This window comes from Pseudoclavibacter sp. AY1F1 (assembly GCF_002931075.1).
Lineage (GTDB): Bacteria > Actinomycetota > Actinomycetes > Actinomycetales > Microbacteriaceae > Pseudoclavibacter.
In genome coordinates this window covers 169,751-227,421 of the sequence record NZ_PSTQ01000001.1, presented here as the reverse complement: position 1 = coordinate 227,421, position 57,671 = coordinate 169,751, and the positions used below count along the sequence as shown (strand labels likewise).

Genomic DNA, 57,671 nt, shown 5'->3' with positions numbered 1-57,671 from the left:
GGACATTCCTTGGGGTGTTGGTGGTCTGTGGATGGAGAGAATCTGGTGCTGCACTCACGTCGTCAGCCCTTGACGGCGCCCTGAGTGACGCCTTCCATGACCCAGCGCTGCGTGAACAGGTAGGCGATCAGGGCCGGCGCCATTGCCATCAGGTAGGAAGCGAACGACACGTTGTAGTTGTTGCTGAACTGCGTCTGGAAGATCTTCTGCACAACCGGCAGCGTCTGCAGGGCCGGGTCGGAGATGATCAGCGATGGCATCATGAAGTCGTTCCACGAGGCGAGGAACGCGAAGATACCGACCGTCGCGCTCATGGGCGCGAGCAACGGGAAGATGACCCGCCAGAACGTCTGCCACGTGCTAGCCCCGTCGATCCTCGCGCTCTCCTCGAGCTCGCTCGGAATGGACCTCAGGAACGCGGTGAAGAGCAGGATCGAGAAGCTCAGCTGGAACATGACGTGCAGGATGATGACACCGAGCGGATTGTCGAGGCCAAACAGGCCGCTCATCTGGATCTGCGGGAGCGCGACCGCCGGGAACGGCAGGAACATCGCCGCGAGCAGGTAGTAGAACGAGCCGCGAAAGAATCGGTTGTTCCAGTTGCGAGTGATGGCGTACGAGGCGAAGGCCGCGAGCAGGATCACCCCAGCGACCGTGCCTGCCGTGATGAACACGGAGACTCCGAACGCCTGCGGGAAGTTCGTGAGATTCCAGGCCTCGACGAATCCGTCGAAGCTGAACGGTGCCGGAAGCGCGAAGACGTTGCCGCTCACGGCCTGCGACGTCGTCTTGAAGGCCGTCACGACGGTGACATAGAGCGGAATGAGGACGGTCACGGCGCAGAGGAGCAGGATGATCGTCGTCGACCAACCGCTACGCCCGCGTCCGCGTCCGCGTCCGCGTCCGCCGAAGTTCTTGCTCGCCGGTGCCACGCGCGTGCGGCTGACGATGGGCTGCTGAAGTGCCATCAGAGTTCGTTCTTTCCCTGGGTGAGGCGGAGCTGGAGGAGGGAGATGACGACGACGATCACGAAGAAGAACGTCGCGTTTGCCATCTGGTAGGCGTAGTCGCCTCCACTGAAGCCGGTGAAGATCGTCATGGCGATGCTTCGAGTCGACGTGCCCGGCCCGCCGTCGGTGAGGCCGACGATGATGTCGTACGCGTTGAGGAAGTTCTTGAAACCGAGGATGACGTTGATGACGACGTAGCCTGCGACAAGCGGCAACGTGATCTGCAGCATCTGCTGCAGCTTCGTCGCCCCGTCGAGCTCGGCAGCCTCGTACACGTCGCCGGGAACCGCCAGGAGACCCGCGATGTAGATGAGCAGCGTGCCCGGAATCGCCTGCCACGCCGTGACGATCACGATGCCGATCCAGGCGAGGTTGGGGTTCGCGAGGATGCTCTCCGACAGCCACGGGATGTTGAGGCTCTGCCCCAGGGCCGGAACCGCGTTGGAGAACAGGAAGTTGAACACGAACGCGATGACGATTCCAGAGATGACCATGGGGATCACGAACACGGTACGCAGCGGAGCCTTCAGACGGATGCGGGCCACGAGCCCTACAGCCAGGAGGAACGCGAGCACGTTGACCAGGATCACGGTGACGGCGGCGAAGCCCATCGTGAACCCGTAGCTCTGCCAGATGGCGGGGTCGCCGAACATGGCGATGTAGTTGGTGATGCCGACGAAGTTCCACTCGCCGAAGCCGATGGAGTTCGTGAAGCTGAAGAAGATGCCGATGATGGCGGGGATCGTGATGGCGATCGTGAACAGCACGAGCGTCGGGACGAGGAAGAGGTAGTGGACGCGGTCGACTCGACGTGTGCTGCGTGGCCTGAGCTTCTTGCCTGCTCGCTGGGCCTCGTCGGTGCGGATCGCCTCGGTGGTGGTCGACACGGTTGTCTCCATTCCGGTTCGTGATCGAGTGGTGCTGGCCGTTGCCATGAGCGGTCTATTGGCGCAGCGCGAGGCGGGCCCAGTCGGCGTCGAGCGTGCTCAGCGTCGAATCGACGCTCGCTCCCCCGGTGACGAGTCCCTGCATGTAGTTCTCGGTGGGAATCGTCAGCGGGATCGCCTTCGACGGGCCTTGGTAGAAGGCGGCGCTCTCGTAGTACGGCTGGAGCTCGACGAGTCGAGGGTCGGTGACCGGGTCGGCGTCGATCGTGGTGCCAAATCCGAGCTGCGCAGCGTTGTAGTCGTTGATAACGTCAGGCTGGAAGAGGTACTGCAAGAACTCGCGCGCCTCCTCCTTGTGCTTCGAAGCCTCCGGGATCCAAGCCGCGAGGTCGATGTTGACTCGCACCTCACGGTCATCAGCGTTCTCGGTCATGGGCAGCGGGAACATGCCGAGCTGCGCATCCGGGTTCGTCTTCGCGATCTCGCCGAGCGCCCACGGCCCCTGCAGGTACATGGCCGCTTGGCCTTCGGCGAAGGCGACGTTGCCATCGCCGTAGCCGCGACTGCCCGCATCCGCGTTTGTGTACTCGCCGGTGAGCTCGGTCATGCGAGTGACGGATTCCGTCATGGTCGACTCGAATGAGACCGGTGAGTCGGGGCCGACGTCGGTGCCGAGCGCGTTGAGCTCGTCATAGAAGCCCGCGACGTCGATGGAGCCACCCACGGTGTAGTCGAACCACCCCTGGCTGACCGTCCACGGGTCCTTGAAGGTCGCGTAGAACGGGTCGATGCCCGCCTCCTTGAGCTGGTCGCAGACCTCGATGAGCTCGCTGTACGTGGTCGGGACCTCGAGCCCCTGCTCCTCGAAGATCTCTTTGTTGTAGATGACGGACGCCGCCATCACCGAGTAGGGCAGCACGCTCGTGCGCCCCGGGTAGCTCGCGTACTGGTCGACGAGGTCCTGAATCTCAGGCAGGATGCGGTCTGCTTCAGGCATGTCGGAGAGGTCGGAGAGCGCACCGCGCTCCATGAAGCGGGCCATCTCCATGTTGTAGTTGAGGAGGCCGAGGTCCGGCGGGTTTCCCCGGAGGAATCCTGCCTGCAGGTTCGAGGAGGTGTCGAGCACCACACGAACCTCGCTCTGGGAGGCGTTGTACTCCTGGATGAGTTCGCGGAAGTAGGGGATCGCTTCTGGCTTGCTGAGGAAGAACCGCACCTCGGTTGGCCCGGTGTTGGTGCAGGCGGCGAGTCCGGATCCGGCGAGCACAAGTACAAGCGCTGCCACGAGGGCGCGCAGCACGGCGCGGGGCCTGAAGCGTTTCGAAGGTGATGGCACGTCGTTGTCCCTTGGGCTGAGCTGGCGGCCGGGGGGGGCGAGCCAGACATTGAAACGAACACTAAATTTTGTGTCTAAATTTACTGCTGGAGGTAATGTAAACCGACGACCAGCGAAAGGTCAACAGCGTGTTCAGACTCCCAAGTACTCCGCCTCCACTGAAGCGCGCCAATCTGCAGCTACTCCTCGAATACGCGTGGGTCTCCCCGGCTTTCACCGCGACGGATGCGATGAGTATCGGTCTCACGAGGTCCACGATCATCGACCTGCTTGACGAGCTCGCCAACTGTGGATTGGTCACCGAGCTCCCCAACTCACGACAGGACGGCAACTACCAGAAGGGCCGCCCAGCGCGGCGCTTCGAGCTCACGGCAAACGCTGCCGCCGTCGTCGGCGTCGACGCGGGGCGCGAGCACCTCACGACAACCGTGTCGAACCTGCGTGGCGAGATCTTCAGCTCCGGCCAGGTGGAGGTCGACCCCGAGGCCGACTCCCCCGAGACGAGGCGCAGGCTGCTGCGCCGGGTCGTGACCGAGCAGCTCGCGACGACCGGTCACAGCTTGGCTGAGGTGGCCGGCATCTGCATCGGCGTCCCCGCCCCCGTGGATGCCCGCGGCATCTCCCCCGCGCACGTCGACGGATTTTGGCAGCGCACCAACCCCGACTTCGTGACCGTCTTCGACGCCGAGGTCCCCATCATCCGCGTCGAGAACGATGCCCTCCTTGCCGCAGTCGCCGAGGGGAGCGTTGGCGGCGGCGTGGGCTGCAGCGACTTCGTGACGTTCCTGAGCGGTGAGCGCTTCGGCGCCGGCATCTTCGTCGACGGGCGCCTCCTGCGGGGCGCACACGGCGGCGTCGGGGAGATGCTCGGGCTCGACCTCGTCGCGGGCGCCGAGGGCGTTGATGGGCTTGGCCTGCGCGCCGCGCGCCTCGCCCGGGAGGCCGTCGCAGAGGACAGGGTGGCGGAAGGAAGCCCGCTCCGGAGCGTGCCCGCCGAGGACATCGACGGCAAGCTTGTCCTCGAGGCGGCGAGGGACGGCGACGCCGACGCGGGTCGCGTCGTCACGGAGGTCGGCGGCGTTCTCGCTCGCATCGCCGGGCTGGTGGCGAGCCTCTTCGACCCGGAGCGAGTCATCATCGCCGGTGGAGTTGCGCCAGGAGCGGAGGGGCTCATTGCGGCCGCCCGCGAGGAGCTACCCGCCCTCCTCCACCTGCCCGTGCCCGAACTCGTGCGCTCCGAACTGGGCGCAGGCGTCGTCTCAGTCGGCGCCGTGCAGCACGCCCTGAGTTCTGTGCGGGGCAGCATCCTCGACCTGTAGTCCCGGAAGTCGAGACGGAGGTCGCGTCGGAGGTCGCGTCGCAGGTGCAGTCAGATTTGCCCACCGCGAAAACACCTGGCATCTACGGCGCACAACACACCGGCGTGGAATGCGACGCGCGGGTGCGCTGTTCGACCTGTGGGGCAACGCACCAGCGTTTAGCCCTCGATCCGAAAGGCACAATCAGTGGACCTCTTCTCTCCTTTGACCCTCGGCGACATCGAGCTCGCCAACCGCGTCGTCATGGCGCCGCTGACTCGCACGCGTGCGAGCGCGGAGGGTGTTCCGGGCGAGCTTGTGGCGGAGCACTACGCGCAGCGCGCGAGCCTGGGCCTCATCATCACCGAGGGCACGTACCCGAGCGCCGAGTCGCGCTCTTACCCTGGACAGCCGGGCATCGTCACGCTGGAGCAGGCCGAGGGCTGGCGGCGAGTCGCCGAGGCTGTGCACGCTCGCGGCGGCCGCATCGTCATGCAGCTCATGAACGGCGGTCGCGTGTCCCACCCGGACATCACGGGCACCGCGCGCATCGTCGCCCCGAGTCCCGTCGCGATCGACGGCGAGGTGCGCACACCCAGCGGCAAGCAGCCGTACCCGGTCCCTCATGCACTCACGACGGCCGAGCTCGCGATTGTCCGCGAGGAGTTCGTGGATGCGGCCCGCCGCGCCGTCGAGGCAGGCTTCGACGGCGTCGAGATCCACGGCGCCAACGGCTACCTGCTCCACGAGTTCCTGTCGCCCGTGTCGAACGTGCGCACCGACGAGTACGGCGGCTCGCCCACGGCTCGTGCGCGCTTCCTCGTCGAGGTCACCACGGCGGTTGCCGAGGCCATCGGCCCTGGACGCGTCGGCGTCCGCCTCTCCCCCGCGCACAACATCCAGGACGTCGTCGAGACCGACGACGCCGACGTGCGCGCGACGTACGACGCGGTCGCCGATGGGCTCGCCCCGCTCGGACTCGCCTACCTGAGCGTGCTGCACAGCGACCCGGAGGGTGAGCTCGTGCAGGACCTGCGTGCACGCTTCGGTGGCGCCTTCATCGCGAACAGCGGCTTCAGCCGTCTGACGACCCGCGAGGAAGCCGTCAACCTCGTCAAGGAGGGCAACGCGGACGCGGTTGCCGTCGGCCGCCTCGCGATCGCCAACCCCGACCTCGTCGAGCGCTGGCAGGGCGAGCACCCCGAGAACGAGCCGAACCCGGCGACCTTCTACGGCGACAGCGAGGTCGGCTACACCGACTACCCGCGCCTCTCCGCGTAGCGAGCGACCGCCCGGCTGTTCATTCCGCGGCCGGCAAGCCCGTCGATGTCGCCCGCCAGGATCTTCTGGCGGGCGACGTTTCGCACCTGGGCACCTCAGCCTCGGCGCGCCGCGTGCACGATCCAGGGGCGATCCTTCCGAAACTCTTGCGCGGCGCATCCGCCGTGCTAGCATTCGTTATACGATTAACTGATCCACGAGGAGGTGGGCAATGGCGAGGCGCCCCAAGACAACCACGATGGCACAGGTGGCGGAGCACGCAGGTGTATCCCAGGCCACAGTGTCACTGGTTCTCAACAACGTCGCGGGATCGCGCGTCGCCGAGGCCACAAAGGAACGTGTCCTTGAGGCAGTCCGCGACCTCGACTACAGAACCAACGCCTTCGCCAAGACCCTCCGCAGTGGCGAGTCAGAGATGATCGGCTTCATCTCCGACGAAGTCGCGAGCTCCCCCTTTGCGGGCGGCCTCCTCAAGGGCGCACAGGTACTGGCCTGGGAAAACGGGAACGTCATCCTGACCGTCGACACCTACAACGAGCCCGGACTTGAGCGGGCTGCGGTCGAGATGATGCAGTCCTACCGCGTTCGGGGCGTCGTCTACGCATCGATGTACCATCGGGTCATCGACGTGCCGGAGGCCCTGACTGGAGTCCCGACCGTTGTCGTCAACGCACAGGACCGTGCCGGTCTCGTCCCAAGCGTCTTCCCCGACGAAGAGATGGGCGGCTACGCCGCAACAAGACAACTCCTTGACGCCGGGCACACCAAGATCGCGATGATCAACATCCAACCGGAGGTCAGCGACCTACCGGCCGGCGTCGGCAGACTCGCCGGATTCCGACGAGCCCTCGCCGAGGCGGGACTTTCGCCCCGACCAGACTGGATCCTTTCTGGAACCGGCATCGTCGAGGACGGACTGCGCCTCACTGAACAGCTCCTGGCAGGCAACGAGCACCCAACTGCGATCTTCTGCGGCAACGACAGAACCGCCTGGGGCGCCTACCGCACCCTCGAAGCCCGCGGACTCAGCGTGCCCGCGGACTGCTCGATTATCGGCTTCGACAACCACGAGATGCTTGCACCGCACCTCGACCCCGGCCTCACGACTGTCGCCCTCCCGTATGAGCAGATGGCGCGGACCGCGATCGACCTCCTTCTCAACCCAGCACCATCCCCATCCCTTCACATCCCACTCGAGTGCACCGTCGTCACTCGCGGGTCTGTAGCAAAGGCCAAGGCATGACCACGAAGATCACCATCCCCACCCCCGCAACCCGCGGACCCCGCCGACCAAAGACGCCGAGGCGAGGTTTCAAAGTTGAAGCTCGCCGCGCCCTGCGAAGCTGGCAGTTATACGTATTACTAACTCCAGCGCTCGTCTCAGTCTTGGTTTTCAAGTACTGGCCCATGTACGGCGCGCAGATCGCGTTCCGCAATTACAACCCCGCTGACGGCTTCGCCGGAAGCCCCTGGGTGGGACTCGAACACTTCGAACGATTCATAAACTCGTTCCAGTTCGAGCGCCTGATCGCCAACACGCTGACCCTCAACGCGCTTGGTCTCCTCATCGCCTTCCCGGTGCCGATCATCCTTGCGCTGATCGTGAATCAGTTGCAGAGCGAGCGGTTCAAGAAATTCACACAGACCGTGCTCTACTCCCCCTCATTCATCTCTGTCGTGGTTGTAGTGGGAATGATCTACCTGCTCTTCTCGCCAAGGTCGGGGATCGTCAACAACGCCATCACAGTCTTCGGCGGCGACCCGGTCTTCTTCATGGGATCAGCGGAATGGTTCAGGCCCCTGTATATCGGCTCCGACATTTGGCAGAATGCCGGATTCTCGATGATCGTCTACCTCGCCGCCCTGACCGCCATCGATCCGTCGCTGCACGAGGCGGCCCGAGTCGACGGCGCGAACAAGTGGCAGAGAATCCGTCACATCGATATTCCGGGCATCCTGCCCGTCATCACGATCCTGTTCATTCTTGCGATCGGGAACCTGTTCAACCTCGGCTTCGAGAAGGTCCTCCTCATGCAGACAGACCTGAACCTGCCGACCTCGGAGGTCATTCAGACCTACGTCTACCAAGCCGGACTCAAGCAGGCCCAGTTCAGCTACTCGGCCGCCATCGGCCTCTTCAACTCCTTCATCAACATGGTGCTGCTCCTGACCTTCAACTGGGTCGCGAAGCGTGCAGGCCAGTCGACCCTCTGGTGACGAACATGACCTCTACGACTTCTACGCCTCGGCACGAGACAACCGAGCACCACATCTCCGCCGAGCATCACCCTGAAGTCCGGCGCCCGACCAGCCGCCGGAAGGAATCCTGGCGCAGACGCATGGCCGACCCGGTCTTCAACGTGTTCGCGGTTGGAACTCTGGCGCTTGCCATCGCAGCCATCATCTACCCCCTGTACTTCATCGTCATCGCTTCGGTCAGCGAGCCGTCCGAGATCCTGAACGGCAACGTCTGGCTCTGGCCGCAGGGGTTCACGCTCGAGGGGTACGCACGCATCTTCGCGGACGCTGCGATCTGGCAGGGGTTCGGCAACTCGGTTCTGTACACAAGCGTCGCCACGCTCATCAGTGTCGTGTCGATTCTCTGCGGCGCCTACGCGCTTTCGAGAAAAGACCTCTACGGCCGGAAATTCCTCATGCTGGTCTTCATCCTCACGATGTTCATCGACGGAGGCCTGATCGCCAGGTACCTCGTCGTCCGAGACCTCGGGATGCTCGACACCATCTGGGCCGTTGTCCTCCCCGGTGCAGTGGGCGTCTGGAACCTCATCATCGCTCGAGCGTTCTTCGAGAACAACGTGCCAAGCGAGCTCCGCGAGGCTGCTCAGCTCGACGGCGCCAACGACTTCCGCTTCTTCTTCCAGATCGTGCTTCCACTCTCGAAGCCCCTGATCTTCCTCATGATCATGATCCACCTCGTAGCGAACTGGAACGCGTTCTTTGACGCACTCATCTACCTCGACGACGAGAGCAAGTATCCACTGCAACTTGTCCTCAGGAACGTGCTGATCCAATCTGAGGTGAATTCGGCGGGAGGCACCGGCGCCCTCGATTCCTATGCCGCAGCGCAGCGCCTTGGCGAGCTCATGAAATACGGAATGATCGTGATCTCGAGCCTGCCACTCCTCATTGTCCTGCCGTTCATGCAGAAGCACTTCACCAAGGGAACCATGATCGGCGCCGTCAAGAGCTGATCCCCTTCCTGTCATTCCCACCGACATATCCGTCTCACCTCCACTAAGACAGAAAGTAAACGACTATGAAACAGCGACGTTTCGCGACCTCGATCGCCTTGGTCACCGTCAGCGGCCTCCTGCTGACAGGGTGCTCCGGCGGTGGCGGCAGTGCAGAGCTCACTGATCTGTCCGCCGACTACGGCTTCAATGCCGAAGGCCTTCCCATCGTCACCGAGCCCCTGACGCTCACCTTCGGCGGGACCAAGTCACCACTAGCGCCCGACTACGCCACCATGGAGCTCGTCCAGCAGTGGGCGACAGACACGAATATCTCGATCGACTGGCGCAACCTGCCGGAGCAGGTCTACGCAGAGAAGAAGAACCTCATGCTGGCGGGCGACGAGCTCCCCGATGTCCTGTTCAACACCGGTCTCAGCGACTCCGAGATCGTTCAGAACGGCTCGAACGGAACGCTGCTGCCTTTGGAAGACCTCATTGCCGAGCACGCCCCGACGCTCTCCGGCATCCTCGACGCTCGGCCCGACATCAAGGCCGCTCTGACCGCGTCCGACGGGCACATCTACACACTGCCGTCCGTAGAAGAGCTGGGGATCCTGCAGCACCCCAACTTCCTCTACATCAACAAGAGCTGGCTCGACACACTCGGGCTCCCGATGCCGAGCACGATCGACGAATACCGGGCCGCGCTCGAGGCCTTCAAGACCGGTGACCCCAACGGCAACGGCGAGGCGGACGAGATTCCCCTCTCGTTCCGCACCGACTCCTTCGCGGCCAACCCGTCAGACCTCATCACCGCCCTCGGCGGCCAGCCGGAGAACAACGACCACCGCATCGTCCGCGATGGCGTCGTCGAGTTCACTGCAAACACCCCCGAGTACCGCGCTGGCGTCGAAGCGCTCGGCGAGTGGTACGCCAATGGGATCATCGACCCCGAGTCGTTCTCGCAAGACGACGTTGCCTACCTCTCAAAGGGGAAGTCTGAGACGCCCATCCTCGGCTCGTTCTTCTGGTGGGAGCTCGAGGAGATGGTCGGCGAGGAGAAGAGCTCCGACTACGAGCTGGTCGGCATTCTCGAGGGCGTCAGCGGCGAGCGCCTCGCCAGCGTCTCCAACAACCAGGAGATCAACCGCGGCGCGATGGCGCTCACGCGCGCCAACCAGTACCCCGCTGCGACCATCCGCTGGGCCGACCGACTCTTCGACCCCGTCATGTCCGCTCAATCGAACTGGGGCCCTATCGGCGTGACGTTGGAAGAGGATCCTTCAGGTCTCCTCGTGCAGATCCCGGCCCCCGAGGGGGAATCTGAGGGAGAGCGTCGCCAGAAAGTCGCCCCTGGCGGCCCGAAAATCACCACAGCCCAGGACTTCGAGACCGTCGTCGCGCCCGAACCCCGCGCGAAGGAGCGCCAGCAACTCGTCACCGAGAACTACGCACCCTACGCCGCCAATGAGGCCTATCCGCCCGTGCTCCTCTCGAACGAGGAACTCGACCAGACCGCCTTCGCCCTCACGGATATCAACAGTCTCGTGAAGGAGAAGTTCGCCAGCTGGGTGGTGAACCGCAACATCGACGCCGAATGGGAGAGCTACACGACCCAGCTCGACGGCCTCGGCGTCGCCGAGGTGACCGACATCTACCAGCAGGCCTACGACCGCTTCCAACAGGGCGGCGAGTAGCCACCGTGTGGCGGGCCCGCGCGGGCCCGCCACACAAACGCACCCGTCAACCGCTTTCACCCCTGCAAAGGACCACGATCAATGACCCCGATTTCCCAGACGACAACGGCCGTAACCCCGCTCCGCCCCTCGGCTCACTTCACTGCCGAGACGTCCTGGCTCAACGACCCGAACGGGCTCGTCCACCACGACGGGCTCTACCACCTCTTCTTCCAGACGAACCCCTTCGGCAGCACATGGGGCAACATCTCGTGGGGTCACGCCACCTCCACGGACCTCGTCTCGTGGGAAGAGAAACCCATCGCCATCCCGGCGAACGAGCAGGAGATGGCGTTCTCCGGCAGCGCCGTCGTCGACAGCCGGAACACCGCCGGCTTCGCAGCAGACGGAGAGACCGCGCTCGTGGCGATCTACACGAGCGCCCGCCCGCCCGTTGGCGAGGCGCCTGGGCTGCAGACTCAGTCGCTCGCCTACAGTGTCGATGCGGGCACAACGTGGACTCGGTACTCCGGCAACCCCGTGCTCGACATCGACTCCTCCGAGTTCCGCGACCCGAAAGTCTTCTGGCATGGAGGAGACGACGGCCACTGGGTCATGGTGGTCGTGGAAGCGGTCGCACGCAAGGTGCTCTTCTACACCTCGCCAAACCTCATCGACTGGTCCTTCAGCTCGGGCTTCGGCCCAGCGCACGCGACAGGCGGCGTCTGGGAATGCCCCGACCTGTTCCCCCTCCAGGTCGATTCCACAGGCGAGACACGCTGGGTGCTCGTCGTCAGCATGAACCCGGGCGCGAGAGCGGGCGGCTCCGGCACGCAGTACTTCGTCGGCGACTTCGACGGCACCACGTTCGTCGCCGAACGGCTCAGCACATCCGACGATCCCGACTCGTACGACTGGCTCGACTACGGGCGCGACTACTACGCCGCGGTCTCCTTCAACAACACCCCTGACGGCCGTCGCCTCATGATCGGGTGGGCAAGCAACTGGGACTACGCCAACAAGACGCCGACCGCCCCCTGGCGCTCCGCGATGTCACTGGTCCGCGAGATCAGCCTGACGCGTACCGCAGACGGTCGCTGCCGCCTTCGCCAGACTCCGGTACTGCCCGTGCATGCAGACGGCGTGACGGTGAGCGAGCACCTGATCCCCCTGGACCTCGGCCAACGTTCGACCATCGTGCTCGACACCGACGGGGTAGGGCACGAGCACGTTCGGCTCCACTTCGAGCGCGACGAAGCTGGCGCCCACCTGATCTTCGAACGCGAGGACAGCGGTCTCACCGACTTCCACTCGACCTTCGCAGCACCCAACCGCGTGCCCATCGGAACGCACCTCGAGTCTCCGATGAACGTCCAGATCGTGGTCGACGCGACCATCATCGAGGTGTTCCTCGGCGACGGAGTCCAGACGGTGACGGAGCAGGTGTTCCCCGCTGCGCCGCTGCGGTCAGCACGCACCGTTCGGCACGCATGACGCCCACGCGTTGAGCCCCGCCGCACGGGCCCGCTCCTGACCCTACGTCGGGGAGCGGGCCCGCTCGCGGTCGGCTCCACGCGCCCCATGTGCGACAGTTGGCCATGCGCATCGACGACTTCCCCGTGCCGGATTCCGCCGCCGCCAGAGGCGCCCTCGAGTTGGCCACCGAGTACCAGTCCGCCGCGATCACCGCCCATGCCATCCGCTCGTGGCTGTGGGCGGAGGGAATCGCTGCGGTTGAGGGACGCTCCGGCATCGACCACGAGCTGCTCTACGTCGCTGCGCTCCTCCACGACATCGGAACTGTGACGGAGTACGACAACCACACCGTGTCCTATGAGCACGCTGGCGGGCACGTGGCCGTCGCCCTGACAACCGGCGCGCGATGGCCGGCATCACGCCGCCAGCGCGCGCTCGACGTTATCGTCCGCCACAACTGGCCGAGCGTCGACCCTGACCTTGACCTCGAGGGGTACCTGCTCGAGCGCGCCACAGGGCTCGACATCACGGGCAGCAGGCCAGACGCACTGCCGGAGGAGTTCCTGCAGGAGGTCCTCTCGGCGCATCCGCGTGGCACCCTCGCCGCCGAATTCGGCGCGTGCGTGAGCGACCAGGCCGCCAGAAAGCCCACGACCTCCGCGCGAAGGCTCGTCGAGGGCGGGCTCATCCGGAAGCTTAAAGAGAACCCGCTCGAACGGATGCAGTAGTGGGCGAGGCATGACAAAAGTCATCCCAGCTCCGATCGTTCGGCACTGACGAACGGCCAGCGCCAGCGATAACTTCAGAGCATGAGCGATGCGACCACCACACCCATCACCCCGAACGCCACGGTGGGGTCGGCCCGACCCGGCTGGACAGAGATGCTGACCGGTGGTGCCTTCTACGTCATCGCCGTCGGGATCGTATCGGTAACGCTGCCCCTCATCCCCGACGACCAGCAGGTCGTCTCGGGGATCGTGGGCCTCGCCGTGTCTGGCCTCATCGGCCTCGCAGCATTCGCGGCCGCTGTCGGCATCCGCATCCGCCGCTTCTCGGTCTTCGGACTGCGACGCACCTCCTGGAAGTGGATCATCGCGGGGGCGGGGGCGGGCATCGCCTGCTACATCGTCGGCGCCATTCTCAGCGCCTTCTACATTATGGCCACCGGTGACCAGCAGAACATTCAGTCCGGCTACCAGGCCGCGGCGGCGGGCGGTGTGCTCGCCTACGTCGCGACGATTCTGCTCGGGTCGATCCTCACTCCGCTCGGTGAGGAGCTCTACTTCCGCGGTGTGGTCGCCAACGCCCTTGGACGTTACGACGCCTGGGTGAGCGTGCTTGGAAGCGCAACCATCTTCGCGCTTGCCCACGGCATCAACCCCGTCCTCCCCGTCGCCTTTGTCGTCGGCATCGCCACGGCGCTGCTCTTCCACAAGACCGGGTCAGTGTGGCCGGGCGTCGCGGCTCATGCCTTGAACAACGCCGCGGCGAGCACCGTGCCCGTCGTCGTTGCGGGCCTTATGACCTGACGCGATCCGAGGTCCGCCGACACACAAGCCAACGCCGCGGCCGACTGAAGATAGTTCAACGCGGCAGAAACGCCAGACGCCCCGCCGGAACCGAGTGGTTCCGTCGGGGCGTCTCGACGTTGAAGAAGCCGCTGTGCTTATGCGGCCCCGTCGAACATCGAGGTGACCGAGCCGTCGGTGAAGACCTCGGTGATCGCGCGAGCGAGCGTCGGCGCGATCGGCAGGATCGTGAGCTTGTCGAAGCGCTTCTCCGGTGGAAGCGGCAGCGTGTCAGTGACAACAACTTCGTCGATGGCGTCGGAGTTGAGGCGCTCGACGGCGGGGTGCGAGAAGACGGCGTGCGTCGCGGCGACCACAACCCCGATCGCACCGGCGGCCTTCAGCGCCTCCGCGGCCTTGACGATGGTGCCACCCGTGTCGATGAGGTCGTCGACGAGCAGGCAGACGCGACCCTTCACGTCACCGACGATCTCGTGAACCGACACCTGGTTCGCGACCTTCGGGTCGCGACGCTTGTGGATGATCGCGAGCGGCGCGTCCAACTGGTCGCTCCATACATCGGCGACGCGCACGCGCCCCATGTCGGGCGAGACGACGGTCAGCGTCGCAGGGTCGAGCTTCTTACGGAAATGCTCAAGCAGCACGGGCATGGCGAACAGGTGGTCGACGGGACCATCGAAGAAACCCTGCACCTGAGGCGCGTGCAGGTCGACCGACATGATGCGGTCGGCGCCCGCAGCCTTGAAGAGGTCGGCGACGAGGCGGGCCGAGATCGGCTCGCGACCGCGCCCCTTCTTGTCCTGACGCGCGTATGGGTAGAAGGGAGCGACAACCGTGATGCGCTTCGCCGACGCACGCTTCAGCGCGTCGAGCATGATGAGCTGCTCCATGAGCCACTCGTTGATCGGCGGGCAGTGCGACTGGAGCACAAACACGTCGGCCCCACGCATGCTCTCGCCGTAGCGAGCGTAGATCTCGCCGTTCGCGAAGGTGCGCGACTCGGTTTCCCCGAGCTCGATGTCGAGTTCTGCCGCGACTGCCTTGGCGAGCTCGGGATGAGCCCTGCCGGAGACGAGAACAAGTCGCTTCTCAGTGGAGGTGATGATGCCAGACACGCTGTACCGCCCGTTTCCTGTGCTTGCTCTGTTGTTACGCGTTCGGTTCTGATTCGCGCGCCGAGGCAGCCTCAGCGGCCTCGGCCGCGGCGGTGCCTGCTCGGTTCTTGAGCACCCACCCCTCGGCGTTGCGCTGAGGTGCGACGTTGATGGCGAGTGCACCGGCCGGAACGTCCTTGCGGACCACCGTTCCAGCCCCGGTGTAAGCGCCGTCGCCAATCCTAACCGGGGCGACGAAGACGTTGTGCGATCCGGAGCGCACGTGGCTGCCGACCGTCGTGCGGTGCTTGTTCACGCCGTCGTAGTTGGCGGTGATCGTGCCGGCGCCGATGTTGGAGTTCGCGCCAACCTCCGTGTCGCCGATGTATGAGAGGTGCGGCACCTTCGAGCCGTCACCGATCTGCGTGTTCTTCGTCTCCACGAAGGTGCCGATCTTCCCGCCAGCGCCGAGGATCGTGTTGGGGCGCAGGTACGCCCAGGGTCCGACGGATGCGCCGGCGCCGATGACGCTGAGCGTCGCATCGGTGCGCTTCACGACAGCCCCCTCGCCGACCTCGCAGTCGACGAGCGTCGTGTCCGGCCCGATGATGGCGCCATCGGCAACCGAGGTGGCGCCTCGCAACTGCGTTCCCGGCAGGAGCTCGACGTCGCGGCCGAGCGACACGTTGCCCTCAATGACGGTCGTCGCCGGGTCGTGCACCGTGACGCCCTCGAGCTGCCAGTGCCGGATCTGCCGCGAGTTGTAGTAACGCTGCGCCTCCGCGAGCTGCACGCGGTCGTTGATGCCCTGCACGATCTCGGGGTCGGTGACGGCGATCGCCTCGATGCGCCCCGCATCCGCCTTGATGAGCTTCGCCGCATCCGTCAGGTACTTCTCGTGCTGCGAGTTCGAGTCGTCGATGCGACTCAGGACCTGTCGGACCGTGCGAGCGTCGAACGCGTACACGCCGGCGTTGATCTCGGAAATGCGCAGCAGCTCCTCACTCGCGTCCTTGTGCTCGACGATCTCGTCAAAGTCGCCAGCTGACGAGCGGACGATTCGCCCGAAGCCTGCCGGCTCCTGCACAAACGCGCTGAGGAGCGTGAGCTGGTTCTTCGCGTGACGGTGCTGCTCGATCATGCGGGCGATCGTGCCGGAGTCGAGGAGCGGGACATCGCCGGAGAGGACAACAACAACACCGTCGAAGTCCGCAGGAAGCGAGTCGAGGCCCACCTCGAGCGCGCGTCCCGTGCCGGGAACGTCGTCCTGGTCGGCGAACTGCGTGTCGGGGGCGAGATCCTGAATGGCGGAGACGACGCGGTCGCGGTCGTGGCGGACCACCGTGACGGTGTGCGCCGGGCCGAGCTCAGCCGCCGTGTGCAGCACATGCCCGACGAGCGGGATCCCTCCGAGTCGGTGCAGCACCTTCGGGGTGCTCGAGCGCATCCGCGTGCCCTGGCCAGCCGCCAGGATGACGATTGCGAGTTCTCGATCGGTCACAGATCCTCCTCGTTGTGGGCGCCGTGATGCGAACGCCATCACGGTCCACGGTGGCATGCAGCACCCCCGCGCCGCTCCTCCCCCAGGATTCGAACCTGGACCTAACAGCTCCAAAGGCTGTCGTGCTGCCGTTACACCAAGGAGGAACGTGCCCGCTCACGCGTGCACTCGCCAATTGTGCCAGAACCGGAGGGGCCGCGGGCCAGCCACGGTGGTGCCGTGGAGGCGAGTGGGCCAGACTGTCCACTCAGAAGACCCGAGGAGGCGCCATGTCTGAAGCTCTGTCCATCGCCAAACGATTCACCGACACCTACTCTGCAGCGGTCGCGGGACGCGACAAAACCGCGATCATGTCGCTGTACGCTCCGGATGTTCGCGTCTTCGACTTGTGGAGCACCTGGTCGCACGAGGGTGCCGAAGCCTGGGGCACCTCCCTCGACGAATGGTTCGACTCGATCGAGTCGGGTACCCACTCCGCGACCTTCACCGAGCTGCGCGCCTACGGCGACCACGACGTCGTGGTCGTCGAGAGCTTCGTGCGCTACGCCTGGCACAGCCCTGAGGGCGAGCAGGAGTGGATGGACAACCGCCTGACGTGGGCAATCGTGCAGCACAAGGGTGAATGGGTCGTCGCGCACGAGCACACCTCTGCGCCCGTCGACGCCGAGAACGGGCTTGTCAGCACGAAGCGAGAAGTGGACGCGCATCACCCCAACTCGTAAGCCCCGCCACCGCCCTGGTGGCCCAGCTTCCTCCCTGTAACCACCGGCGGCGTCACCCGCGCCAACGGGAATCGCCATAATGGAACACATGGATGCCCCCCGACGTGCAGCTGACCGGCGCGACTTCTCGCGCGCCTCGGTCGGCCTGAGCCCGGGTGCGCAGGCCGCGCACCCGGTCACGCAGGCTGCGCATCCAGTCGCTCAGGCCGCGCATCCGGTCGACACCGTCGACACGATTGTGCGCGACTGGTCGCGGGAGCGTCCCGACCTCGACGTGGACCCGCTGCGCATCTTCTCCCGAGTCAAGCGCATCGCGAAGCAGCTCGATGCCCTCCGCAAGGCTGCGTTCGCCGAGACGGGCCTCGAGCTGTGGGAGTTCGACGTGCTCTCGGCCCTGCGCCGCGCCGGTTCCCCGCACCGACTCAGCCCCAAGCATCTGCTCGCCTCCAACCTCGTCTCGAGCGGCACCATGACGAACCGCATCGACCGGCTCGTCGGCCGCGGCCTCGTCACCCGGGAGGTCGACCCCAACGACGGGCGCGGGATTCTCGTCACGATGACGCCGAACGGTCGGGACCTCGTCGACGAAGCCCTCACTCGCCTCGTCGCCGCCGAGCGCGAGCTCCTCGCCGAGCTCGACATTGAGACCCGCGACGACCTGGCGACGGCGCTACGCACCCTCTCGCTCCGGATGGACGACCCGGCGCACTGACCCGAGGCACTTGCCCGAGGCAACCACTCTTCGGAGGGCACCGGGCCGCCCCCGGCCTTAAGCTTGTCTGATGGCCCATCTCCTCGGCGCGGAAGCGCTCCACCTCGAGTTCCCGACTCGAGTCGTCTTCGACAGCGTTTCCGTCGGCATCCAAGAGGGCGACCGCATCGGCATCGTCGGACGTAACGGCGACGGCAAGTCGACCCTCCTCAAGCTGCTCGCCGACCGCATCCAGCCAGACGGCGGCAAGGTCACCCGGCGACGCGGCGTGCGCGTCGGGATGCTCGACCAGGCCGACACCCTCGACCCCGAGCTCACCGTCAAGCAGGCCATCGTCGGCGACATGGACGACCACGACTGGGCCTCCGACGCCAAGATCCGCGACGTCGTCAACGGCCTCGCCGGCGACCTCGAGTGGACCGACAAGATCGGCGACCTGTCTGGTGGCCAGCAGCGGCGCGTCGCCCTGGCGGCCCTGCTCATCGGCGACGACGACATCATCATGCTCGACGAGCCCACCAACCACCTCGACGTCGAGGGCATCGCGTGGCTCGCGAAGCACCTCAACTCCCGCTGGTCGAAGAACCAGGGCGGGCTTGTGGTCGTGACGCACGACCGGTGGTTCCTGGATGCGGTGTGCCAGACGACGTGGGAAGTGCACGACCGCGTGCTCGACCCGTTCGAGGGTGGCTACGCGGCGTACATCCTGCAGCGCGTCGAACGCGACCGGCAGTCGGCCGCGATCGAGTCGAAGCGCCAGAACCTCATGCGCAAGGAGCTCGCGTGGTTGCGCCGCGGCGCCCCGGCCCGCACGGCGAAGCCGAAGTTCCGCATTGAGGCGGCCACGCAGCTCATCGAGGACGAACCTCCCGTGCGCAACGCAGTCGAGCTGTCGCAGCTCGCGACCGCGCGCCTCGGCAAGGACGTCGTCGACCTCCTTGACGTCGGCGTCACCTACGGCGACAAGGAGGTGCTGCGCGACATCGAGTGGCGCATCGCCCCGGGTGAGCGCACCGGCATCCTCGGCGTCAACGGCGCCGGCAAGTCGACCCTGCTCAACCTCGTCGCCGGCACGCTCGAGCCGACGAGCGGCAAAGTCAAGCGCGGCAAGACTGTGAAGATCGCGACCCTCTCGCAGCGCCTCGCTGAGCTCGACGAGCACCAGAACGACCGTGTACGCGAGGTCGTCGCTCGCCAGAAGTCGAGCTACGTGTCCGGCGGCAAGGAGATGACGCCGTCGCAGCTGCTCGAGCGCCTCGGCTTCACAACCACCCAGCTGCAGACCCCCGTCAAGGACCTCTCTGGTGGCCAGCGCCGCCGCCTGCAACTGCTGCTCATCCTGCTCGACGAGCCGAACGTGCTCATCCTCGACGAGCCCACCAACGACCTCGACACCGACATGCTCGCCGCGATGGAGGACCTCCTCGACACGTGGCCGGGCACCCTGCTCGTCGTTTCGCACGACCGGTACCTACTCGAGCGCGTCACCGACCAGCAGTACGCGGTGTGGGACGGCGGCTTCCGCCACCTGCCAGGCGGCGTCGACCAGTACCTCGAGCTGCGCTCGAACAGCCTCAAGGGCTCAGCGCCCGCGACCCTCTCCAGCACGACGGATGCGGCTGCCAATGGGTCCTCGTCGGCCTCATCCGCGAGCGCCTCCGGCCTCTCCATCGGTGGCGCTGACCGCCGCAGCGCCGAGAAGGAAGTGCAGGGCATCTCGAGGAAGATCCAGAAGATCGAGCAGTCGATGAAGAAAGTCGACGCCGAACTCGCCGCCCACGACCAAAGCGACTACGAGGGGCTCGGCGTCATCACCGCGAAGCGCCAGGCGCTCGCCGCCGAGGTCGACGCCCTCGAGGAGCGCTGGCTTGAGCTATCCGAGGTCCTCGAGGCGTAGCCTGAGCTCATGAACGCCAGCGCGCCCCGCCTCCGACTTACATCAGCGGCGGCGGCGCTCTGCGCCCTGGCCGCAACCTTGAGCCTGTTGGCCTGCTCCACCGGGCCTGCCGCGAACGCCGGCGTCCCGGTGGGTGCGAGCCCCAACTTCGACCCGTACCCGAGCGATGGCAGCCCAGGGGTCGTGCCCTACTTCGAGTGGGTCGACGACACGCACTTCACGATGGACACCTGGGTCAGCCGCGCGCAGTGCGGGTCCGGTGCGCCGACGGTCGTCGCCGAGTCGGCGACCGAGCTGCACATCCACTATGCGATCACTGACCGGGACGCCATCTGCGACGCCTCCGAATACAACGTCGCCTACGAATTCGAGCTACCAGAGGAAGCCACCGGCCGGCCCCTGCAGATAACGGTCACCGCAGAAGACCTTAAGCACGTCGACCACGGCACCCTCGAATGAACAACCCAGAGCTGATCACGGGCATCTCCGTGCCGACGCCCACGGACTACGATCCTCTCGCCGCGGGCGCCCACGAGAACGTCGCGCCCAGCTTCGCCTGGGTCGGCGACTCGCGGTTCCGCATGGACCTGCTCAACAACCGACCCTTATGCGGGGCGGGAGATCCTGAGCTGATCGTCGAGTCGCCGACCGAGCTGCGCATCCGCTTCCCGATCATCGACCCGGACGCCATCTGCATTCTCATGCTCGCGCCCGTCTCGTTCGAGTTCGAGCTGCCCGAGGCGGCGAGCGCGCGGCCGCTCGCGATCACCGTCACCTACGAGGGCGGTCCCCAGGTCGACACGGCGACGCTCGCCTGAGTGCCGCCTCGCCCAGCGCGCGCCCGCCAGGCGGTCGCCGAGCGAGGCCTTTGCTGGCCATCACACCCGCCGTTGCCCATCACATCCGCCTCCGCCGCTGTGCAAGAGTCACTCAGAAGCACCCAGCGCGCAAAAAGAGGATGCATCTCCCTCACCCTTGCGAAGAAGTGCCCGGCTGCTCGCCAGCGGCTCCAGAAGGGCGGGCCAGCGGAAGCGTCGTGAGGCAAAAAACACGCGCCTACTCGCGCCACAAAAGTCCCCCAGAAGCACCCAGCGCGCAAAAAGAGGATGCATCTCCCTCACCCTTGCGAAGAAGTGCCCGGTGAGCTGCGGCTGCGACACAGCAGGCGCCAAGCACGCGCGCGACTGGCGCGCGACGGGTGCGCGACGGGCGCGCCAGAAGAGTCACCCAGATGCACTCGTGACGCGAGCGGCGGATGCATCTGCCTCACTCTCGCGAGCGGTTGTTGGATGAGGCAGTGCCAGGAGCTGGCCCAGCCGCGCGTGTCCGGGACGTGTGCTGCTAACTGCAGCGGGCCGTGGCGGGGTGGATGCGTGGGCGCAGGCCACCGATCCCGGCAACCTAGCCGAGGTTGCGCTCGGCGTAGATGCGCATCGCGTCGCGCACGAACTCGGCTCCCGTGGCGTGCACCCGCGTGTAGTTCTTGCCGAAGCGCTCGTCCGCGACATACATCTCGCCGAGGTTCGTGAACAGCTCGGCCGTCGGGGCCTTGCCCTGCCAGCTGTCGCCGAGCCAGGCGAACTGACGGGCCGCCGCGGCCTGCGCCTCGTCGCTGTCTGGGCCGTGACCTGCCGTCTGGGCCACGCTGAACGCATCCTGGATGCGTGTCTGCTCCTCCAGGAACCCCTGCTTGCCGTCCTCGCCGAGGCCGCGCCACCACTTGTCGCCGTCTGCGTACGCTTTGGCGCCCCAGCGCTCCTCCACCTCGTCCTTGTACTGCGTGTGGTCGAATCCGTCGAACATCTGCTCAGGCATGAGCTTCTCCTTCCCTTGGAGCGCGGCGAGCGTCGCGCGCACCGATCCGATCTGCGTCGTGAGGCGGCGGCGTTCGTCGTTCAGCCATCCGAGGTGCGTCTCGAGGGCAGCGACGTCGTCGCTCCGCCCGGCAAGCGCATCGCCGATGGCAGTGAGCCCGACGCCGAGCTCCCGCAGGAGCAGAATGCGCTGCAGCCGAACCAAGGCGGCCTCGTCGTAGTAGCGGTAGCCGTTCGTGCGCGTGGTGCTCGGAAGCAGTAGGCCGATGCTCTCGTAGTGCCGCAGTGTGCGTGAGGTCACGCCTGACTGCTTCGCCACCTCGCCGATCGACCACTCCATGACCGCATCCTCTCGCAGATCGTGCGAGCGGCTCCCCCGATCTTCGGGAGAAGCGAACCGCTCGAGATCGACTGTAGAAGTTGACGCGACGTCAAGGTCAAGCGTCACGCTGAGAGGAAGTTCCTGACGACGTGGTCGAGGCCGCGCACCGTGAGGTCGATTGACTCGAGGTCGAGGCGCTCGTTCGCAGAGTGGAAGCGGTTGCGCGCGACGGAGAAGGTCAACCCCGGGCTGAGGATGCCGAAGCCGAACGCGTTGGCGCCGTGCAGTCGGTAGAAGCGGGCATCGGATCCGCCGACGCCGAGGATCGGTGCTGGCTTCGCGCCTGGCACGAACTCTGCGAGCGTCGATTCTATCTGCGCATACAGGCGAGTTGTTGTGGCCGATTCGTTAGCCGGCGAGAACCAGTCGCCCTCGACGCTCACGAGGCCAGGGAATTCGGCGGCGACCGACGCGAGGTGCCCCTCGACGTCCTCCGCGGTGACGCCGGGCAGCACGCGAATATCGAGGGAAATCGACCCGCTATCGGGAATCACGTTGACTTTCGAGCCCGCTTCGACGATCGTCACCGCGACGGTCGTGTGCGTCCAGGCGTGCACAAACGGAGCGAGCTCGCCGAGTTCGGGATGCTCGCTGAGCTCGTCGATCGCATCGTCGATCGTGTCCGGCGAGGCGAGGCGTGTGCTGAGCTCGGCGGGCAGCGCGAGCGCGGCAAGCGTCTCGAGCCATTGCTCGCTGATGCGCGGTTTCGGGGCGCGGGACTGAAGTCGGTCGATGACCTTGGCAAGCGTGACGGCCGCGTTCGATCGGCCCCAGGGCGCGGACGCGTGCGCCGCGTCGCCGCGCACGACGATGCGCCGCGGGGCTGCGCCCTTCTCGCCGACCCCCACCGTCATGGCGGTGCTGCCGACTCCCCCGAGGCGCGCGCCACCCCACTCGGTGAGCACGTTGTCTGCCGCGATCGTCGACCAGTCGTTCTCCGAGAACCAGCCGACCCCAGCTCTGCTCCCCTGCTCCTCGTCGGCGACGGCCGCGAAGACGAGGTCGCCGCTCGGCGCGAAGCCGCTCGTCGCGAGCCGCTTGAAGATGACCGCGTACGAGGCGGTGAGGAAGAGCATGTCGACCGCGCCGCGGCCCCACACCTCACCGTCGATGAGCTCACCGGAATGCGGCGGATGCACCCAGTCGGCTGCCTTCACCGGCACGACGTCGGTGTGCCCGACGAGCGCCAACGATTCCGCCTGCGGGTCAGTGCCCCCGAGACGCGCAACGACCGAGACGCGTCCGGGGAACGGCTCGACGCGCGTCAGCTCGACGCCGCTGCCCGCGAAGAACTCCTCGAGCACCGCCGCCGCGCGCCACTCGTTGCCCGAGTCGATGGCGCCGTCGTTGACGGTCTCGGCGCGGATGAGCTGCTGCAGCAGGGCCACGGTCTCGTCGCGAAGCGAAGTCATGTCCTCATCCTGGGCGAATTGTGGCCGACGCGCGCGCCGGGGTGTTGCACGGGGTCACGCAGCACGTTGGGCGTCATCACCCAACGTGCCGCGCGCGTCGCACGGGAACCCCGCGGGGCGCTTGCCGCCGCCACCGCGCTCACCACTCACACGCTCACGGGCACCAGGTCCTCGACGACGGCGGGGAGACCGAGGTTGTCGCGCAGCGTCGTTCCCGGGTACTCGGTGCGGTACGAGCCGCGCTCCTGGAGGGCCGGGATGAGCTCGTCGACGATGTCGTCGAGGCCGGAAGGCACGAGGTAGGGCGTGAGATTGATGCCCGTGACCGCGCCGCTACGGGCAAGCGTGGTGAGGGTGTCGGCGACCTCGGCGACCCCGCCCACGAAGCCCCGCTGCGAGGAGAGATGGATGACGAACTCGCGGATCGACAAGCAAAGCGCCTCCGACTTCTCCCGCCACTGCTGCGCGAGCTCAAGCGCCTTCGCGTTCTGGAAGGCGCTGCCGCGGGTGCCATCGGTGACCGCGACCACCGGGTCCTCCACCGGCAGCGGGCCATCCGGGTCGAGGTGCGAGAGGTCCTTGCCCCAGAACTGCTCAAGGTAGCGCAGCGAGGTCGCCGGCGAGATCTGGTGCTGACGCACCCAGTGGGCCTTCTCCTGAGCCTCCTTCGGGGTCGCCGCGACGATGATGGTCGCGCCAGGGAAGAACGCGAGCTCATCCCGTGCGCGACCGAACTTCGTGAGACGCTCGCGGAGGTCGGCGGCGAATGCCGTGGCGCCTTCCAGCTCGGGATGCGCGGAAAAGATGACGTCGGCGTGCTCGGCCCCGAAGTCGCGCCCCTGGCTCGAGTCGCCGGCCTGGAACAGGACCGGCCTCGACTGCGGGCTCTGAGGGAGGACCCGCTCGGAGACGAAGCGGATGAACTCGCCGTCGAAGTCGACGCCGCCCCGGTTCGCCCACAGCTCCTTGGCGGCACGCACGAACTCGGCCGCGCGGTCATAGCGGTGCTCGTGCGCGAGGTGTCCACCGCGGCGGAAGTTCGCGCCCGTCCACGCGTTGTCGGTCGTGACGATGTTCCACGCCGCGCGCCCCTCACTGAGAAGGTCAAGGCTCGCAAGGCGGTACGCGAGGTCCGCCGGCTCGTTGTAGGTCGTGTTCTGGGTGGCGACGAGGCCGATCTTGTCCGTGAGCGGCGCGAGTGCGGCAAGCTGCGTGATGCCATCCGGTCGCCCGGCCACGTCGTTGTCGTGGATCTTGCCGAGGTGCTCGCGCAGGCGAAGCCCCTCGCCGAGGAAGAACGCCGAGAACAGGCCGCGTTCGGCGGTCTGCGCGATGCGGCGGAACGACTCGAACTCGGTCTGCGAGCCGCTCTGCTCGCTCGACCAGATGGTCGTCGAGTTGACGCCCTGGAAGAAGACGCCGAACTGGATCTGGCCTGCGTCCTCGGCACCGGAGGTGCGAGTCTGGCCTGCGCTGTGCTGTGTCATCGTGCTGATCCTTCGCGGGTTAGAGCGCCTGGGCGGCGTAGCGGTTGGCGGGGTGCGCAAGCCCGAGGGCGCCCCGGAGGTGCTCACCGGCACGCGGCGAGGCGAAGACGCCCGAGCGGCGCAGCGCGGGGAGCACGGCACGGCCGAGTTCCTGCACGTCGACGTCGAAGTCGACCGGCAGCAGCCGAACGCCGTTCGCAAACGACGCGACCTCGGTGATCAGCTCGACGAGGCCAGCGGCGTCACCCGAGTAGTGGATGCGCCCAGCCGCGTCGGCGTCAGTCGCCCGGTTCCCGAGACGGTCGGCCGCAGCACGCCCGCGCGAGTCGAGCGAAACCTCGACCTCCACGATCGTTCGCGCGATGCCCTGGCTCTCGGCCTGGCCCGCAGCGGCGCTCGCTTCGAGGACCGTGCGCTCGCGGATGAGCGCGACGTCGACGAGCTCCGGCGCGGCCGAACCGTAGGCGGCGAACGTCGGAAGCAGCCCCTGGTGCGGTCGCGGGATGATCGATGGGCCTTTCACGCTGAAGCGTGCCCCTTCGAAGTCGGCGTAGTGCAGCTTGTCGCGGTCGAGGTAGCGGCCCGTTTCGACGTCGCGGATGACGGCGTCGTCCTCCCACGAGTCCCAGAGGCGACCAAGCACCTCGATGGTGTCATCGAGCTCCGTGCGGCGCGCCTCCGGCCCGTCGAGCGGGGCGCGATCGAAGGCGGCTGCCTCCAGCGCGCCACCATCGACCTCGCCGATCCAGCCGGCTCGCCCGTGCGACGCGTAGTCCAGGGTCGCGAGCTGCGTCGCGAGGTGGAAGGGCTCGACCGCCGAGACGCGCACGAGCGGCACCAGCCCGGTCGCTCCCGAGAGCGGGGCGGCGAACGCGGCCTGGGTGATCGCATCCAGTCGCGGGGCCTCCGCCTCGAGATCGGCGAAGCCGGAATCCTCGAACGTCGCGATCGTCACGCCGAAGCGCTCGAGCGCGGAGATAGCAGCGCGGATGCGCGTCGGGCTGACGCCTTCGCTGCCCGCTTCGACGGCGATCGCAAACGGCGGGTTCTCGTGAGTCATGCCTCGCAGACTAGGAACCGCGCGTCGCTGTGTGACGGCCGGCGCTTCACCTGCTGCCCCCGGAGGACTTCTGACGCAACACTGGATGCGCGCCACGCGAAGTGAGGCGTACGGTACCCACCACGAGCACAAGCCCGCCCCACCGAGGAGCGGACCGCACTACCCCGACCGTGGAAGGAGCATGAAGATGACACACACGACTACAGGCCTGAACTTCATGTGCCAGCCGCGCGTCGAGACGGGCAGGCTGGCGCTGCAATGAGCCTCGGGCTGCACACGTCGATCGGCAATGCCGTCCGTGTGACCACCACCCGAGCAGGCGCTGACCGCGTGGAGTTCCACGCCATCCCTTTTGACGGAACGCGCGTCGTCGCGACGGCAGTGCTCTCCGGCGAGCTCGACGCTGTCGGCGCGGAACTCGTCTTCGATGAGCTGTGGGTGGCACCCGAGGTACGCGGCACCGGCATCGGCACCCGGGTGACCCGGGCGGCCATCACGTGGGCCGACCTGCACCTCGCCGCTGGCATCGACACCTACGTAGCTGCGGAGAACGTTGCCATGCAGCGCCTCCTTGAGCAGCTCGGCTTCGAGCGGCGCCCCGAGCTCGAGCACGGTGAGGACACCTGGAAGCAGATCTTCGCGCTCTCCCTCGAACTCGCGGGCTAGGTGGGCGAGCGGCGCGGCATCGCGGGCCGGTCCGCGGTACCGCCGCGGTATCTCACTCGTGGAGAGAAACGTCTGCGGGGGTGGTCCGCCAGGCGAGGAAACGCACGACGAGGACCCTGCGGGAGGGTGCACAGCAGAATGGGCCCGCCTGCACGGGCGCGTCAGCGGCCAACGGCGCGACCCGCACGAGCCTCCAGGGCTCCGCGTCAACTCGAGCGCGGATGGTGACCGCGTTGCCGACGCGGCTCGCCCGGACCGTGACGCGGCGCCCGCGCCAGCTCGGAACCGGTGCGAGCGACCAGTCGGACTCGCCCCTCGTCACAACCGCGCCGAGCTGCTCCTGACCGTCGCTCAGCTCGACGCCGGCCTTGATCCACGTCGTCTCGTCGCTCCGGAGGAAAAGGCCTGCCTGGTCGAACTGCTCGGCGAAGTCCGCCAGGAATTCGACCTCGACGGCAGACTCCTGCTCGAGCGGACGCAGCAGCGCATGCTCGGAATCGTGCACGAACCCGTACGACGTCGTGCGCCACGCGTCGCTTCCCTCTGCTGCCGTGACGAGGAGATCGCCGTCGACGACGTCTGCCGACACCGGCTCGTTGGTCCACTGCCCGTCGCTCCATGGCACGTTCGTGACGCTCTGCGTGTTCATGACTGTCATCCAACCAGTCCCGCGAGGTCTGCGCTCAGCTGACCGGCTCAAGAGGCTGCACGGGGCCAGCCTCGGACCGGCCGACGACGACCAGGGCCGGACGCGTCACGTTGTTCTCGGGATCGTCTTCCCAGCTGAGCGGGAGGGCTGCTCGTTCGAGGACGCCGCTCGACCCGTTCCGGCGGCTCGTGCCGCCAGACGCTTCGACGTCGAACGAAGTGATCCCCCTGGAGCCCGCAACAACAAGCACATCGACGCTGCCGTCGCGCAGCCACCTCGCAGCGATGACCGGCAGCTGCGGTGCTCCGTTGGCGGGACTCGCGACGGGCCCCGCACCCAGGAGCGTCGCGTCGTCGTCGCCGCGCGTCGCGACGACCACGGCCCAGAGGACACCTGATCCGCTCCCCTGGCTCTCGAGGTGAGCCACCTCGACAAGCGACAGCGGGGCGCCGGATGGCATGGTCTGGTCGTCGAGGATCGAGGCGCGCAGGCGGCGGCCCTTCTCTTGCTCCCGAGCAGTGATGATGCCACGCGAGAGCGCCGCGAACCTCGCGTTCCCCCGCTCTGCATCCGTGACGGCGGCCCAGTCTCCTGGGGCGTCCTCCGTCTGCAGCAGCGCAAGTCCCGAACTCGGATGCATGTAGGCGAACCCTTCGCGCACGTCATTTCCCGAACCGCCTGCATCCGGGATGCGCAGCAGCGACCGAGTTGCGAGGAGGAGGAGACCGTCGGCGGTCGGAGTCTCGCCGAGAGTTGGGGCCGACTCCGCGCCGAAGGTGGCGGTCTCGAGTGCCACGCCCCGCTGCATCCGCTCGTTGAAGAGCAGGACCCCGGTCGCGACCGTGAAGCCGCGCTCGTATCGGCCCGTCGCGATCGAGGAGGTGCCGAGCACCGAATAGGCCGTGTCGTCGTCACTTCTCGCGCCGTCGAGGGGGCGGACAAGCGCGGCAACCGCGTTGTCGGAACGGAGGATCACAAGCCGAGCGGAGAAGGAAGCGCGGACACCGGAAGTCTCGACCTTCTTCGAGTCGACGTCCCCAGCCCAGAGGAGCTCGATGACCTGCCCCTCAGGGAGCTGGAGGACATCGCTCTCCTCGTACTCCCGCCATTCGTCGGCCGCTGCGACGAGAGAGCGCTGGTCGTCGAGATCGGCGCCGGTACCGCGAGTGGGGTAGCCGGGCAGCGTCGACTCTCCGACAGAGTCCAGTTCGCCGGAGTCGGGTTCGCCCGTGAAGGCGAGGACAACCCACCCCACGGCGAGCGCCAGGACGGCCACGATCGCGGTGATCGTGATGGTGCGTGCCCGGCGCGGCGCCTGCTGAAGGTCGGCGTCGGACCGTGACTCGTCCATGCATTTCCTTGCCAAGCTCCGGGGCACCGACCTCGTTGTGGTACCTGCCCCGTAGTCTGCCCGAGTCAGCTCCAATCGACCCGAGTGGGCCCGCCGCTCGGCAGATTACCCGAGCATCAGCTGGTGCGGGTCGGACTTGGAGACCCGAAACGGCAGGACCTTGCCCGGTTGCCAGTTCGCTTTCGCGCCGGCCGCGATGAGCGTCTCGTAGCGGGTTCGGTATGGCGGGCGCCCATCGGCCTCGATCTCGAGTTCCACCGAGTAGACGGGGACACCCTGCACCTCGCGGAACGTGCGCTCGAGGCTCACGACGGTGCCGGAGACGGCGTCCATGCTCGCGTACATCGTCATGTTCTCGAACGGATTCGCCCTCGCCGCCCCGTGGGTGCCGTCGAGCCGGCCATCCGAGTAAGCCTCGGCGAGGTCGGCCGACTTCCGGAGGTTCTCCGCATAGTCCGTGCGCGCCGTTGACTGCAGTCCGGCTTTCATGAGGCGCCCGATGTCGCCGAAGACGCCCACCGTCAGCTCGTGAAGGCGATGTTTTGCGCGTTGGCCGGGTCAACCGCCACACCGTGCGACGTGCCGACAGCGTAGTTCGCGAGGAACTGGGGCGCGACCATCTCGCGCTTCGACACGATGTACGGGCTCGCGCCGATCAGCGTCACCTCGACGTCGAGCTGGAACCAGGGGTTGCCTGCTACTCGTTCGCCAGTGTCCACGGCGCCCACGATGACGCCTGAGCCCGTGCGCCCGATGGCGATGATGCGGTTCAGCTCCTGCCCGTAGGCCGTGAGGACATCACGGTCGGCGTAGGCCTGGCCGCTGAACTCACCCACGTTGGATGAGGTCACGGGAGCGCCGTCGCTGTACCCCGCGTCCTTGAGGTGCTGGCTTGCGAGCTGCTGCGCCGCAGCCGCCTGTGCGGCCCAATCGTCGTTGCTCTTGCCGCCGCCGAGTGCGCTCTTGGCGCGATCAAAGAGTCCCATGTGCTGCCCCCAGGTATCGGACCGCGCACCCTCGTTGGTGTCCGGTTGCTGTGACCCTACTCCCGCGGCCAGATGCCCCCTAGCCTTTTCTCCGGGCAGTTCTCCCCGGGGCCGAGGCTCCTGGAGCAGCTCAGACTTCCGGGGTCCAGGCTTCCGCGAGGCGCACGTAGTCGTCGATGCCGACCGTCTCGCCGCGCGCGGTGGGGTCGATCCCGGATGCCTCGAGCACCAGGGACGTCGCGGCCGCGTTCTCGCCGAGCAGCGGCGAGAGCGCCTGACGCAGCATCTTGCGGCGCTGGCCGAACGCTGCGTCGACGATGCGGAACACCTTGCGACGCAGTTCCTCCGAGCCGCGCGGTGTGTCTCGCTCCGTGTAGGAGATGAGGATGGAGTCGACGTTCGGCACCGGCCAGAAAACCTTGCGGCCCACGAGGCCCGCGCTCGACCAGGTTCCGTACCAGGCCGCCTTCACGCTCGGCGAGCCGTACACCTTCGAGCCTGGGCCTGCGACGATGCGCTCCCCCACCTCGGCCTGCACCATGACGACTCCGCGCTCGAGCGACGGCAGGCGCTCGAGCAGGTGGAGAAGCACGGGCACCGACACGTTGTACGGCAGGTTCGCGACGAGCGCGACCGGCTCGCCTGGCACATTCTGCACCTGGAGGGCGTCGGAGACGATCACATCGAGCTGCGCGCCAGGCGCGTGCTCGGCAACCGTCTGCGGCAGGCGGGCGGCGAGACGCTCATCGATCTCGATGGCCGTGACGCTCGCGCCTGTTTCGAGGAGGCCAAGCGTGAGCGAGCCGAGGCCCGGCCCGACTTCGAGGATGTGCTCGCCCGATCGCACCTTCGCGGTCTGCACGATGCGTCGCACCGTGCCAGGGTCGTGCACGAAGTTCTGGCCGAGCTTCTTCGTGGGAGTTACGTCGAGTTCCGCCGCGAGTTCGCGGATCTCGTTGGCGCCAAGCAGGCTCGCGCTCATGCGCTCACTCCTTCTGTCATGGCCGGCACCGCCGCCAGGTCCCAGCTGCCGTAGACAGCCTCGGTGTTCGTGCTGACCTGCGCGCTCAGCTCGTCGACCGGCATGCCGAGGTGCGCGGCCATCGCGCGAAGCGTGACCGGGATGAGGTACGGCGCGTTCGGTCGCCCGCGGAACGGCACAGGGGTGAGGAACGGGGCATCCGTCTCAACGAGGATGCGCTCGATCGGCGTCGCCGACAGGGCCTCACGCAACGACGCGGCGTTCTTGAACGTCACCGTCCCGGCGAACGAGAGGTACCAGCCCTCTTCCGCCGCGATGCGAGCCATGTCCGCGTCGCCGGAAAAGCAGTGGAAGACCGTCCGCTCCGGGGCCCCGACCCGCTTCAGCGTGGAGATGACGTCGTCGTGCGCATCCCGGTCGTGGATCTGCATGGCGATGCCGTGCTTCTTCGCGAGCTCGATGTGCCGCTCGAACGCTTCGACCTGCAGACGCTGATCTGCGGGCTCCGGGGTGCGGAAGTAGTCGAGGCCCGTCTCCCCGATGGCGCGCACGCGCGGCTCGGCCGCCAGGCGGTCGATCTCGGCGATCGCGTCCTCGAGCGTGCCCGCGACCGCAAGCTCCGGCACGACGTTCGGGTGGAGGGCCACGGCGGCGAGCACGCGCTCGTGCGTCGCGGCGATGCGCGCCGACCACTGGCTCGATGGCACGTCGTTGCCAACCTGGACAACGCCCTTCACACCAGCGTCCACCGCCGCCGCGAGGTGCTCGTCGAGCGACAGACGCTCATCCTCTTCACCGTCCTCGATCTCGAGATGCGTGTGGTTGTCGTAGCAGGGCACATCCAGCGCCTCGGGGTATGGCGGGTAGGCGAGGATGCGCGTATGCCCGGACTCGCTCGTCGCAGAACGACGGCGCAACTTCTCGCCGTCTCCCTGCTGCCCGCCGTGCTGCCCGCCGCCCTGCTGAGACTCAGGCACCGCTAGCGCTGGGCTTCCTGCTCGATGCGCGGGAACAGCGGCGGGAGCTCGCTCAGCGGACGCGAGCCGACCAGCGCGTACGCGTTGTCGATGCGCGTCGTGGCGAGTTCGCCCTCTCCGCCGATCGCGAACCACAGCTTCTCGGCCGCGATCGGGATGAACGGGTTGAGCAGCACGGCAAGGTGGCCGAGGCACCGAGTTGTCACCTCGAGCACCGCGGCGAGGCGCGCGCGGCCCTCATCGCCCTGCTTGGAGAGCGCCCACGGCTCCTGCTCCGTGATGTAGCCGTTGAGCGCATCCACGAGCCGCCAAATGTGCGCAAGCGCGCCGTCGATGTTGAACGCGAGCATCGCCTCGTCGGCCTTCGCCGCGACCTCGGTCGCGAGTTCGATGATCGCCTGCTCCGAGTCGAGCAGCGTCGACTGCTCGGGAACGACGCCGTCGAAGTACTTGTTGACCATGGCGATGACGCGCGAGGCGAGGTTGCCGAAGCCGTTCGCGAGCTCCGCCTGGTAGCGGGCGGACAGGTCCTCCCACGAGAACGATCCGTCCTGGCCGAAGTGGATGGCGCGCAAGAAGTAGTAGCGGAACGCGTCGGAGCCGAAGACGTCGGTGATCTCGGTCGGCTCGATGCCCGTGAGCTTCGACTTCGACATCTTCTCGCCACCGACGAGCAGCCAGCCGTGCGCGTAGATGCCAGCAGGCACCTGGAGGCCGGCAGCCATGAGCATGGCAGGCCAGATGACCGCGTGGAAGCGGAGGATGTCCTTGCCGACGACGTGGTGCGCCGGCCAGAACTTCTCCAGCTCGGAGTCGTCGTCGCCGTAGCCGATGGCCGTGATGTAGTTGAGCAGCGCGTCGAACCATACGTAGACGACGTGCGACTCGTCCCACGGCACCTTCACGCCCCAATCGAACGTGGTGCGGGAGATGGAGAGGTCACGGAGCCCCGAGCGCACGAACGAGATGACCTCGTTGCGAGCCGACGACGGCTGGATGAATTCGGGGTTCTCTTCGTAGAGGGCAAGCAGGCGGTCCTGGAACTCGCTGAGCTTGAAGAAGTAGTTCTGCTCCTGCAGCAGCTCAAGCGGCTTCGAATGGATGGCGCAGACCTTCTCGCCCTCGTACTGGCCAGTGCCCGCGACGATCTCCGACTCCGGCTTGAACTCCTCGCAGCCGACGCAGTAGAGCGCCTCGAACTCGGCGTCGTAGATGAAGCCGGCGTCGTTGAGCTTCTGCAGGAAGCGCTGCACGCGCGTCTCATGGCGCTCGTCCGTCGTGCGGATGAAGTCGTCGTTCGAGATGTTGAGGGTCTCGAGCATGGGCTTCCATGCCTCGTTGACCAGCTTGTCGGCCCACGCCTGCGGGGTGACGTTGTTCGCGAGCGCCGAGCGCATGATCTTCTGGCCGTGCTCGTCGGTGCCCGTGAGCAACCATGTCGTGTCGCCACGCTGACGGTGCCACCTGGCAAGCGCGTCGACGGCGACCTCCGTGTACGCGTGACCGATGTGAGGAACGTCGTTGACGTAGAAGATCGGTGTCGTGATGTAGAACGATTCGCCGGAAGCCATGGGGATCATCCTATTGTCGGCTGGGGACTGTTACGACGCGAGGTCCCCTGGTAGCAACCCCGGGGCCACTATTTCGCGAGCTGACCCTGGTAGAGGTCTCGCTTGCTCATGCCCGTCTCGGAGGCGACCTGCGCTGCCGCCTCCTTGAGGCGCATCCCACCCGCGACGAGCTCGGCGACCATCGCCTGAGCGCCAGCCTCATCCACGATAGCGGGGGCGGCCCCCTCGACGACGATCACGATCTCGCCGCGCACACCCTCCTCGGCCCACGGCACGAGCTCAGCCGCTGTGCCCCGCCTGACCTCCTCGTAGAGCTTCGTCAGCTCGCGACAGACTGCGATGCGGCGGTCAGCATCCCAGATAGCTGCCATATCGGCGAGCGTGCGGGCCAGGCGGTGCGGAGATTCGAACAGCACGACCGTGCGCGGTTCGTTCGCGAGCGAGCGCAGGAACGTCTCCCGCTCCCCCGCCTTGCGCGGCAGGAAACCGTCGAACGTGAAGCGGTCGGTGGGCAGGCCAGAGATCGCGAGCGCCGTGATGACGGCGCTCGGCCCAGGCACGCTCGTGACCGTCACGCCCTCCTTCGCCGCGAGCGCGACGATCGGATAGCCGGGGTCCGAGATGCCAGGCATGCCGGCGTCGCTCACGAGCACAACGTCGGCGTCGCGCGCCTGCTCGACGATCGTCTTCGCCAGCTCGTCCTCGTTGTGCTCGTGCAGGGCGACGAGTCGCGGGCGGTTCTCGACTCCGAGCATCCCGAGCAGCTTCGCCGTCGAGCGTGTGTCCTCGCACGCCACGAGGGTGGCGTTCTTGAACGTATCGATGAGACGCGCCGAAGCGTCGCCGAGGTTCCCGATGGGGGTGCCCGCGAGGATGATCATGGCTGCGATCCTCCCACGCGGCTCGGCTCCTCCGACGCGTCTGGCACCTCGCCCCCTACGATTGCTTGGGTGAGCGAGCAAGCAGAGACCGGAACCCCAGACGAAGCGGCGAAGTCACCCGCGACGACGGCTCCTGCGACGGCTGCGGTCGCCGCTCCGGTGGCCCCTGACTCCGCGACGCCGCCTGCAGACGCGGCGGCCGCAACTCCCGCTCCCAAAGCGCCCGTCGCGCGCGGCTCGGTCTTCGACGACCTCTGGGCCCGTGTCACCAGCACGCCTCGGCTTCGCTTGCGCACCGAGTGGATCCTCCTCGGTGTCGTCACCTTGCTCGCCGCCGTCCTGCGCTTCTGGAACCTCGGCGGCGCCCACTTCCTGATCTTCGACGAGACCTTCTACGTCAAGGACGCGTGGACGCTCCTCAACCTGGGCTACGAGGCCGAGTGGCCCGAGAACCCGAACGACGCCTTCAACGCGGGAGACCCGAACGGCTACACGACCGACCCGTCGTACGTCGTGCATCCGCCGCTCGGGAAGTACATCATCGGGCTCGGGATGCTCGTTTTCGGCGCCGACAACCCGTTCGGTTGGCGGTTCGGCGTCGCCCTCGTCGGCACGCTCGCCGTACCCCTCCTGTGGGTCGTCGCGAAGAAGCTGTTCCGCTCCCCCGTGCTCGCCACGATCGGTGCCGGGATGCTCGCCATCGACGGGCACGCGATCGTCATGTCGCGGGTCGGGATCCTCGACGGCATCCTCATGTTCTTCGTGCTGCTCGCGTTCCTGTTCGTGCTGCTCGACCGCGAAGACCAGCAGAAGAAGCTGCGCACGAAGATCATGGCGTGGCGCAAGGAGGAGGGGCTCGAGGGCGAGCCGACTCCGACGAAGGCCACGACCACGTCCCGCACGCCCGACGTGAAGCCGGTCGGGCCCGACTGGGGTCCGCGCCTCTGGTGGCGCCCCTGGCTCATGGCGGCGGCCGTCACCCTCGGCGCCGCGTCGGCCGTCAAGTGGTCCGGCCTCTACTTCCTCGCCGCGTTCTGCGTCTACACGCTCGTCGTCGACATGATCGAGCGGAAGCGACTCGGCGTGACGTTCTGGGGGTCGGCGGCGATCCTCCTGCAGGGTCCCGTGTCGTTCATCCTGACCGTGCCGCTCGCGGCCCTCACCTACCTCGCGACGTGGACCCGCTGGCTGACGACGACCGGCGGCTTCTACCGCGACTGGGCGGAGCAGGCCGGTAACGCGTGGACCGGCCTCCTGTCGTGGGTGCCGCTCCCCCTGCAGAGCCTCTGGCACTACCAGGTGGAGGCCTACAACTTCCACCGCGGCCTCAGCGCCGAACACCCCTACCAGTCGGGACCGCAGGAGTGGCCGTTCCTCATCCGCCCCACCGCGTTCAGCTACGTCTACTCGGAGGCCGGCGACGGCTCATCCTGCGACGTCGGCCAGTGCGTCGAGGCGATCACGTCGATCTCGAACCCGATCATCTTCTGGTTCGGCACGGTGTCGATCCTGTTCCTCATCATCATGTGCTTCCTGCGCCCGAAGTGGCAGTACTTCGCGATCCTCGTCGGGTACGGCGCCGGCTACTTCCCGTGGCTCGCGTACCTCGAGCGCCAGGCAGTCTTCCACTTCTACGCGATCGCGTTCCTGCCGTTCATGATCCTCGCGTCGCTGGTGGTCATCCAAACCATCGCGGGCGACCGCCAGACGCCGCAGTCGTCACGGACGATCGGCGTCTCCGCGGTCGGCGTACTGCTTGTGGTCATGGCGCTCGTGTCCGTGCTGTTCTGGCCAGTGTGGACCGGCCAGATGATCTCCACCTCGTACTGGTCGCTCACGCACTGGCTGCCCAGCTGGCGGTAGGCGCGGGCGGGCTCATCACCTCCGAGAGAACAACCGTTCGAAGAAGGTGGGCTCCGGAGCTGGCCGACTGCCAGAGATCTTGCGCATCCGTGCCTGGAGCTCCGAAGCGCCAACCACCGCGAGGGTTGAAATCCGCGCAGATCCGAGGCCCCAGCGCGACCAGTACTTGCTGTGAGCAGTCACCGCCATGGTCCGGCCGAGCGCGTTGAGCTCACAGAGATCCCGCCAGCGAGCAAGGTCGAGGAGCGCGATCTCAGCGGCTCTCGTCTCGTTCACGCGCGTGATTCCTCGATCTCCCGCACGACGGCGCGCTGAGGTCGAGGCTGCGACGCCACCCTGAGCGAGGTGGATGCCCGCGAGTTTGTCGAGCAACCCGTCGAAGACCACCTCAAGATCAGCAGCGAGCCGGGGCGAGCCTTCGAGCAGACGATCCTCCTCAGCCCGCCACTCGTTGAGCACGGCGCCTGAGCAGAGTTGGCACAGCTGCTCGGGCCGCGTCCGGCTCGAGGCGTAGCCGCACTGGCAGTACCTGGCGCCGTTGGCCAGTGTGTCCTCGAGGGAGACGAAACGGTTGCCCGGCTCGTCCGCCTCAGCCTCCTCGAGGGCGTCGAGCAGCAGAAGCGATCCGGGCACTCCCGTTGCGGCCGCTCGGCCGACGTAGCTGCCGGGCACGCGAGCGACCTTCGCGGTCCACAGGGCAAGATCGTCGGCGCTGAAGAGCCCCCTCGCCCCTCGCGCGTATTCGTCCAGGCTCCGCCCGATGACGGCATCAAGTTCGTTGTCGAGTCGCAGCAGTGCTGTTTCGTCCGACTCGTTGCTGAGTTGCTTGTTCAGTGCGATTACTGCGGCGCGCCCCGCAGCCACCACGTTCTGGTGCACCGCCAACGCCTTCGAGTTCCGCTCGAGGAGCAGCTCCTCGGTTCCGAGGATCTCGGTGCTTGTGATCATGGGGGTCCTCACCGCGTTCGGGCACTGGAACCTCCGGTGCGCTCGCCTCAAGTGTGCACGCTGCGGCCGCGCGGATCGCTCCTGCGCGACGCCAACTGAGATGTGCGCGAGGCACTGAGATCTACACTGAGCCGGTGAACGAGCCCGCCCTTCCCCCCGACCCCAGCACGCTGCATCCGATCGAGGGGCAAGAGCGGGTGGTCTTGCTGCAACCCTTGGTCACCAGTCCGCTCATCAGCGTCGGAGACTTCACCTACTACGACGATCCTGACGATGCCACGGCGTTCGAGACGCGCAATGTGTTGCACCACTACGGGCCAGAGCGTCTGATCATCGGGAAGTTCTGCGCGATCGCGGCCGGCGTGAAGTTCATCATGAACGGCGCGAACCACCGCATGTCGGGCCCGTCGACCTACCCGTTCCCGATCATGGGCGGCTCGTGGGCGCATCACCTCGACCTCGTCACCGACCTTCCGAGTCGCGGGGACACCGTCATCGGCAACGACGTGTGGATCGGCGGCGACGTGACGATCATGCCGGGCGTGCGAATCGGGCACGGGGCAATCATCTCGACCGGCTCCGTCGTCACGAAAGACGTGCCCGACTACGGGATTGTCGGCGGTAACCCAGCCACGCTCATCCGCCGCCGCTTTGACGACGCCGACATCGAGGCGCTGCTCGACGTCGCCTGGTGGGACTGGCCGATCGAGGTGATTACCGAGCACCTGCGCATCATCGCCGACGGCTCAGTGAGCGAGCTTGCGGCGATCGCTGAGCGTTCTGCCTAGTCGGCCGTCTCCGCAAGTCCGACTCACGGGTACGCGACGTAGAGGCGGTACATCCCGGCGAAGGTTCCGCTGGTGTCCTGCTCGCAGGCGTTCGGCCCGATATAGACGTTCGCCTCGACTTCCTCCGCCGCGCACACGTACCCCTGGCAGAGATCGACGACGCAGCGTCCTTCTCCGTCGCCGACTGGCGCGAGAAGCTCGCCATACGCCGCAGCATGGAGGACTTCTACCTCGACATCGCGGAGCACGTTGGCCAGCGAGACATCGCGGCGTTCGTCGTGCAGACCATCGAGGTTCCGGAGGCCCACTGGGTGGCGATCAGCGTCGACCTCGGCTCGCCCGCAGACCCCGAGGACACTGTGGAGGCCTTCAGCGACCTCGCAGTCGCCACGCCGGAGCTCGACGACGCACTCGTCGAGGTGATCGAGGCGGCGGGCGTCGCGCTGGCCGACGAGTCGTGGACCATGTCCGCGGGAGGCGAGAACGACGCGAGGATGCTCCTCGCACACAGGGTCGCAGCTCCTCTCTCGGAGCAGCAGCTGCGGAGCTCTCGAGGCGCGCGCGCGGAACGCGGCATCGCCAGCGGGCAGCTGGTCACCGGAACCCTGCCAGCGCCCGCCTCGAATCGCCTCGCCGGAAGCACACGAGAAACGGCGCTTCCTGACGCCAGGAGCCTGCATTCCCCGTGTGGATGCAGCCGACACGAGACATGCGGATGCGCCCCGCCCGGCCACGCAGAACGGCCGGCGTCCCCCGAGGGAGCACCGGCCGTTCTCAGCGACTGCGTGGAGCTAGTTCACTTCGTTGGGGTGCGCCGCGACGCGACCCTCTTCGCCGCGCTCGAGCGCGGTGATGGCGTCGTACTCGGCACCGGAAAGCTCGAAGTCGAAGACCTGAGCGTTCTCGACCATGCGCTCACGCGACGTGGTCTTCGGGAACACGATGTTGCCCTTCTGGATGTGCCAGCGGATGACGACCTGTGCTGGCGTCTTGCCGTGTGCATCCGCTGCGGCCTTGACGGGCTCGAGTTCGAAGAGCGGGTACTTGGCCTGGCCGAGCGGGCCCCACGCCTCGGTCTTGATGTCTTCCGCCCGCAGGTAGGCGTCGAGCTCGGGCTGCTGGAAGATCGGGTGCTGCTCGATCTGGTTGACAACCGGCTTCACGCCCGTGGCGGAGATGATGTCGCGGAGGTGCGACTCGAAGAAGTTGCACACGCCGATCGACGTCGTGAGGCCAGCCTGCTGCAGCTCGACGAGGGCCTCCCAGCTCTCGACGTACGTGTTCTGCTTGGGCGTGGGCCAGTGGATGAGGTACAGGTCTGCCTTCTCGAGGCCGAGGCGCTCAAGGCTCGCGTCGATCGCGGCGCGTGGCGTGTCGCGGCCCTGCTCGTCGTTCCACAGCTTCGTGGTGATGTAGAGCTCTTCGCGCGGGATGCCGGACTTCGCGATAGCGCGGCCCACTCCCTCCTCGTTGCCGTAGATCTTGGCGGTGTCGATGTGGCGGTAACCGACCTCGAGGGCGTCGGAGACAATGCGCTCCGTCTCTGCCGGGTCGACCTTGAACACACCGAAGCCGAGCTGGGGGATGCTGGTGCCGTCGTTGAGGGAAACGTTGGGGATCTGCAATGCGGTCATCCCACAGTTTTAGCAAGCGTGTGCAACTAAAGCGAACTGCCGCACCACGCTGGGAGCGAACGATGCCGACCCAGCGCTGCTGAGTGGCCGATGCGAGGCACATTCTGAACTCACCTGGCAATAGACTGAAACGCTCATGACTACGACTCCCCTCGCAATCTCCTACCCGCCGGAGCTGCCCGTCAGCCAGATGCGGGACGAGATCCGCGACGCCATCGCAGCCAACCAGGTGGTCATCGTCGCGGGTGAGACCGGTTCGGGCAAGACCACGCAGCTGCCGAAGATCTGCCTCGAACTTGGGCGCACGATGATCGGGCACACGCAGCCGCGCCGTATCGCGGCCCGCACGATCGCCGAGCGCATCGCCGATGAGCTCGGCGGCGACATCGGCGGGCTGGTCGGCTACCAGGTGCGCTTCACCGACGAGGTGTCGGCCGAGACGCGCGTCAAGCTTATGACCGACGGCATCCTCCTCAACGAGATCCACCGCGATCGCCTGCTGCGCAAGTACGACACGATCATCATTGACGAGGCCCACGAGCGCAGCCTCAACATCGACTTCCTCCTCGGCTACCTGAAGACGCTCCTGCCGAAGCGGCCCGATCTGAAGGTCATCATCACGTCGGCGACGATCGACCCCGAGTCGTTCTCGAAGCACTTCAACGACGCCCCCATGATCGAGGTCTCGGGTCGAACGTTCCCCGTCGACGTGCGCTACCGGCCGCTTGTCGCCGACGCCGCTCTCCCCGGCGAGGACGACGACGAAGACGCGGCACCGCAGACGCCTGAGCGCGACATGTTCGAGGGCATCGTGGATGCGCTCGACGAGCTTGACCGCGACCTGCCGGGCGACGTCCTCGTGTTCCTTTCGGGCGAGCAGGAGATCCGGGATGCGCAGGACGCGATCCGCGCGCACGTCGCGCGCGACCGTCGCCCCGAGTCGACGGAGGTGCTGCCGCTCTTCGGGCGCCTTTCCTCCGCCGAACAGCACCGCGTGTTCGAGTCGAAGCGCCCGCCTGGCGTGCGGCGCCGCGTGGTGCTGGCGACGAACGTCGCCGAGACGAGCCTCACGGTGCCGGGCATCGTGGCCGTCATCGACACGGGCACGGCCCGCATCTCCCGCTACTCGACGCGCGCGAAGGTGCAGCGCCTCCCCATCGAGGCCATCTCGCAGGCTTCCGCCAAGCAGCGATCCGGCCGCGCCGGCCGCACTTCGGCAGGCGTCGCCATCCGCCTGTACTCCGAGGCCGACTTCGACCGCCGTCCGGAGTTCACGGAGCCCGAGATCCTCCGCACGAACCTCGCGAGCGTGCTCCTGCAGATGCTCGAACTCGGCCTCGGCGCCCTCTCAGAGTTCCCGTTCCTGCAGCCGCCGGACGCCCGCGGCATCAAGGACGGCACCGACCTGCTCAGCGAGCTCGGCGCCGTCGAACCCGGCAAGGCCAGCCACGGGCAGGCCAGCCAGCTGCGCCTCACCAAGACGGGCCGCAGCCTCGCCCGCCTGCCTATCGACCCCCGCTTCGGGCGCATGGTCATCGAGTCGAAACAGCACGACGTGAGCCGTGAGGTGCTCATCATCGTGGCCGGCATGACCGTGCAGGACATCCGCGAGCGGCCGCTCGACCACCGGCAGAAGGCCGACGAGCTGCACGCCCGCTTCCGCGACCCGTCCAGCGACTTCCTCACGCTCGTGAACCTCTGGAACTACCTCGAGGAGCAGAGCCACGAGCTCGGTTCGAGCGCCTTCCGGCGTAAATGCCGCGACGAGTTCATCAACTTCGTCCGCTTCCGCGAATGGCAGGACGTGTTCCGGCAGCTGCGCCAGCTCGCTGGCCCCATCGGGCTCAAGGTGCAGCGGCCCGCCGCCGGACAGGTGCAGGAGCCCGGCGCCCTCGCCGACGCCATCCACCGCTCCATGCTCGCCGGCCTCCTCAGCCACATCGGCATCCGCGACGAGCTGAAGCGCGACTACGCGGGAGCCCGCGGCACGCGCTTCCAGATCTTCCCGGGCTCGGGCCTCGCGAAGGCGAAGAAGCAGCCGGACGTCGTCATGGCGGCAGAGCTCGTCGAGACGAGCCGCCTCTTCGCGCGCACCGTCGCCAAGATCGATCCCGCCTGGGCCGAGGTGCTCGCGGGCGACCTCGCGAAGCGCAACCACTCCGACCCGCACTGGGAGAAGAAGCAGGGCTCCGCCGTCGCCATCGAGCGCGTGACCCTCTACGGCGTGCCGATCGTCCGCGGACGCACGGTGCAGTTCTCGAAGATCGACCCGGCCTGGTCGCGCGACCTGTTCATCCGCCACGCCCTCGTCGAGGGCGACTGGAACGGCCGCCACAGCTTCGACTCGAAGAACCGGGCGTTGCGCAAGAGCCTCGCCGACCTCGAGGAGCGCACCAGGTCGCGCGGCGCGTACTCCGACGACGAGGACGCCGTGTTCGAGTTCTACGACGAGCGGCTCCCCCGCGACGTCGTCTCGCAGTCGACGTTCGAGAAGTGGTGGCAGGGCGCGCAGCAGCAGACCCCGCAGCTGCTCACCATGACGCGGGCGGATGTGCTCGGCGAGGAGCACGCCGACCCAGACGAGCAGGGCGCAGGGTTCCCGACAGAGTGGAAGCAGGGCGATCAGCGCCTGCGCCTCAGGTACCGCTTCGACCCGGGCGCGCCCGACGACGGCGTGACCGTCAACATCCCGCTCCCCCTCCTGTCGCGCCTCGACGACCGCGGCTTCGACTGGCAGGTGCCGGGCATGCGCCGCGAGCTCGTCATTGCCTTGCTCAAGTCGCTGCCGAAATCGACCCGCCGGAACTTTGTGCCCTCCGCCGACTGGGCAGACAAGCTCCTCGGCGAGCTCGGCGAGGCGAGACCCGACCTCGGCCAGGACGTGCCAGGCGACTTCGACGACGCGCTCCGGCAGATCATGCAGCGGCAGGCGGGCATCCGCTTCGACGTCTCCGAGTTCGACTGGAGCCGTGTGGCGTCGCACCTGCGCGTGCGCTTCCGTGTGCTCGACGACCGGGGCCGCGAGCTCGGCACCGGCGAAGACCTGAAGACGCTGCAGGAGAAGCTCAAGAAGGCGTCGGAGGCGTCCGTGCTGCGCGCGACGCAGGAAGTCGCGGCTCCGGCACGGCCCGGGAGCGGCGTGCGGGAGGCAGGCTCGGTCCCAGCCCAGAGCGCATCCACGGCGGAACTTCGCTACGACCAGCATGGTCTCACCGAGTGGCCGCTCGACGAGATCCCCGAGCTCATCGACATCAAGCGCAAGCACGGTGTGATCCGCGCCTACCCTTCGCTCGCCGTCGTCAAGGGCAGCATCGACCTGCGCCTCGTGACGACTCCGGAGGACCAGGCGCGGGAGCATCCGGTCGGCGTCGCGGCCCTGCTCGCCGCATCCGTGCCCTCCCCCGCAAGCTATGTGCAAGAGCACCTGACGGCGAAGGAGAAGCTCGCCCTCGCGACGAGCCCGTACCACTCGACGCCAGCGCTGTTCAACGACATCGTCGCCGCTCTCGCCCAGGATGCGGTTGCCGCCTACAGCGCGGAGCACGGCGGACCCGTCCGAACTCGTGCCGCCTTCGACGTGCTGCGCGACGCCTTCAACGCGACCCTCCTCGACCGCATGTTCGCGCAGACGAAGCTCGTCTCCGAGGTGCTCGACCGCTTCCGCGAGGCCAACAAGGCGCTCAAGTCGGCGAACCACATCTCGGTGCTGCCGTCGCTCGCCGACGCCAGGTCGCAGCTGCAGGCCCTCGTGTACCCCGGCTTCGTCTCGAGGACGGGCGTCGCCCGCCTCGCGCACCTTCCGCGTTACCTTCGCGCCCTCACGTACCGACTTGACCGCGTGCTCAGCCACTCGAGCATCGAGCGGGCAGGCGTTATGCAGGTTGAGCAGGCCACGGCCCTGTACACGGAGGCGGGCGGCACGTTCCCCGTGAACCGGACCGCCCCAGCATCCATCGTGCAGGTCAGGTGGATGCTCGAGGAGTTCCGCGTGAGTCTCTTCGCCCAGCAGCTCGGCACGTCCGAGACGGTCTCGCTCAAGCGCATCCGCCAGGCCATCGCCGAGAAGTAGCGCGCCGCCGCAACGCTTCCGCTTGACCCCCGCTACCACCCGGCACGAAGAGTCAGCCGGAAGCACGCTCCCCCACGGAAAAGGGGGGCCTCTGGCTGACTCCTGTGGCGGGTGCAGCGGTCAGACGGCCGTGTAGCCGCCGTCGACGAGCACGTAGGCGCCCGTCATGAAGCTCGCTTTGTCGGAGAGGAGGAACGTCGCGAGGTTCGCAACCTCCTCCGGCTTGCCGAGTCGGCCAAGTGGATGCTTCGCCTCGAGCGCCGCGAACCCGGCCGCGTCGAGGTGCTGCTCGAGGAGCGGGGTGCGGATGTACGCGGGTCCGACGGAGTTGATGCGCAGTCCCTGCGGCCCGTACTCCGCTGCCGCGTTCTTGGTGAGGCCGACAACGCCGTGCTTCGCCGCGGTGTACGCGCCGCTGCCGATCGCGGCGACGGTGCCGTGGATCGACGCCATGTTGACGATCGCGCCCTCGTCGGCGCCGGCCTCGAGGATGGCGGGGATCTGCGCGCGCAGGCCGTAGAGCACGCCGTTGAGGTTGATGTTGATGACGCGGTCCCAGTCGTCGACTTCCACCTCTGCCGCGGGGGCCGCCTTGCCGCCGATGCCGGCGTTGTTCACCGCGTAGTTGAGCTTGCCGTAGGTCGCGACGGCGTACTCCACGGTCCGGACGCTGTCCTCGGCGATTGCCGTGTTCGCCTCGAACGCTGAAGCCGTGCCGCCCGCAGCCTCGATCTCGCCGACGACGCGCTTCGCGCCGTCGAGGTTGATGTCGGAGACGACAACTTTGACGCCGTTCGCCGCGAGGTCCTTGGCGATCGCCTCGCCAATCCCCGAACCGCCGCCGGTCACGATCGCGACTTTGTCCTGAAATGCCATCTGCTGAATCCTTCCGAAGCGGGGCCAGCGAGATCCGGCCACCGCTTCGAGTGTGCTCCCGCACATCCGCAAATGGCTGTGTCTCGGGTCAGCGAAGAGGCGTACGATCCGAGTGAACTGTACCTGGCGGCGCTGACCGGGTCGACCAGTCGCGCCGCCGATCACATCGGCTGAAAGAACCAGGCGACCGCCGTGACGAGGGCACCGAGCACCGTGCCGAGCACAACCTCGGTCGGCGAGTGATGTTCGAGGCGGAGGCGGCTCCAGGCGATCACCGGCAGAACGAGTCCGAGCAGCAGCCACCAGGGCGAGAAGAGCAACGCGAGAAACACGCACAGCGCGCTCCAGCAGAACGCGTGAACGGACACCTTCGGGCCGACCACCGTGATGCCGCCAGCGGCGACGAGCCCCACGAACATTGTCCCGAGCGCCCAGAACATCATCGATGGCGCGCCAAGCAGGACGAGAAGCGCGACACTGACGGCGACCGACACGAGACAGATGCCGTACGCCCACGGCCGCTGCCGCTTCTGCGTGACGTGACGGTCGGTGAGCATCCCGCGCCGCGACGCGATCTCGAGCACCGCGTAAGGCACAACCCCGCACAGCACAGCCGGGATGGCACCCCACAGGAGGCCCGCCCAGCCCGGGCTGCTCGAGATACCGCACAGCAGCGAGATCACAACAACCGGCAGCGCCGGGGTCGAGAGCTCGGTGATGAGCCTCGCCGCCCCGACGCTGCCGCGAACTGACACTCCAGGCAAGCCAGGTTCTCCAGGCAAGCCAGACGCTCCAGAAAAGCCAGACGCTCCAGACGCCGCGGTGCTACTCGGCTGCACCAAGCCAGACCGTCGTATCAGTCGGCAGCTGGGTAGCGCCGTCCACGTGCGCGACCTCGCTGCGGGCGAGCACTCGAAGGCCCTCCGGCAGCTCCACCGGCTCCGCTCCGAAGTTCGTGATGACGGTGACGTCGCCGTTGCGGTAGGCGAGTACCTCGTCGCCGAAGCCGTCGACCCACTCGAAGCGCGCATCGCCCATGCCGAGGTCATGCTCGCGTCGCAGCGCCAGCAGCGACCGGTACAGGTTCAGGGTCGAGGAGGCGTCGTGCACCTGCTCGCTGCGCGCGAGTTTCCCCCACAGCTCAGGCTGCGGCAGCCAGGATTTCCCGGTCGCGCTGAATCCGTAGCTGGCGCCGTCCGCTTCCCACGGGATCGGCACGCGGCACCCGTCGCGGCCGTACAGCTCGCCCTCGGAGCGGATGAAGATCGGGTCCTGGCGAGCGTCGTCGGCGAGGTCGATGACGTCGGGCAGGCCGAGCTCCTCGCCCTGGTAGAGGTAGCTCGACCCCGGGAGGCCGAGCATGAGCGCCGTCGCGGCGCGGGCACGACGTTCCCCGACGACGGGGTCGGGCTGGCCCGGGGTCTTCGGGCCGACTCCGGCGCCGTGCGCGTTGGGCTCGGTCAGCGCGAGGCGGGTCGCGTGGCGCACGGTGTCGTGGTTCGACAGCACCCACGTGCTGGGGGCACCGGATGAGGCGAACGCGGCGAGCGAGCGCGTCACGACCTCTTTCTGGCCGTCCGCGTCCCAAGGAGCGCGCAGGTACGCGAAGTTGAACGTCTGGTGCAGCTGGCCCGGGCGAACCCACTCGGCCATCTCCTCGACGCTCGGCAGCCACGCCTCACCGCACAGCACGCGGTCGCCGTCGTACTCGGCGGCGACGAGGTGCCAGGCGCGGAAGATCTCGTGCACGGCCTCCTGCCCGAGGTACGGGGTGCGGGGGTCGCCGACGATGGGCAGGTTGCTCTCGACGGGGATGTAGTCGGGCAGCCCGTCCTCCTTCGCGAGGCCGTGGGCGACGTCGATGCGGAAGCCGTCGACGCCGCGGTCGAGCCAGAAACGGAGGATGTCCTCGAAGTCCTGGTGCACCACCGGGTTCGACCAGTCGAAGTCGGGCTGCGTCGAATCGAAGAGGTGCAGGTACCACTGGCCCGGCGTGCCGTCCGCTTCCGTGAGACGAGTCCAGGCCGGTCCGCCGAACAGCGACTGCCAGTTGTTCGGCGGCAGCTCCCCGTGCTCGCCCTTCCCCTCGCGGAAGAGGTAGCGGGCGCGCTCAGGGCTGCCAGGTCCCGCGGCAAGCGCCGCCTTGAACCAGGCGTGCTCCGACGACGAGTGGTTCGGGACGATGTCGACGATGATGCGGATGCCGCGCTCGTGAGCAGCGTCGAGCATCCGGTCGAACTCATCGAGCGTGCCGAAGACGGGGTCGACGTCGCAGTAGTCGGCGACGTCGTACCCGGCGTCGTTGAGCGGCGACGGGTAGAACGGCGAGAGCCAAATGGCGTCGATGCCAAGGTCCGCGAGGTCAGGGATGTGCGCCGTCACGCCGGCGAGATCGCCGATGCCGTCGCCGCTGCCGTCCGCGAACGAGCGCGGGTAGACCTGGTAGATGACGGCGGAGCGCCACCATTCGGATCCGGGAGTGGTGTCGTTGGCGAACTGGGCGGCTGTGGGTGCATCGTTGAGCGTCACCTCGACAGGCTAGTGGAAACGAAGCACCCCCTGTCCACCGGACAGGGGGTGCCACGTTCTTCAGCGCTGGAGGCGCAGAATCGTTAAAGGACCTTGCCGAGGAAGTCCTGCGTCCGCGCCTCCTTCGGGTTCCCGAAGAGGTCGTCCGGCGTACCCATCTCGACGATCTTGCCGTCCGCCATGAATACGACACGGTCAGCCACCTCGCGCGCGAAGCCCATCTCGTGCGTGACCAGAGCCATCGTCATGCCCGACTTCGCCAGGTCGCGGATGACCTGCAGCACTTCGCCGACCATCTCAGGGTCGAGCGCGCTCGTCGCCTCGTCGAAGAGCATGATCTCCGGGTCCATGGCAAGCGCGCGGGCGATAGCCACGCGCTGCTTCTGGCCACCGGAGAGCTGCGCGGGGCGGCGATCCATGAACTCTTCGAGGCCAACTCGGCGCAGCAGCTCCGCGCCGCGGGTATTGGCGGCTTCCTTCGAGAGCCCCTTGATCTCGCGAGGCGCCAGCGTCACGTTCTCCAGCACGGTCATGTGCGGGAAGAGGTTGAAGTGCTGGAACACCATGCCGATGCGCTGGCGCACCTTGTCGAGGTTCGTCTTCGGGGCCGTGATGTCGTCGTCGTCGACGAAGACGTGGCCCTTGGTGACCTCCTCGAGGCGGTTGAGGCAGCGCAGCAGCGTCGACTTCCCGGAACCGGACGGGCCGATGATCGCGATGACCTCGCCGTTCGCGATCTCCAGGTCGATGCCCTTGAGTACCTCGACCGGGCCGAACGACTTGTGCATCTCGACGACGCGCACGCGGGGCTGGCCCGAGTTGACAGCATCGAAGCGACCGGTGAATGGCGTCTGCTCCACGGCTGATGCATCCGACGCTGAGTTGTTCACGTCACTCATTTGTTGAACCTCTTGTCGACGTAGTTGGAGAGGACCGTCAGCAGGTAGATGACGATGAAGTAGAGCACACCGACGACGAGCCAGATCTCGAACGACCGGAAGGTCGAGGCGATGACGATTCGGCCCTGGTAGGTGAGCTCAGCGAAGCCGAGGACGGACAGCAGCGAGGTGTCCTTCAGCGTGATGATGAACTGGTTGATGAGCGACGGCGTCATGATCTTGAACGCCTGCGGCAGCACAACCCGGCGCATCGACTTGCCGCGCGTCAGACCGAGCGAGCGAGCCGCCTCCATCTGACCTGGGTCGACCGACTGAATGCCCGAGCGCACCGTCTCCGTGATGTACGCGCCAGCGTTGAGGCTCAGCGTGATCACACCGGCTGTCAGCGCGTCGAGCGAGATGCCCGTCACGGCTGGCACACCGAAGTAGAAGAAGAACGCCTGCACCAGCACCGGGGTGCCTCGGAAGATGTTCACGTACGTCGACGCGATGCCGCGGAGGAGCAGGTTCTTCGAGATCTTCAGGAAGCCGAACGCGAGGCCCAGGATCATGGCGAAGACGAGCGAGAGCGCCGTGGCGAGCAGCGTGTAGCCGAGGCCGACCATGAGCGACGGGAAGGCGGCGACGACGAGCTCGAAGAAGCCGAGCTGTCCCGACTCCTCCTCGCTGCCCAGGTAGCGGTCGTTGATCGTGTCGAGCACTCCCGTGTCTTCGGCGTTGGCGAGGCCGGCGTCGAACATCTCGAGCAGGTCAGCGTTCTGTCCCTTGAGCACCGCGAAGCCGTACTCGCCGCCCTCGATGGGGTCTCCCACGGTCATGAGGCCGTTGCCCTGCTGGATGCCGTATTGCAGGACAGGGAAGTCCTCGAACAGTGCGACGGAGTTGCCCGTCTGCACCTCCGCGATCATGTCGGCGGTGTCGGAGAACGTGCGGATCGTGAAGCCGTACTCGGTCGAGAGCTCTTCGGCGGTCGTGGCGCCCACGGTTCCAGTCTTGACGGCGACGTTCTTGCCGGCCAGGTCCTCGTAGCCGGCGATGCTCGTGTCGCCCTCAGCGACGGCCATCTGCACACCGGAGGTGAAGTACGGCTCCGAGAAGTCGAAGACCTCCTTGCGCTCGTCGGTGATGGTCATGCCGGCGATGATGCCGTCGGCCTGGCCGGACTGCACTGCTTGGAGAGCGGCGTCGAAGCCGAGCGGCTTGATGTCGACCGTGAAGCCCTGGTTCGCGGCGATCGCGCGCATCAGGTCCATGTCGATGCCGATGGTCTCGCCGTTCTGCTCGAACTCGAACGGCGCGTAGGTGTTGTCCGTCGCGATGACGAACGAGCCTTTGTCCTGCGGGGTGTCGACAGCGAAGAGCGGGTTCTTCGGGAGCGTTCCCGGCCCGTCGTCCTCGATGACCTCGTTGCCGAGGGTGACAACGCCACCGGAGATCTTGGTCGCGTCAGGCGCACCATCTCCGAGGTACTCGTCGAGGATGCCCTGGTACGTGCCGTTCTCGACGACGTTCTTCAGGCCCTCATTGAACGCCTCACGAAGCTCCGGGTTCTGGCCCTTGTTCACAGCGAAGCCGTACGACGACGCGCGCTCGGGCTCGGTGACGGTCTTGAGGTTGATCTCGCCCGTCTCGATGCCGTACTGGAGGATCGGGAAGTCATCGAAGACGGCAACCGAGTTGCCGCTCGTGACGTCGTTGAACGCGTCAGACGCATCCTGGAAGCCCGTGACGGTGAAGCCGATTTCCTTGCCGAGCGTCTCGGCGAAGGTGAAGCCCTCCGTGCCGTTCTTCGCGGCGACGGTCTTACCGGCGAGGTCCTCGTAGGTGGTGACGTCGTTGTTGCTCTTCGCGACGGCCATCTGGATGCCCGAGTCGAAGTAGGGGTTCGAGAAGTCGAAGGTGCCCTTCCGCTCGTCAGTGATCGACATTCCGGCGATCATGCCGTCCACGGCGTTGGTCTGAACTGCCTGCAACGCCCCGTCGAAGCCAAGCGACTTGATCTCGACGTCGAAGCCCTGATCATCCGCGATGGCATTGATGAGGTCCATGTCGATGCCGCGCAGTTCGCCGTCGATCTCGAACTCGAACGGCGCCCACGTGGTGTCGGTGGCGATCGTGTAGGTCTGTCCCTCGACGGCGCTCTTGCCGATCGTGGCCGCCTGCGCGGTTCCCGCGATGGCACCACCGGTCAGCAGCAGAAGCAGTGCCACCGCGATGACGGAGAGGATTTGGTTTCGTGAGTCTGCGACTCGTTGCAGGAGTGAGGTGAGCGAAGTTCGCATCGTGCTCCTCGGCCAGGGCAGAACCTGGAGCAGCGTTGGAACCTGTCGGAACCCGGCTGCCCCCGCGTCTGCCGGTGTGTCGGCTGACGCGGATCGCCTCAACCGAATTGTGTGCGCAACGCTACCTGCCTGAGAGTCTGCTGTATGACACCAGACGCAGATCGTGGTCGCCTTGTGATGTTTCGCTTGCGACGTGAAACCCTGGTTTTCACCTCGCGGGATGCTTTGGGCCAGAACTTCTCCCAGCACACCTGCACGGCGCTCGAGAGCACGATGTCGGGTGCATCCACTGGCTACCACCCCTTGGCCTTGCGCTTGGCGGCCCACCGCTTCTTGAAGGCGAGCCCCGCGAGCGTGGCCGCCTCGGGGGACGCGTCCTTTGGCAGCGTCAGCTTCGGAAGAGGTGCAAGCTCGTGCGCGCTGCTGAAGATCGTCGGGGGAACATCGGCTGGATTCGGTGGAGCAGGGTACTCAGGTGATTACTCTGGCCACTGGCGGGGATAGCCGCAAGAGTCGGGGTCGGGGCGGGGACGTAATGGCGCATGCAGAAGCAGAAATCGGGTTGTTGTGTGAGCCGTACCTGCTGCGGCCGGATGAGCGCGGCGTCGAGGTCACCTGGATCACTGACGGCGAGCCGCGTAGGAGCCGCCTCGTGTTGGCTGCCGTCGAAACCGCGGAACAACTCTCGGGACTCACGCCGACCGAGTTGCAGTGCGAGGAACTCAGTGCTCTGCTGCCTGGTGCGCTTGCGGTGGATGCGGCCGCCGCACGGCTCCCTGGCATGGCGGAGGATCGCGAGAGCGTGCTCCCGACGGGCCTGATCGAGCTGCGTCGTGCCTTGGAGACTGAGGTGACCGTGCCCCGCGAGGTGTGGCATGTCTCTGCGAGGGCTGAGGGGCTCGTGCCGGGCCGGGCCTACGCGTACCGAGTCGTCAGCGACAATGCCGCGTCCGCCGTCGCTCGCCTCTCTGCCGCTCCCCCCGCTGACGTGCCACTGCTCCGCATCCTGCTGACCAGCGATCACCAGCTCGGTGCCGCCGTGCCAGCCGCGATGGAGCAGGCACGAGCAACGGCTGGCCGGTTCGACGCCGTTCTCTACGCAGGCGACTTCGTGAACGTTCCGGATCGGGCCTCAGAGTGGTTCGACGATGCCAGAGGGTCGGCGTTTTTCCCATCCATGAGGAGCATCTTGCCGAGCACCCCGATCTTCCCGGTTGTCGGGAACCACGAGGTCCAAGGCAGGCGAGAGCCAGGCGCGCTGCTCTCGGAGACGTTCGAGAACGCCCTGCCGCTCACCGTCTGCGCCGACGGCCACAGCCTCTCGAACTACGAGGCGCTGTTCCCTTCCCCGTCAGGGTCGCGCTTCTACGCCATCACGTTCGGCGGTGTGCGCATCATCGCGCTCAGCGCGGCGCGCGTCTGGCGATCGGGCCGCGCGGACGAGCGTCCCGAGGACCGTGACGTCTCGAGCAGGTACCAGGAGTCACGCGACGTGCTCGACGACCCGCTTGCTCAACGCTACGGTTCGCACATCATCGACGACCTGAGCGTCGGCAGCACGCAGCACAACTGGCTGCGACGCGAACTGCAGAGTCCGGAGTTCGCTGAGGCCAGGTTGCGGGTTGTTGTCATGCACGAGAGCCCGCACAGCATCGGGGTGAACGCGATGCCGCACTTCGCGCATCCCGTGCGTCTCGAGGAGCGCAACGCTGCCGGCGAGGTGTCCGGCGTGCGCTACGACTACCCGTCGAGCGAGAACATCCTGCTGCGAGATGTGGCACCGCTGCTCGAAGCTGCCCGGGTCGACCTCGTTGTCGGCGGGCACTCCCACCTCTGGTCGCGGTTCACGTCGAACGCCGGCGTGCACTACCTGGAGACCTCGCACGCCGGCAGCACGCACGGTGCGTTCGACCGCAGCAGCGGGCAGCGGCGGGCAGGCCCGCCACCACAGTGGAACGTCCACGACGCCCTCTCCCAGGGCGACCCCGGCGGCCTCGCCCCGATCGTGCCGACAATCCGCCCGCGGCGCGGCGTAGCACATCAGCCGCTTCCCTACATCGCCGACCCCGACCTGAGCGTGTTCAGCGTGCTGACCGTGTCAGCGGAAGCGGGTGCCGTGGTCGGAAGCTACGTCTACGACCCCCGCACGCCGGAGACACCGGCTCACCTCTTCGACGAGTTCGCGCTCGGGTAGCCAGCGGGACTGCCGTCGAGTGGCTCGCGCGACCTCATGGCGATGAACTTCAATGCGCCGCGCCAAGCGGGCGCTCGACTCGACGCAATCCCAGCATCGCGACGATGCGGTCAGCGATCGCGTCAGGAGACTCGACGATTCCCACCGAGATCGATTGCTCGTCGTCGCGAAGCGGCTCAAGTGCCGTGAACTGGGATGCGAGAAGCGACGACGGCATGAAGTGGTCAGATCGCGCCGCATGCCTTCCGCCGACGACTGACAGCGACCCGTCGAGATGAACAAAGATGACGGATGGCTGACGCAGCTGATCTCGGTAGGCGACGGTGAGTGCAGAGCACGTGATGATGCCAGCTTCTCCCGCTTCGGTCCGAGCGACGATCCACTCGCGGACCCTGGCGAGCCAAGGCCAGCGATCGTCATCGTCCAGTGGAACTCCTGAGGCCATCTTGGCGAGGTTCTCGGCTGGATGCAGGTCGTCGCCTTCCGCTCTCCGCCAACCGAGCCGCTCGGCGAGCGCCGAGGCAACGGTCGTCTTGCCTACTCCGGAGACGCCCATGACAACAAGAACAGGAGCTTCGATTGCAGCAAGTTCATCGGGCGCCACCGGAGAGAGGCTCACAGTCGCGCGGTCCCTGCATTCGCATCGACCTGGCGTCCCCGTGCAATGGCCGCCGTCCAGTCCCGATCCTCAGGACCCGTCACGACGATGTGACCAGCGTCACGCGTGACGACAAACGTGGCGCCGTCGGTCGCAGCGATCACGGTCTCGCCGTCGTCACCATCGGGGTGCACGAGAATGCCGGTCGTGAGCGCCCGCTCAGGAAGCGCATCCGCTTCGCCAAGCGCAATCGCGGCCCCCGCCCGCAAGTACAGCGGGACGGAGTCGAACGCGTGCTCCTCCCGAATCCAGCGACCGCCTTCAACGACTTCCTGCGTGAGCAGTGAGACCCAGCGACCAGCGGGCAAGTAGAAGTCGACCCGCCCCTCCGAGCTGAACACGGGCGCGACCAGGAGGTCGCTCCCGAGCATGTATTGACGCTCGAGGTACTCAACGGACGGATCGTGCGGGAACTCGAGAAGAAGGGGGCGCATGATGGGCGTCCCAGCCGCAGACGCCTCGCGACCGGCCATGAGCAGGTACGGCATCAGCGTGGCTTTGAGGCGCGTGAACTTTCGCAGCACGCTGACCGCACTCTGCGCGTCTGATTCGTCGACGTCCGTGTCGAAGTCCCACGGCACACGGTACGACTCGCTGGCGTGCAGTCTGCTGTGGCTTGAAAGCAACCCGAACGCCGTCCAGCGCTTGAAGACGGCCGAGTCCGGGACGCCTTCGAAGCCACCGATGTCGTGGCTCCAGTATCCGAACCCACTGAAAGCCAGGGAAAGCCCACCGCGTAGCGTTTCAGCCATCGAAGCGAACGACGACGTCGAGTCCCCACCCCAATGCACCGGGTACTTCTGTCCACCTGCGGTCGCAGACCTTGCGAACAGCGTCGCTTCACCCTCGCCGAGCTCCTCGACGAGGGCCTCATGGACGGCACGGTTGTAGAGGTGCGTGTAGAGGTTGTGCATGCGCTCCCCGTCGGATCCGTCGGAGTACACTCCGTCGACCGGGATGCGCTCGCCGAAGTCAGTCTTGAAGCAGTCGACCCCCTGGCGCACGAGACGTCGCAAATGCGCCTTGAACCACTCGGCAGCGTCCGGGTTCGTGAAGTCGACGAGACCCATGCCCGCCTGCCAGCGGTCCCATTGCCAGACGCTGCCGTCGCTGCGCTTCACGAGGTACCCCGCGGCCATGCCCTCCGCGAAGAGTGGAGATTCCTGCGCGATGTAAGGATTGATCCAGACGCAGATCTTCAAGCCCTTGTCATGGAGCCGGCGCAGCATCGCGTCTGGGTCTGGGAAGAGTCGCTCGTCCCAGACCAGATCGCACCAGTTGAACCCGCGCATCCAGAAGCAGTCGAAGTGGAAGACCGAGAGCGGTAGGTCGCGCTCGAACATGCCGTCGACGAAGCGGTTGACGGTGGCCTCGTCGTAGTCGGTCGTGAAGCTCGTCGAGAGCCAGAGGCCGTACGTCCACGCGGGAACGCTCGCCGGACGGCCGGTGAGAGCCGTGTACTTCTCGAGGATCGCTTTCGGCTCCGGACCGTAGATGATGAAGTACTCGAGCGATTCCCCTTGAACAGAGAACTGCACGCGCTCGACTGCTTCGCTGCCGACCTCGTACGAGACGTGTCCTGGGTCGTTGACGAAGACCCCGTAGCCGCGGTTGGTGAGGTAGAAGGGGATGTTCTTGTAGGCCTGCTCACTGGAGGTGCCGCCGTCGTAGTTCCAGATGTCGACCGACTGCCCGTTCTTGACGACCGGCCCGAAGCGCTCGCCGAGGCCGTAGACCACCTCGCCGACGTCGAGGTCGAGCTGCGCGAACATGTAACTGGTCGGACCTGGGCGTTGCAGCTCGATCGGGCCGTGCTCGACCTTCGCGTCGCTTGCGACACTCGCCCAGGCAACCGATTTGCTGCCGTTGCGGGTAAGCGCCCGGCCGTCGGCCGCGAATGTGAGGTCCCAGCTCGGACCGGAGGTCAGGGTCGCGTGAAGGGCGCCGCTCGTGATTGTTCCGCGTTCCTCGTCAACGGAGATGCGGTCAGGGTCAGCAGCGTCCGTCACGTCGAAGCGGAGCGGCTCGGCTCGGCCGGCGTGGTGCAGGACATGCACGCGGATGACATCATCCATGGGGGCCGACAGGCTCACCGTCAAGAGGGGCTGGTTGAGCACGTCACCGCGCTTCAGTACCGGCTTAGTCGGGGCCACAGCGACGAGGCGCGAGCCACGCTTTTCGACTCGATCGATCTCCCTGGCGTAGTGCAGTGCCGCTCCTGGCCGGGGGTGCCAGAAACCATCAGTGAACTTCATGCGTTGAGCCTTCCTCGGCCGTCGATGGCCGTGCGGGTCGTGAGGGACGTGCAGAAGAAGAGCGAGCACGGCCGGGCTGCGGTGGGGCCGTCGAGCCGGCGAGCTGCAGGGAGCATCGGACGAGCGTGCGGGACGGCTCCCCCGTCGGGTCTTCGAGCGCATCGATAATCGCCGAGACAGCGATCTGCCCCACCTCGCTACCCGGAGCGACGAGAGTTGAGAGGACCGGGTCGGCGATGGCCACGTTGTCCGCGGAAGTCGCGAGTCCGAGGATGGAGATGTCGTGAGGGACCGCGTAGCCGTGGCGCACGATGCCGCTGAGGAAGCCGAAGAGCGCAGCCTCATTGAGGACAAGCACCCCCGTGACATCTGGATGCTCGCTTGCGAGGGCGTCCGCTGCCGCGAGACCGCCGATCGGGTTATGTGACGATTCGACGACAACGGCTTCGAGGCCGAGCTCCTGCATCCGCCGCTCGTAGGCCTCTCGGGTGCGCAGGATCGGTCCGTAGCCGCCGTAGGCGTCGTCACCCGCTTCTCCGATGACGAGGCCGAGGTGCTGATGCCCTTCCCCCGTGAGATGCGCGATTCCATCGATAACGGCCTGTTCGAAGTCGATATCGACGTAGGGATGCGACTCATCGCGCTCGGTGCGGCCGATCAGGCCGAATGGCACCCCGAGCTTCTGCAGCACCGGGATGCGCGGATCGCCGTCACGGACTTCCATCAGGAGGACGCCGTCGACAAGTCCCCCGCGAACATACTCCTCGAGTTTCCCGTCGTCGTAGCCCGCTGGCCAGAGCACGATGTTGTGCCCGCGCTCGCCCGCCGCGACCGCGGCGCTGGTGATGATGCTCAGCGCCGTGGCCCCGAGTCGGTGCTGTGAGGCGGGGAAGACGATCGCGATAATGCGGGTCCGCTGGCTCGCGAGAGCCCTGGCAAGAACGTTGCGACGGAAGCCGAGCTGATCCATCGCTGCCTCGACTCGCTCGCGAGTCGCGGCGCTCACGGGCTTCGAGTCGTTCACGACGAACGACACGGTGGCGACCGAGACCCCTGCCAGGTTGGCCACTTCTCTCATGGTCACCATCGTTGCCTCCTTGGAACGATTGATATTGCGACCTAAGGCGATCGCAATCACATGCTGATAGGCACACTGTAGTCACAGAAAACCGCTTCACCAAATGTTAGTAAACCGCTTGACTTCAATCCGAACACGACGGCACAATGCTGTCAACGCCCCGTCTGCGATCCCCGAGCGACGGTGCCTGTTGCAGGAACGAAGCAAAGGAGCTTTCCGTGAAGCGAACACAACTCATTGCCACTGGAGCATTGGCCAGCACGGCCCTACTGGTGCTGACCGGCTGCACCGGCGGCGGCGGGAGCGCCGAGTCGAACGGGCCGATCACGCTCACGATCACCGACACGCTCTCCGAGACGAGCGCCCCCATCTACGAAGAGGTCTACGAGGTCTGCGCAGAGCAGGTGGGCGTCACCGTTGAGGCGAGTCACGTCGCAGGATCAGGCCTCATCGCCAAGGTCCTGCAGCAGGCATCTTCGAGAACCCTGCCCGACATCCTCATGCTCGACAACCCGGATGTTCAGCAGATCGCCTCGTCGGGTGCCCTGTCCCCGCTCGGCGACTACGGGATCACGGGCGAGGGCTACCCACAAGGAATCCTGGACGCCGGCACCTACGAGGGTGACCTCTACGGGATCGCGCCAGTCGTCAACTCGATCGGGCTCTTCTACAACGCAGACCTGCTCGCAGAGGCCGGCGTGGAGCCACCGCAGACCTGGGACGAACTCAAGGCCGCGGCGAGCGCGCTCACGGATGGCAGTCGCTACGGTATCGCCTTCAGCGCCGCCAACAGCTTCGAAGGCACCTGGCAGTTCCTGCCCTTCCTCTGGAGCAACGGCGGCAGCGAGGACGATCTGACCTCACCTGAGGCAGTCGAGGCGCTCGAGTTCGTGAACGGCCTCGTGGCAGATGGATCAGCCTCTTCGAGTGTCGTCGGCTGGTCGCAGAACGACGTCAACGACCAGTTCATCGCCGGCAACGCAGCGATGATGATCAACGGGCCGTGGAACATGCCGAAGCTGACCGCAGCCGAGGGCCTCAACTTCGAGAGCATAGAGATCCCCGTGCCGACCGCAGGTGACACGACGATCGCGCCGCTTGGCGGCGAAGCATTCACCGTGCCGCAGACCGGAGATCCCGCCAAGATGGCGGCCGCAGGTGAATTTGTCGCCTGCGTGACCGAAGACGAGCACCAGATCACGATGGCAACAGGCCGAGGTGCAGTCCCCTCCAGCACTGCAGCCGCTGAGACCGCAGCCGCCGACAACCCCCTCATCAACTCGTTCGTAGAGACCGTGCAGAACGCGCGGGCACGCACGGCCCTCCTCGGCGAGGAGTGGCCAGCCGCAGCCACGAGCATCTACACCGCCGTGCAGATCGCGCTGACCGGACAGGCGAGCCCCGCCGAGGCGCTCGAGCAGGCGTCGAGCTAACACTCGAGACCACCAGATACTGCAAGGGAGCAGCTCCGCATGACTCAACTCGACGAGGCGCGCACGACGAAGGTCGCGCGCGCCTCCGCGCCCCCGAGAGCTCGACGCTTCACGGCAGAACGCGTGACGCAGTGGATGTTCCTCGCCCCCGCGATCCTCTACGTGGTCGCCTTCTTCGGGTACCCGGTCGTCAAGAACCTCATCATGAGCTTCCAGGACTACTCGACGCGGACGTTCTTCACCGGCGAAGCTCCGTGGGTCGGATTCGAGAACTACGCGGAAGTGCTCGGCAGCAATCTGTTCGGCACCACCCTCCTGAACACGGTCCTCTTCA

At 66.7% G+C, this 57,671-nt stretch carries 49 protein-coding genes and 1 tRNA gene (1 of these 50 cut by a window edge); 21 read left to right on the top strand and 29 right to left on the bottom strand.

All coding sequences use genetic code 11. The features are described 5' to 3' along the window. Positions 1–62: 62 nt before the first annotated feature. The 3 genes from C5B85_RS01085 to C5B85_RS01075 are packed head-to-tail and all read right to left on the bottom strand — an operon-like array spanning position 63 to position 3,233. Complete coding sequence (locus C5B85_RS01085) at positions 63–968, bottom strand: carbohydrate ABC transporter permease (RefSeq protein ID WP_104284222.1); 906 nt, start codon at positions 966–968, stop codon at positions 63–65. Further along, positions 968–1,897 carry a carbohydrate ABC transporter permease gene (locus C5B85_RS01080; protein WP_374953068.1) on the bottom strand — a complete coding sequence of 310 codons (930 nt, stop codon included), beginning with the start codon at positions 1,895–1,897 and terminating at the stop codon, positions 968–970. Before C5B85_RS01080 ends, C5B85_RS01085 begins: the two co-directional genes overlap by 1 nt. Positions 1,898–1,952: 55 nt before the next feature. Next, a complete protein-coding gene (locus tag C5B85_RS01075; protein ID WP_308471321.1) occupies positions 1,953–3,233 on the bottom strand; it encodes an extracellular solute-binding protein in 1,281 nt (426 codons plus the stop codon). 128 nt (positions 3,234–3,361) lie between these two features. On the opposite strand from C5B85_RS01075, the gene C5B85_RS01070 reads away from it, so the two are divergent. The 9 genes from C5B85_RS01070 to C5B85_RS01030 all read left to right on the top strand — a co-directional run bounded on the left by C5B85_RS01070 (position 3,362) and on the right by C5B85_RS01030 (position 13,687). After that, entirely contained in the window at positions 3,362–4,552 is a 1,191-nt protein-coding gene (locus C5B85_RS01070) for an ROK family protein (RefSeq protein ID WP_258070534.1), read from the top strand. A gap of 186 nt (positions 4,553–4,738) precedes the next feature. Continuing rightward, positions 4,739–5,812: an alkene reductase gene (locus C5B85_RS01065; protein ID WP_104284218.1), complete on the top strand. Its 1,074-nt coding sequence runs from the start codon at positions 4,739–4,741 to the stop codon at positions 5,810–5,812. Between the two features lie 211 nt (positions 5,813–6,023). Next, entirely contained in the window at positions 6,024–7,055 is a 1,032-nt protein-coding gene (locus C5B85_RS01060; RefSeq protein ID WP_104284217.1) for a LacI family DNA-binding transcriptional regulator, read from the top strand. 164 nt (positions 7,056–7,219) lie between these two features. Beyond that, positions 7,220–8,029: a sugar ABC transporter permease gene (locus tag C5B85_RS01055; RefSeq protein ID WP_258070533.1), complete on the top strand. Its 810-nt coding sequence runs from the start codon at positions 7,220–7,222 to the stop codon at positions 8,027–8,029. 5 nt (positions 8,030–8,034) lie between these two features. Next, on the top strand, positions 8,035–9,024 hold the full coding sequence (locus tag C5B85_RS01050) for a carbohydrate ABC transporter permease (RefSeq protein WP_104284754.1): 990 nt from the start codon (positions 8,035–8,037) through the stop codon (positions 9,022–9,024). Between the two features lie 65 nt (positions 9,025–9,089). Next, on the top strand, positions 9,090–10,703 hold the full coding sequence (locus tag C5B85_RS01045) for an extracellular solute-binding protein (RefSeq protein ID WP_104284215.1): 1,614 nt from the start codon (positions 9,090–9,092) through the stop codon (positions 10,701–10,703). 81 nt (positions 10,704–10,784) lie between these two features. Then, the gene (locus C5B85_RS01040; RefSeq protein WP_104284214.1) at positions 10,785–12,176 is read left to right on the top strand and encodes a glycoside hydrolase family 32 protein; all 1,392 of its coding nucleotides are present in this window, start codon (positions 10,785–10,787) and stop codon (positions 12,174–12,176) included. Positions 12,177–12,280: 104 nt separating this feature from the next. Beyond that, positions 12,281–12,886: an HD domain-containing protein gene (locus tag C5B85_RS01035; protein WP_104284213.1), complete on the top strand. Its 606-nt coding sequence runs from the start codon at positions 12,281–12,283 to the stop codon at positions 12,884–12,886. A gap of 81 nt (positions 12,887–12,967) precedes the next feature. Continuing rightward, entirely contained in the window at positions 12,968–13,687 is a 720-nt protein-coding gene (locus C5B85_RS01030) for a CPBP family intramembrane glutamic endopeptidase (protein ID WP_104284212.1), read from the top strand. 137 nt (positions 13,688–13,824) lie between these two features. On the opposite strand, the gene C5B85_RS01025 is transcribed toward C5B85_RS01030, so the two are convergent. The 3 genes from C5B85_RS01025 to C5B85_RS01015 all read right to left on the bottom strand — a co-directional run bounded on the left by C5B85_RS01025 (position 13,825) and on the right by C5B85_RS01015 (position 16,428). After that, entirely contained in the window at positions 13,825–14,802 is a 978-nt protein-coding gene (locus C5B85_RS01025) for a ribose-phosphate diphosphokinase (protein WP_104284211.1), read from the bottom strand. Positions 14,803–14,836: 34 nt separating this feature from the next. After that, entirely contained in the window at positions 14,837–16,282 is a 1,446-nt protein-coding gene (gene glmU / locus C5B85_RS01020) for a bifunctional UDP-N-acetylglucosamine diphosphorylase/glucosamine-1-phosphate N-acetyltransferase GlmU (protein ID WP_104284210.1), read from the bottom strand. A gap of 74 nt (positions 16,283–16,356) precedes the next feature. Continuing rightward, positions 16,357–16,428: transfer RNA gene (locus tag C5B85_RS01015), tRNA-Gln, on the bottom strand. Positions 16,429–16,551: 123 nt separating this feature from the next. Between C5B85_RS01015 and C5B85_RS01010 the strand changes: the two genes are divergently transcribed. The 5 genes from C5B85_RS01010 to C5B85_RS00990 all read left to right on the top strand — a co-directional run bounded on the left by C5B85_RS01010 (position 16,552) and on the right by C5B85_RS00990 (position 20,431). Continuing rightward, complete coding sequence (locus C5B85_RS01010) at positions 16,552–17,004, top strand: nuclear transport factor 2 family protein (protein ID WP_104284209.1); 453 nt, start codon at positions 16,552–16,554, stop codon at positions 17,002–17,004. Positions 17,005–17,092: 88 nt separating this feature from the next. Further along, the gene (locus tag C5B85_RS01005; protein ID WP_104284208.1) at positions 17,093–17,716 is read left to right on the top strand and encodes a MarR family winged helix-turn-helix transcriptional regulator; all 624 of its coding nucleotides are present in this window, start codon (positions 17,093–17,095) and stop codon (positions 17,714–17,716) included. 70 nt (positions 17,717–17,786) lie between these two features. Beyond that, positions 17,787–19,613, top strand: a complete 1,827-nt coding sequence (locus C5B85_RS01000) for an ABC-F family ATP-binding cassette domain-containing protein (protein WP_104284207.1) — start codon at positions 17,787–17,789, stop codon at positions 19,611–19,613. A gap of 9 nt (positions 19,614–19,622) precedes the next feature. Continuing rightward, positions 19,623–20,072: a hypothetical protein gene (locus tag C5B85_RS00995; protein WP_104284206.1), complete on the top strand. Its 450-nt coding sequence runs from the start codon at positions 19,623–19,625 to the stop codon at positions 20,070–20,072. Beyond that, positions 20,069–20,431 carry a hypothetical protein gene (locus C5B85_RS00990; protein ID WP_104284205.1) on the top strand — a complete coding sequence of 121 codons (363 nt, stop codon included), beginning with the start codon at positions 20,069–20,071 and terminating at the stop codon, positions 20,429–20,431. The genes C5B85_RS00995 and C5B85_RS00990 overlap by 4 nt, the downstream gene beginning before the upstream one ends. 583 nt (positions 20,432–21,014) lie before the next feature. Here C5B85_RS00990 and C5B85_RS00985 read toward each other — a convergent pair. The 4 genes from C5B85_RS00985 to C5B85_RS00970 form a co-directional block, all read right to left on the bottom strand. Continuing rightward, the gene (locus C5B85_RS00985) at positions 21,015–21,767 is read right to left on the bottom strand and encodes a MerR family transcriptional regulator (RefSeq protein ID WP_104284753.1); all 753 of its coding nucleotides are present in this window, start codon (positions 21,765–21,767) and stop codon (positions 21,015–21,017) included. 104 nt (positions 21,768–21,871) lie between these two features. Next, on the bottom strand, positions 21,872–23,221 hold the full coding sequence (locus tag C5B85_RS00980; protein WP_104284204.1) for a M20/M25/M40 family metallo-hydrolase: 1,350 nt from the start codon (positions 23,219–23,221) through the stop codon (positions 21,872–21,874). Positions 23,222–23,367: 146 nt separating this feature from the next. Beyond that, complete coding sequence (locus C5B85_RS00975) at positions 23,368–24,708, bottom strand: LLM class flavin-dependent oxidoreductase (protein ID WP_104284203.1); 1,341 nt, start codon at positions 24,706–24,708, stop codon at positions 23,368–23,370. A 19-nt stretch (positions 24,709–24,727) separates the two neighbouring features. Then, on the bottom strand, positions 24,728–25,768 hold the full coding sequence (locus C5B85_RS00970) for an LLM class flavin-dependent oxidoreductase (RefSeq protein ID WP_104284202.1): 1,041 nt from the start codon (positions 25,766–25,768) through the stop codon (positions 24,728–24,730). A 258-nt stretch (positions 25,769–26,026) separates the two neighbouring features. Between C5B85_RS00970 and C5B85_RS00965 the strand changes: the two genes are divergently transcribed. Beyond that, positions 26,027–26,434 carry an N-acetyltransferase gene (locus C5B85_RS00965; protein WP_104284201.1) on the top strand — a complete coding sequence of 136 codons (408 nt, stop codon included), beginning with the start codon at positions 26,027–26,029 and terminating at the stop codon, positions 26,432–26,434. A gap of 52 nt (positions 26,435–26,486) precedes the next feature. On the opposite strand, the gene C5B85_RS00960 is transcribed toward C5B85_RS00965, so the two are convergent. From C5B85_RS00960 to rsmI, 8 genes are all read right to left on the bottom strand, one after another. Next, entirely contained in the window at positions 26,487–27,083 is a 597-nt protein-coding gene (locus tag C5B85_RS00960) for a DUF1349 domain-containing protein (protein ID WP_104284200.1), read from the bottom strand. A gap of 34 nt (positions 27,084–27,117) precedes the next feature. After that, entirely contained in the window at positions 27,118–28,434 is a 1,317-nt protein-coding gene (locus C5B85_RS00955) for a hypothetical protein (protein ID WP_104284199.1), read from the bottom strand. A gap of 105 nt (positions 28,435–28,539) precedes the next feature. Continuing rightward, on the bottom strand, positions 28,540–28,953 hold the full coding sequence (locus C5B85_RS00950) for a hypothetical protein (protein ID WP_104284198.1): 414 nt from the start codon (positions 28,951–28,953) through the stop codon (positions 28,540–28,542). Positions 28,954–28,955: 2 nt separating this feature from the next. Beyond that, positions 28,956–29,420 carry a hypothetical protein gene (locus C5B85_RS00945; protein ID WP_104284197.1) on the bottom strand — a complete coding sequence of 155 codons (465 nt, stop codon included), beginning with the start codon at positions 29,418–29,420 and terminating at the stop codon, positions 28,956–28,958. Positions 29,421–29,550: 130 nt separating this feature from the next. Then, the gene (gene rsmA, locus C5B85_RS00940) at positions 29,551–30,402 is read right to left on the bottom strand and encodes a 16S rRNA (adenine(1518)-N(6)/adenine(1519)-N(6))-dimethyltransferase RsmA (protein WP_104284196.1); all 852 of its coding nucleotides are present in this window, start codon (positions 30,400–30,402) and stop codon (positions 29,551–29,553) included. Continuing rightward, positions 30,399–31,319 carry a TatD family hydrolase gene (locus tag C5B85_RS00935; RefSeq protein ID WP_104284752.1) on the bottom strand — a complete coding sequence of 307 codons (921 nt, stop codon included), beginning with the start codon at positions 31,317–31,319 and terminating at the stop codon, positions 30,399–30,401. Before C5B85_RS00935 ends, rsmA begins: the two co-directional genes overlap by 4 nt. Positions 31,320–31,381: 62 nt before the next feature. Beyond that, a complete protein-coding gene (gene metG / locus C5B85_RS00930; protein ID WP_104284195.1) occupies positions 31,382–32,950 on the bottom strand; it encodes a methionine--tRNA ligase in 1,569 nt (522 codons plus the stop codon). 68 nt (positions 32,951–33,018) lie between these two features. Next, a complete protein-coding gene (gene rsmI / locus C5B85_RS00925) occupies positions 33,019–33,831 on the bottom strand; it encodes a 16S rRNA (cytidine(1402)-2'-O)-methyltransferase (protein ID WP_104284194.1) in 813 nt (270 codons plus the stop codon). 69 nt (positions 33,832–33,900) lie between these two features. On the opposite strand from rsmI, the gene C5B85_RS00920 reads away from it, so the two are divergent. Further along, positions 33,901–35,694, top strand: coding sequence for a dolichyl-phosphate-mannose--protein mannosyltransferase (locus C5B85_RS00920; RefSeq protein WP_258070532.1), 1,794 nt, complete (start codon positions 33,901–33,903; stop codon positions 35,692–35,694). Between the two features lie 15 nt (positions 35,695–35,709). Here C5B85_RS00920 and C5B85_RS00915 read toward each other — a convergent pair whose 3' ends face one another. Then, complete coding sequence (locus tag C5B85_RS00915; RefSeq protein WP_104284193.1) at positions 35,710–36,642, bottom strand: hypothetical protein; 933 nt, start codon at positions 36,640–36,642, stop codon at positions 35,710–35,712. 134 nt (positions 36,643–36,776) lie between these two features. Here C5B85_RS00915 and C5B85_RS00910 point away from each other — a divergent pair, with 134 nt between their 5' ends. Beyond that, positions 36,777–37,430, top strand: coding sequence for a CatB-related O-acetyltransferase (locus C5B85_RS00910; protein WP_104284192.1), 654 nt, complete (start codon positions 36,777–36,779; stop codon positions 37,428–37,430). A 23-nt stretch (positions 37,431–37,453) separates the two neighbouring features. Here the strand turns inward: C5B85_RS00910 and C5B85_RS00905 are convergent, their stop codons facing one another. Both C5B85_RS00905 and C5B85_RS00900 read right to left on the bottom strand, forming a co-directional pair. Next, positions 37,454–37,939: a hypothetical protein gene (locus C5B85_RS00905; protein WP_104284191.1), complete on the bottom strand. Its 486-nt coding sequence runs from the start codon at positions 37,937–37,939 to the stop codon at positions 37,454–37,456. A 282-nt stretch (positions 37,940–38,221) separates the two neighbouring features. Continuing rightward, a complete protein-coding gene (locus C5B85_RS00900) occupies positions 38,222–39,055 on the bottom strand; it encodes an aldo/keto reductase (RefSeq protein WP_219819329.1) in 834 nt (277 codons plus the stop codon). A gap of 145 nt (positions 39,056–39,200) precedes the next feature. On the opposite strand from C5B85_RS00900, the gene hrpA reads away from it, so the two are divergent. Continuing rightward, entirely contained in the window at positions 39,201–43,133 is a 3,933-nt protein-coding gene (gene hrpA, locus C5B85_RS00895) for an ATP-dependent RNA helicase HrpA (RefSeq protein WP_104284189.1), read from the top strand. A gap of 120 nt (positions 43,134–43,253) precedes the next feature. Here hrpA and C5B85_RS00890 read toward each other — a convergent pair whose 3' ends face one another. The 5 genes from C5B85_RS00890 to C5B85_RS00870 all read right to left on the bottom strand — a co-directional run bounded on the left by C5B85_RS00890 (position 43,254) and on the right by C5B85_RS00870 (position 49,719). Further along, positions 43,254–44,009 (bottom strand): SDR family NAD(P)-dependent oxidoreductase, encoded by a 756-nt coding sequence (locus C5B85_RS00890; protein ID WP_104284188.1) that lies wholly within the window; start codon positions 44,007–44,009, stop codon positions 43,254–43,256. Positions 44,010–44,170: 161 nt separating this feature from the next. Further along, on the bottom strand, positions 44,171–44,773 hold the full coding sequence (locus tag C5B85_RS00885) for a hypothetical protein (RefSeq protein WP_146077791.1): 603 nt from the start codon (positions 44,771–44,773) through the stop codon (positions 44,171–44,173). Between the two features lie 61 nt (positions 44,774–44,834). After that, complete coding sequence (locus tag C5B85_RS00880; RefSeq protein WP_104284186.1) at positions 44,835–46,538, bottom strand: glycoside hydrolase family 13 protein; 1,704 nt, start codon at positions 46,536–46,538, stop codon at positions 44,835–44,837. An 83-nt stretch (positions 46,539–46,621) separates the two neighbouring features. Next, positions 46,622–47,326, bottom strand: coding sequence for an amino acid ABC transporter ATP-binding protein (locus C5B85_RS00875; RefSeq protein ID WP_181064265.1), 705 nt, complete (start codon positions 47,324–47,326; stop codon positions 46,622–46,624). A 107-nt stretch (positions 47,327–47,433) separates the two neighbouring features. Continuing rightward, a complete protein-coding gene (locus C5B85_RS00870) occupies positions 47,434–49,719 on the bottom strand; it encodes an amino acid ABC transporter substrate-binding protein/permease (RefSeq protein ID WP_104284184.1) in 2,286 nt (761 codons plus the stop codon). A gap of 535 nt (positions 49,720–50,254) precedes the next feature. Here C5B85_RS00870 and C5B85_RS00865 point away from each other — a divergent pair. Then, positions 50,255–51,913 (top strand): metallophosphoesterase, encoded by a 1,659-nt coding sequence (locus tag C5B85_RS00865; protein ID WP_104284183.1) that lies wholly within the window; start codon positions 50,255–50,257, stop codon positions 51,911–51,913. A 49-nt stretch (positions 51,914–51,962) separates the two neighbouring features. Here C5B85_RS00865 and C5B85_RS00860 read toward each other — a convergent pair whose 3' ends face one another. Genes C5B85_RS00860 through C5B85_RS00850 form a run of 3 tightly spaced genes read right to left on the bottom strand, consistent with a single transcriptional unit; the run spans position 51,963 to position 55,913 of the window. Continuing rightward, positions 51,963–52,517 carry a gluconokinase gene (locus C5B85_RS00860; RefSeq protein WP_258070531.1) on the bottom strand — a complete coding sequence of 185 codons (555 nt, stop codon included), beginning with the start codon at positions 52,515–52,517 and terminating at the stop codon, positions 51,963–51,965. Positions 52,518–52,528: 11 nt separating this feature from the next. Continuing rightward, on the bottom strand, positions 52,529–54,826 hold the full coding sequence (gene yicI / locus C5B85_RS00855) for an alpha-xylosidase (protein WP_104284181.1): 2,298 nt from the start codon (positions 54,824–54,826) through the stop codon (positions 52,529–52,531). Then, positions 54,813–55,913, bottom strand: a complete 1,101-nt coding sequence (locus C5B85_RS00850) for a LacI family DNA-binding transcriptional regulator (RefSeq protein ID WP_104284180.1) — start codon at positions 55,911–55,913, stop codon at positions 54,813–54,815. Before C5B85_RS00850 ends, yicI begins: the two co-directional genes overlap by 14 nt. A 209-nt stretch (positions 55,914–56,122) precedes the next feature. Between C5B85_RS00850 and C5B85_RS00845 the strand changes: the two genes are divergently transcribed. After that, entirely contained in the window at positions 56,123–57,337 is a 1,215-nt protein-coding gene (locus C5B85_RS00845) for a sugar ABC transporter substrate-binding protein (RefSeq protein WP_258070530.1), read from the top strand. A 39-nt stretch (positions 57,338–57,376) separates the two neighbouring features. After that, positions 57,377–57,671, top strand: partial view of a carbohydrate ABC transporter permease gene (locus C5B85_RS00840; RefSeq protein WP_104284178.1) — the beginning only. It continues 650 nt past the right edge of the window; only the first 295 of its 945 coding nucleotides appear in the window; its start codon is at positions 57,377–57,379; the stop codon falls past the right edge of the window.

Bases quoted from the DNA above. Each gene is read 5' to 3' on its own strand.
- C5B85_RS01085 (WP_104284222.1), bottom strand. From the start codon at position 968: ATGGCACTTCAGCAGCCCATCGTCAGCCGCACGCGCGTGGCACCGGCG.
- C5B85_RS01060 (WP_104284217.1), top strand. From the start codon at position 6,024: ATGGCGAGGCGCCCCAAGACAACCACGATGGCACAGGTGGCGGAGCAC.
- C5B85_RS01055 (WP_258070533.1), top strand. From the start codon at position 7,220: ATGTACGGCGCGCAGATCGCGTTCCGCAATTACAACCCCGCTGACGGC.
- C5B85_RS01050 (WP_104284754.1), top strand. From the start codon at position 8,035: ATGACCTCTACGACTTCTACGCCTCGGCACGAGACAACCGAGCACCAC.
- C5B85_RS01045 (WP_104284215.1), top strand. From the start codon at position 9,090: ATGAAACAGCGACGTTTCGCGACCTCGATCGCCTTGGTCACCGTCAGC.
- C5B85_RS01040 (WP_104284214.1), top strand. From the start codon at position 10,785: ATGACCCCGATTTCCCAGACGACAACGGCCGTAACCCCGCTCCGCCCC.
- C5B85_RS01035 (WP_104284213.1), top strand. From the start codon at position 12,281: ATGCGCATCGACGACTTCCCCGTGCCGGATTCCGCCGCCGCCAGAGGC.
- C5B85_RS01030 (WP_104284212.1), top strand. From the start codon at position 12,968: ATGAGCGATGCGACCACCACACCCATCACCCCGAACGCCACGGTGGGG.
- C5B85_RS01010 (WP_104284209.1), top strand. From the start codon at position 16,552: ATGTCTGAAGCTCTGTCCATCGCCAAACGATTCACCGACACCTACTCT.
- C5B85_RS01005 (WP_104284208.1), top strand. From the start codon at position 17,093: ATGGATGCCCCCCGACGTGCAGCTGACCGGCGCGACTTCTCGCGCGCC.
- C5B85_RS01000 (WP_104284207.1), top strand. From the start codon at position 17,787: ATGGCCCATCTCCTCGGCGCGGAAGCGCTCCACCTCGAGTTCCCGACT.
- C5B85_RS00995 (WP_104284206.1), top strand. From the start codon at position 19,623: ATGAACGCCAGCGCGCCCCGCCTCCGACTTACATCAGCGGCGGCGGCG.
- C5B85_RS00990 (WP_104284205.1), top strand. From the start codon at position 20,069: ATGAACAACCCAGAGCTGATCACGGGCATCTCCGTGCCGACGCCCACG.
- C5B85_RS00985 (WP_104284753.1), bottom strand. From the start codon at position 21,767: ATGGAGTGGTCGATCGGCGAGGTGGCGAAGCAGTCAGGCGTGACCTCA.
- C5B85_RS00980 (WP_104284204.1), bottom strand. From the start codon at position 23,221: ATGACTTCGCTTCGCGACGAGACCGTGGCCCTGCTGCAGCAGCTCATC.
- C5B85_RS00975 (WP_104284203.1), bottom strand. From the start codon at position 24,708: ATGACACAGCACAGCGCAGGCCAGACTCGCACCTCCGGTGCCGAGGAC.
- C5B85_RS00970 (WP_104284202.1), bottom strand. From the start codon at position 25,768: ATGACTCACGAGAACCCGCCGTTTGCGATCGCCGTCGAAGCGGGCAGC.
- C5B85_RS00965 (WP_104284201.1), top strand. From the start codon at position 26,027: ATGAGCCTCGGGCTGCACACGTCGATCGGCAATGCCGTCCGTGTGACC.
- C5B85_RS00960 (WP_104284200.1), bottom strand. From the start codon at position 27,083: ATGAACACGCAGAGCGTCACGAACGTGCCATGGAGCGACGGGCAGTGG.
- C5B85_RS00955 (WP_104284199.1), bottom strand. From the start codon at position 28,434: ATGGACGAGTCACGGTCCGACGCCGACCTTCAGCAGGCGCCGCGCCGG.
- C5B85_RS00945 (WP_104284197.1), bottom strand. From the start codon at position 29,420: ATGGGACTCTTTGATCGCGCCAAGAGCGCACTCGGCGGCGGCAAGAGC.
- rsmA (WP_104284196.1), bottom strand. From the start codon at position 30,402: ATGAGCGCGAGCCTGCTTGGCGCCAACGAGATCCGCGAACTCGCGGCG.
- metG (WP_104284195.1), bottom strand. From the start codon at position 32,950: ATGGCTTCCGGCGAATCGTTCTACATCACGACACCGATCTTCTACGTC.
- rsmI (WP_104284194.1), bottom strand. From the start codon at position 33,831: ATGATCATCCTCGCGGGCACCCCCATCGGGAACCTCGGCGACGCTTCG.
- C5B85_RS00915 (WP_104284193.1), bottom strand. From the start codon at position 36,642: ATGATCACAAGCACCGAGATCCTCGGAACCGAGGAGCTGCTCCTCGAG.
- hrpA (WP_104284189.1), top strand. From the start codon at position 39,201: ATGACTACGACTCCCCTCGCAATCTCCTACCCGCCGGAGCTGCCCGTC.
- C5B85_RS00890 (WP_104284188.1), bottom strand. From the start codon at position 44,009: ATGGCATTTCAGGACAAAGTCGCGATCGTGACCGGCGGCGGTTCGGGG.
- C5B85_RS00875 (WP_181064265.1), bottom strand. From the start codon at position 47,326: ATGCACAAGTCGTTCGGCCCGGTCGAGGTACTCAAGGGCATCGACCTG.
- C5B85_RS00870 (WP_104284184.1), bottom strand. From the start codon at position 49,719: ATGCGAACTTCGCTCACCTCACTCCTGCAACGAGTCGCAGACTCACGA.
- C5B85_RS00865 (WP_104284183.1), top strand. From the start codon at position 50,255: ATGGCGCATGCAGAAGCAGAAATCGGGTTGTTGTGTGAGCCGTACCTG.
- yicI (WP_104284181.1), bottom strand. From the start codon at position 54,826: ATGAAGTTCACTGATGGTTTCTGGCACCCCCGGCCAGGAGCGGCACTG.
- C5B85_RS00850 (WP_104284180.1), bottom strand. From the start codon at position 55,913: ATGGTGACCATGAGAGAAGTGGCCAACCTGGCAGGGGTCTCGGTCGCC.